The organism is Pseudomonas sp. Sample_14, from assembly GCF_004307515.1.
Taxonomy (GTDB): Bacteria; Pseudomonadota; Gammaproteobacteria; order Pseudomonadales; family Pseudomonadaceae; genus Aquipseudomonas; species Aquipseudomonas atacamensis.
On the sequence record NZ_RCOC01000074.1, the window covers coordinates 1 to 40,973 of the forward strand.

The window sequence follows — 40,973 nt, forward strand, 5'->3', positions numbered from 1 at the left end:
CCAGAACCCCAGGCACCACCCCCCCCAACCGCAACAAATCATGAGTCAGCCCGGCACAAACCTCGACATCGACCTCAACCCCCTGCCCGCGCAGCCTGTCGACATAAGCCTGCCCTTCATCCAGCAACGGATCAAACCCGGCAAGCAGCACAATAGCCGGCGCAACCCCACGCAGATCCTCCGCCAGCAACGGCGAAAAACGCCAATCCAGATAATCCTCCGGCCCACGCGCATAGTGCTGATAAAACCACTCCAGCGTGTCGTTCTCGAGCAAATACCCCTCACCAAACAACAGCCGCGAATCATGCACCCGCGAAGCATCGGTCACCGGATAACACAACAACTGCGCCTTCGGCGCGATAGCCACCGTGTGCGGCTGCCGCACAGCCTGAATCGCCAGCACCGTCGCCAACGTGGCACCCGCGCTATCACCGCCAAACGCAACGCGCGAACCATCCAGGCCGAGGCTCGCAGCCTGTTCCGCCAGCCAGGCCAAAGCGTCCTCGCCATCCTCCAGCGCTGTCGGAAAGCGATGCTCCGGCGCCAGTCGATAACCGACCGAGAGCACCGCACACGGCGTGCGCTGGCAAAACTCGCGGCAGACGCCGTCGTGGGAATCCAGACTGCCGACCACAAACCCGCCACCGTGGAAATACACCAGCACCGGCAGCGGCGATTCAACACCGTTGGGCCGATACAAACGCAACGCCAGCGCCGCACCGTCACGGGCCTGTGTTTCGATCTCGGTGACTTCAAGATCCTGCGGCGCCGGCCAGCGCAGTTGCGCGGTGGTCTGTTCGAAGGTGGCGCGGGCCTCGCTCGGGGTCAGTTGGTGCATGGCCGGCAGGCCGGCGTCCTGGCTGTCTTGCGCCAGGTCGAGGAAAGCTTCCAGATCAGGGTGTAACGACATCGTTGAAAATCCTTGTATCCGCAATAAGACGGGCGCGCCTGGGCAGCGCCCGCGCAAAAGACCGGGTGATCAACCCACCCGCGCCATGCAATGTTCGATCAACGCTTCAAGTTCACGCTGGTAATCGCTCATCAGCGCATCCATGGTGCCGGCGCGGTAACGCTGACTGCTGTAGATGCAGCGCAACGCCAGTTGCCCGTCATAGACTTGGCCGACGATTTCCAGCCAGTTGCCCAGGTTCGCCTTGAGGCTGTAGTTGTCGCCGGTCTCTTCCAGTGCCGGCACCAGCAACGCCTGTTCATCGAAGCTCTGGTCGAACTGCCCGAGGTAATTGAACGTCACCCGTGCCTTCGGCAATGCAGCCAGTTGCGCGGAGATTTCCGGCCCGGCCAGATGACGCAACACGCCGTAGCCGATGCCCTTCTGCGGTACGCCCGCCAGTTGCGCCTGCACATTGATGATCGACTGGCCGATGTCATCGCTGTCCGGACGCAAACGCACCGGGAACATGCTGGTGAACCAGCCGAGGCTGCGGCTCAGGTCGATCGACTCGAAGAGGTCTTCGCGCCCGTGCCCTTCGAGCAGAATCAGCGCCGACGGTTGCTCGCTCCAGCGGCACAGGGCGCGGCTGAGCGCTGACAACAGCAAGTCGTTGATCTGCGTGCCGTACACCGCCGGGGCCTGTTTGAGCAGTTGTTCGGTGTGCTCGCGGGACAGCTTGAGCCGTGCCTGCGCCTGTTGCCGCACAAGGTTCTTGCCGCGCGGGTTGTCGCACGGCAGATCAACGCCGGGCTGATCCAGTTGCTCCAGCCAATAGCTCAATTCCTGCTCGGCAATCACCGGCGCCTGCGCCTGCAATGCCTCGGCAAACGAACGATAACTGCTGGTGCGAATCGGCAGTTGCGGCGCCAGCCCCTGCACGCACGCCTCATAAGCGACTTTCAGATCGTCGAGCAGAATCCGCCACGACACGGTGTCGACCACCAGGTGATGAATCACCACCAGCAACCGCGCCTGGCCATCCGGCAAGGCCACATGCATGACCCGCCAGACCGGTCCGTCATCGAGTTTGAGGCTGCGCTGCGCGAGGTTGGCCAAGGCTTCGACCTCTTCGCTGCTTTGCGCTTCGCGGCGCCACAGCACAGCCTCGTCGGACGCGCTGCTGCTATAGCGCTGCAACCAGCGCCCGCCGTCGTTGGAAAAACGCAGGCGCAGCGAATCGTGATGCTGTTCGATCAAGCCCAGCGCCTGTTCCAGGGCATCGAGATCCAGCGGCTGACGTGCGCTGAGCAGCAACGACTGGTTGTAGTGATGCGCCTCGGCCATGCCTTCGGCGAAGAACCATTGCTGGATCGGCAGCAGATTGAACGCGCCCTCTGCGGCAACCTGAGTCAGGTCCGGCAGCGCTTGCCCGGCGCCCTCCTTCGCCACTTGCTGCTCGAGAATGCCGGCGATGGTTTGATAGCGCATCAGATCGCGCAGCTTCAGTTCCATCTGCAGGGTCGGGTGGTTTCGCACCCGCGAGATCACTTGCAGGCTGAGGATCGAATCGCCGCCCAGTTCAAAGAAGTTATCGCTGATACCGACCTGCTCGACCTGCAACACCTGCGCCCAGATCTCGGCCAGCAAGGTTTCCTGCTCGGTGCGCGGGGCAACATATTCGTCGCTTTTGAACTCCGGCTCCGGCAGGGCCTTGCGATCGAGTTTGCCGTTGGGCGTAACCGGGAACGCGCTGAGGCAGACGATCTGCGCCGGCACCATGTATTCCGGCAGCGAAGCGCGCAGTCCGGCCTTGAGTTCATCGCCGATATCATCACCCGTGGCGGTGACCACATAACCGATCAGTTGCTTGCCGGAGGCATTGTCGCGGGCAATCACCAGCGCATCGCTGACCGCCGGCAACTGACGCAGGCTGGCCTCGACTTCGCCCAGCTCGATGCGGAAGCCACGCACCTTGACCTGATGGTCGATGCGCCCGACGTAATCGACCACGCCGTCCGCGCGACGGCGCACCAGATCGCCGCTGCGGTACAGGCGCTCACCCGGGGCAAACGGGTTGGGCACGAAGCGTTCGCCGGTCAGATCGGGGCGCCCGTAATAACCGCGAGCGACGCCGTAACCGCCGATGTACAACTCACCGGCAAAACCCGGCGGCAGCGGATTCAGATCGTCGTCGAGCACGTACAGCGAACGCGCACCCACCGCGCGGCCGATCGGCGCATACGCCGCTTCGCAGTGCTGGCTGATGGCGACCTTCCAGAGCATCGGCGTGACCACGGTTTCGGTCGGGCCGTAGCCGTTGGTGAAGAACTGCGGACGCAATGCGGCTTTGACCTGTTCGAAGGTCTGCTCCGGCACCGCATCGCCACCGAAGCAGTAGATGCGCACCGGCGGCGGTGCAATGCCGCTGGCGGCGGCGTATTCGGCCAGTTGCTTGAGATAGGCCGGCGGGAAGCAGGCGATGGTCACGCCGTAATCGTGCAGGGCCTGATAGGTCTGCTCCGGCGTCCACAGGCATCCGTCGCGAATCACCAGACGACCGCCGCTGTACAAGGTACTCAGCCAGCGTTCGTGAGCGCCGTCGAAGGCGAACGACATAAAGTGCAATTCGCAACTGCTCGCGTCCATTTCGTACAACTCGGCGATCGCCTGGCAGTGCATGCTCAGCGGTCCCTGGGTCACGGCCACGCCTTTCGGCCGTCCGGTGGAACCGGAGGTGTAAACCAGATAGGCCAGGCTCTGCTCGTGAACATCGCAGACCGGGGCGGCATCGCTGTAAAGACTGCGATCGAGTTGATCGATTTCCAGACGCCGCACGCCTTGTGGTGCAGGCAACGTCGCGCGCAGGCTGGTTTGCGTCAGCAGCAGGGCCATGCGCGAATCTTCGATCATGTAGGCCAGACGCTCCGGCGGGTAATCGATGTCCAGCGGCACGTACGCCGCACCGCTCTTGAACACGGCGAGGAAGCTCACCAGCATTTCCAGCGAACGCGGCAATGCCACGCCGATCACCACTTCCGGCCCGGCGCCATGGGCGATCAGGCACTGCGCAAGTCGATTGGCCTGCCGCTCCAGTTCGGCGTAGCTCAGGCTTTCGCCGGCGCATTGCACCGCGATCGCGTCGGGCTGCTGTTGCGCATGACGGCTGATCAGCTCCGGCAGCAACTGCGGCGCGTGGCGGTGGGAAGGCTCGGCACTCCAGGCCTGCGCCGCTTGCCATTGTTCGGCGGACAGACGCTGCAAGTTGCCCAGCCGCTCATACGGCGCGGCCATCATCGCCGCGAGGGTGTTTTCCAGGGTCAGGCGAATGCCTTGCACCGCCTCGGCGCTGAAGTGGCTGCGCAGGTACAGGTACTCGATCGACAACTCGTCGCCGAGCATCACCGCAAGGTCCATCGGCACGTTGGTCACGCCGTGGCCGATGGATTTGCCGAAGGTCAGCTCGGTGTCGGTTTCTTCCTGCAAGCGCTCGTCGATCGGGAAGTTTTCGAACACCACGATGCTGTCGAACAGCGCCTGACCACCGAGGTTCGACCAGCGCTGCACATCGGCCAGCGGTGCCTGGGAATAATCCCGAATGTCGAGGTTGTAGGCCTGCACTTCGCCCAGCCAGTCGGCCAGACGCTGATCGGCTTGTGGGGTCTGAATGATCGGCAAGGTGTTGATGAACAGGCCGAGCATGTTGCCGACGTTTGGCAGACTTTCCGGGCGCCCCGATACGGTGGCGCCGAAGGTCACCGTCTGCTGACCGGTGTAGCGTTGCAACAGCAGCAGCCACGCGCCCTGGATCAGTGTGTTGGGGGTGATACGCAGGTCGCGGCAGAACTCCAGCAGGCGTGCGGTTTGCGCCTTGTCCCAATTTGAATAGAGCGCATCGTGACCAGTAACGTCGGCACTATGACGCGGGTGCATCGCCTGACTCAGCGCGGTCGGTTCGTTGACCACCGCCAGACGCGCCTTCCAGAACAGCTCCTGGGCATCCTGATCCTGCGCCTGCAACCAGGCAATGAAGTCGCGATAGCGGCCATTTTCGCCAGTCACCTCGCCCGTGGAGTAGTACTGCAAGACCTCACCGAACAACCGCGAACTGCTCCAGCCATCCATCAGAATGTGATGGCTGGTCCAGATCATCTGGTACTGCTCGTCGCCCAGCTGCAGCAGGGTCACCCGCTGCAATCGCGCTTCGGCCAAGTCGAAGCCCAGCGCGCGATCAGCGCTGGCGAACTCGGCAATCACCGCCTCGCTGCAGTCCTGCTCGCGCCAATCGAGCACCTGCATCTGCAGCGGCGCCTGGCGATGGACGACCTGAAGCGGTTTGGCCAGGCCGTCCTGCCAATGGAAACTGGTGCGCAGGATCGCCTGACGCACAATGATGAATTCCCAGGCCCGGCGGAAACGCTCAACGTCGAGGCCCTTGATCGGCAGGCTGACCTGTTGCACATAGAGGCTGCTGCCGTTATCCGACAGGGTGTGGAAGAGCATGCCTTCCTGCATCGGCGACAGCGGATAGACGTCTTCGATCAGCTCCGCCGGCACCGGCAAGGCATCGAGCTGCGCTTGATCCAGTTGCGCCAACGGGTAGTCGGCGGCGCTGGCGGATTGCGCGTCTGCAAGCGAAACCACTGCGGCCAGTTTCTGCACCGTCTGCTGCTGGAACAGGTCTTTGGGCGTGAAGCAAATGCCCTGCTGCCGCGCGCGGCTGACCAGTTGAATCGAGATGATCGAATCACCGCCGAGGGCGAAGAAATTGTCGGTCACGCCGATCTGCTCGATCTTCAGAATGTCCTGCCAGACCTCGGCCAGCTGCTGCTCCAGCGGCGTCGACGGCGCGACGTAATCGCGTTGTGCCTGGCTGGCATCCGCTGCCGGCAAAGCCTTGCGATCAAGTTTGCCGTTGGGTGTCAGCGGCAATTGTTCGAGGAACAGCCACTGCGCCGGCACCATGTAGTCCGGCAGATGCGCCTTGAGCGCGGCTTGCAACTCAGCACTCAGCACGTCCAGTTGCGCAGGGCTTTGATCGGCCTCGGCCGGCACCACATAAGCCACCAGTTGCTGGCCGCCGACGCCGTCCACCGCCAGCACCACGCCTTCGCGCACGCTGGCCTGGGCCAGCAGACGCGCTTCGATTTCGCCCAGTTCAATACGGAAGCCACGCACCTTGACCTGATGGTCGATGCGGCCGACGTATTCGATACGGCCGTCGTCCATGAAACGCGTCAGGTCGCCGGTGCGGTACATACGCTCGCCGTTGCTCGCCAACGGGTTGGGCACGAAACGTTCGGCAGTCAGGCCCGGGCGCAACAGATAGCCACGGGTGATGCCTTCACCGGCCAGATACAGCTCCGCTGCGATGCCGACCGGCGCTTGCTGCAATTGCTCGTCGAGCAGGTACGCAGTGGTATTGCGCAAAGGCCGGCCGATATTGGCCTGGCCACCGAGCTCGCGACGGGTCCAGGTCGAATACGTGGTGTCTTCGGAAGGCCCGTACAGATCGTAAACGTGGACGACCGAAGTCTCGCGGTACAAGGTGTCGACCAGCGCCTGCTTGAGCGGCTCGCCGGCCAGATTGATGATGCGCACGCCCGGCGGGATCTGGCCGATGCGTTGCAACGCGGCAATCGCCGACGGCACAGTGTTGATCAGGCGCACCTGATCACGCTCGGGCAAGTCCGGCAGCTCCAGGGCATTGCGCGCCATGACCATGGATCCGCCGCGCGCCAGGGTGACGAAAATCTCCCACACCGACAGGTCGAAGCACACCGACGTCGAGGCCAGCACACCTTGCAGATCGTCCTCGCTGTAGACCTCGGCGGACCAGTGAATCAGCGCCTGTACGTTGCGATGGGCGATGGCCACGCCTTTCGGTTTGCCTGTGGAACCGGAGGTGTAGATCACGTAGGCCAGATTGGCCGAGTCGGCGCGCGCCGGCAGGTTGTCCGGTGCCTGCGCGGCGAACGCCTCACCACCGGCCTCGACCAGCACCACGTGTGCTTCGCTGGACGGCAGTTGCGCGAGCAAGGCTTGCTGGGTCAGCAGGACTTTCGCCTGGCTGTCGTCGAGCATGTAGGCCACGCGGTCGGCCGGGTAGTCCGGGTCCAGCGGCACGTAGGTGCCGCCGGCTTTGAGCACTGCCATCAGGGCGATCACCAGTTCCGCCGAACGCGGCAGCGCCACGCCGACGCGCACTTCGGCGGTGACACCCAGTGTCACCAAATGCCGGGCCAACTGGTTTGCCCGCCGGTTCAGTTCGCCGTAGCTCAGCGCCACGCCGGCATGACTCAACGCCAGTGCCTGCGGATGCGCTGCGACCCGCGCTTCAAAGCTCTGCGAAATCAACCGCTCGGCCGGATAAGCCGCGTGATTGTCGTTCCACTGCGCCAGCGTCTGCCGTTCGGCCAGCGGCAGCAGACCGATCTCGCCGAGTGCCCGTTGCGGCGCCTCGATAAATTGCTCCAGCACCTCACGCAGATGCGCGGCCAGAGCGAGCACGCTGCGCTCGGCAAAGTGCTCGGTGAGGTAATTGAAATCGAGGTTGAGCACTTCGCTGGCGCCGGCAATCAGGGTCAGGCCGTAGTTGGTCTGCTCGCGATGCTCCAGACCGGAAAAGCGCAGCCCGCCCGGATTGGCCTCCAGCGCTTCGGACACCGGATAGTTCTCGAATACCAGCAAGGTGTCGAACAACGCTTCGCCACTCAACGCCGCCAGACGCTGAATGTCCTGCAACGGCGTCTGTTCGTAGTCGCGCAACAGCAGGTTCTTGTCCTGCACGCTGCGCACCCAGTCGCCGACGCTGAGGGTGGCTTGCGGGCTGGCGATCACCGGCAGAGTGTTGATGAACAGCCCCAGCTGTTCTTCGATGCCCGGCAAATCCACCGGCCGCCCGGAAACCGTAGCGCCAAACGCCACCGTGGCCTGCCCGGTGTAGCGCTGCAACACCAGCAGCCATGCCGCCTGCACCACGCTGTTGAGGGTCACCTGTTGCTGACGGGAGAAGCTGTTCAGACGCTGGGTCAACGCTTCATCGAAATGCAGACGATGCATCTGTTTGCCCGGCCCCGGCACGGTGCGTCCGTGGCAGGCCGAGGCCAGTCGGGTCGGCTCGTCGAGCTCGGCCAGTTGCCCGCGCCAGAAATCCTGCGCGGCTGCCTTGTCCTGGCCCTGCAGCCAGACCAGAAAATCGCGATAGCGGCCCTGCGCGCTCGGCACCGGCTGGCCGGCGTAATCCTGCAGCACTTCGCCGAACATCCGCGAGTTGCTCCAGCCATCCATGAGGATGTGGTGGCAGGTGAAAATCAGTCGATGGCGATCGTCGGCAGTGCGCAACAGGCACAGGCGCAACAGCGGCGGATTCTGCAGATCGAAGCCACGTTCGCGGTCGGCCTGCGCCCGTGCTTCAAGCACCGCCGGCAGATCGGCGGCATCGCGCACATCGATTTCCGGCATTTCCAGGGTCAGTTGGCGGTTGATCACCTGCAACGGTGCATCGAGGCCATCACGGCCCCAGATGAAACCGGCGCGCAGCACTTCATGGCGATCGACCACCCGTTGCCAGGCTTGCTGGAACCGCGCAACGTCGAGGCCGTCGATGTCCAGCAACATCTGATAGACGTAGGCGCTGGCGTCCGCATCGTACAGGCTGTGGAACAGAATGCCCTGCTGCATCGGCGCCAGCGGATAGATGTCCTCGATGCGCTGGGCGGCAATCGGCAGGCTGTCCAGATGCGCCTGGGACAAACCGGCCAGCGGCACGTCGGACGGCGTGAGGCCGCCCGCATGGCTGAGGCAGTGGTCGATCAATTCGTTCAGTGCCACTTCGTAGGCGCGGGCCAGAGCGGCGATGGTCGTTTCTTCGAAGATGTCGCTGCTGTAGGTCCAGGTCAGGCTCAACTGGCCCTGATAAACCCGGCCATCGATGGTCAGCCAATTGGCCATCGGCGCGTTTTCGTCCTGGCCGGCGCCCTTGTCTTCGGTGGCCGGCCGCCACAAGGCGTCTTCGTCGAAGTTGTTATCGAACTGGCCGAGGTAGTTGAACGTCACTTGCGGTTGCGCCAGTTCACGCAGCGCCGCTTGTGCTTCGGCGGTGCCGAGATAACGCAACAAGCCATAGCCGATGCCCTTGTTGGGGATCGCGCGCAGTTGCTCCTTGATGCCTTTGATCGAGCTTTCCAGGCTGGCGTTTGGTGTCAGGCGTACCGGGAACATGCTGGTGAACCAACCCACGGTGCGGCTCAGGTCGATGTCATCGAAGAGGTCTTCGCGGCCATGGCCTTCGAGCTGCACCAGCGCACTGTCGCTGGCGGTCCACTCGCAGAGGACCCGCGCCAGTGCGGTCAGCAGCAGGTCGTTGACTTGAGTGCGGTAGATCGCCGGAGCCTGTTGCAGCAGCTGGCGAGTGCGTTCGGCGTCCAGCCGCGTGTCGACGCTGCGTTCGAAGCGGTTGTTCAACTGGCCCTGCGGATTATCCAGCGGCAAACCGAGCGGCGCGTCGCGCAACTGTTCGCGCCAGTAACTCAGTTCGCTGCCCAGCGCCGCGCTGCGCGCATGCTCTTGCAGGCGCAAGCCCCAATCCTTGAACGCGCTGGTCTTGGCCGGCAGATGCACGCGCTGTCCGCCGCTGATCTGCTGATAGGCGCTTTGCAGGTCTTCGAGCAGGATTCGCCACGACACGCCATCGACCACCAAGTGATGAATCACCAGCAGCAGACGCTGACTGGCGTCCGGCAAATCGATCAGCGCCGCGCGGATCAACGGGCCGTTGTGCAGGTCGAGGCTGCGTTGCAGGTCCAGGCACAGCGCTGGCAATGCCGCGCTGTCGTCAAGCGTGAAAGTGCGCAATAACGCTTGTGGTTGATCCGCCGCGCCGTGGCTTTGCTGCCAGCCCTGCTCGGTTTGGCGATAACGCAGACGCAAGGCGTCATGCTGTTTTTGCACCTGCGCCAAGGCCTGTTGCAGCGCCGCGGCTTGCAGGGTTTTCGCCGGGGTCAGCAGGATCGACTGGTTCCAGTGATGCCGCGCCGGGATGTCGCTGTGGAAGAAATACTGCTGGATCGGCGTCAGCGGCGCGTCGCCAAGCACTTCGCCCTGCTCCGTCTGCACCGCGTCGCTCTGCTGCGCGACGGTGGCCAGACGCTGCACGGTCTGATGCTGGAAAATATCCTTGGGCGTAAAACGAATGCCGGCCTGCCGCGCGCGGCTGACCACTTGAATCGAAATGATCGAATCGCCGCCCAGCTCGAAGAAATTATCGTGAAGCCCGACCCGCTCGACCTTGAGCACGTCCTGCCAAATCTCCGCCAGACGCTGTTCCAGTTCGCTGCGCGGCGCGGCGTAGGCCTCTTGCACGTGCGCAACGTCCGGCTGCGGCAGTTGTTTGCGATCGAGCTTGCCGTTGGCGGTCAGCGGCAGCCGGTCGAGGAACGCCCAACTGACCGGAACCATGTAATCCGGCAGGGTTTCGCGCAGGTGCAGCTTGATCGAATCGCGCAGCGCGCCCTGCTCGTCCGCGTTCAATGTCTCGGCCGGCACGACCCAGGTCGCCAGTTGCTGACCGCTGAGGCCGTCCACCGCCAGCACCACCGCTTCGCGCACCTGTGGATGCTTGAGCAGTTGCGCTTCGATTTCGCCGAGCTCGATGCGGAAACCACGGATTTTTACCTGGTGGTCGATACGACCGATGTACTCGATCACCCCGTCGCCGCGCAGCCGTGCGAGGTCGCCGGTACGGTAAAGACGCTGGCCGGCGTTGCGGTTGAACGGGTCGGGCACGAAGCGCGTGGCGCTCATGCCGGCCTGATTCAGATAACCACGGGCCAGACCGGCGCCAGCGATGTACAACTCACCAATGCAACCTTGCGGTACCAGGTTCAGCGAGCTGTCGAGCAAGTACCACGACAGGTCGACAATCGGTGCGCCGATCGGGCTGCTGTGATTGCTCTGCAGATCCGCCAGCGACAACGGCCGGTAAGTGACGTGCACGGTGGTTTCGGTGATGCCGTACATGTTGATCAGCGTCGGCGCGCGGTCGCCAAAATGCTCGAACCACGGACGCAGATTCTGTACTTCCAGCGCCTCGCCGCCGAACACCACGTAACGCAGGGCATTGCTGCGGCTCGACTCGCAGGCGACCTGCATCAACGGCTTGAACGCCGACGGTGTCTGGTTCAGCACCGTGACGTTTTCATCGCACAGCAGCGTGTAGAAATCCTCCGGCGAACGGCTGACATCGTGCGGCACCACCACCAGTTTGCCGCCGTACAACAGCGCGCCGAAAATCTCCCACACCGAAAAGTCGAACGCGTAGGAATGGAACAGCGTCCAGCTGTCCTGCGCGCCGAAATCGAACCAGTGCTCGGTGGCGCTGAACAGGCGCATCACGTTGCCGTGCGGCAGCAAGGCGCCCTTCGGTTTGCCGGTGGAACCGGAGGTGTAGATGACGTAGGCCAGATTGTCCGGCGTGGTCAAGCATGGCGGGTTGCTTGCGATGCCGTGCTCCGGCGTTTGATCCAGATCGAGGCAGACCAGCCCCGGCGGAATCGGTAATTTCCCGAGCAAATGCCCCTGGGTCAACAGCAAGTGAATGCCGCTGTCGCCGATCATGTAGCTCAAACGGTCATCCGGGTAGCTCGGGTCCAGCGGCACATAGGCGCCGCCGGCCTTCAGCACCGCGAGAATGGCGACGATCATGTCCAGCGAACGCTCCACCGCAACGCCGACGCGCACGTCCGGGCCGACACCCTGCTCGATCAGCGTATGCGCCCACAGGTTGGCGCGGTGATTGAGTTCAGCGTAGGTCAGGCGTTGCCCGGCACAGCTCACCGCCACCGCATCGGCATGCCGCTCGGCCTGGGCCTCGATGGCTTGCTGGATGCACTGGGTCAGCGGCTGTTCAATCAGCGGCGGATTCCATTGCGCCAACAGCTGTTGCTGCTGGCCTGCATCGAGCATTGGCAGCTGGCCGATACGCTGGCTCGGCTCGGCGACGATCGCTTGCAACAGCGCGGTCCAGTGCTGCGCCAGGCGCTCGATGGTCGCTGCGTCGAACAGGTCAGTGGCGTACTTCAGCACCGCTTCGATGCCGTGGGCCTGTTCGGTGGTGTTGAGGGTCAGGTCGAATTGCGCGGTCTGGCTCTGCCATTCCAGCGGTTCGATGTTCAGGCCGTTGAGGCGTGTCGCGATGCTCGCGCGGCGCTCGGCCTGGTGGTTGAACATCACCTGGAACAACGGACTGTGACTGAGGCTGCGGCCCGGTTCCAGCGCTTCGACCAGTTGCTCGAAGGGCAAGTCCTGATGCGCCTGCGCCTCCTGCGCCGTCTGTTTGACCTGACGCAGCAGTTCGATAAACGGCAGCTCTGCGTCGATGTCCGCCTTGAGCACCTGGGTGTTGACGAAGAAGCCGATCAGGCGCTCGATTTCCACCCGGCCACGGTTGGCCACCGGCACGCCGACACGGATGTCGCTTTGCCCGCTGTAGCGATGCAGCAAGGCCTGAAACGAAGCCAGCAGCAACACGAACAGGGTGACGTTTTCCTGCCGGGCAAAGGCCTTGAGGGCATGGCTCAGCGCCGGATCAAGAATCAGGTTGTGGCTGGCGCCGGCAAAGCTTTGATCGACCGCGCGCGGGCGATCCAGCGGCAGTTCCAGCACCGGTTGTTCGCCGCCGAGCTTTTCCTGCCAGTAGGCCAGTTGGCGCTCCTGCTCACCGGCCTCCATCCACTGGCGCTGCCACAAGGCGTAATCGGCGTATTGAATCGGCAGCGCCGGCAGACCGGCGTCGTGACCGAGGTTGAAACCGGCATAGAGCTGCACCAGTTCCTCGATCATCACTTGCAGCGACCAGCCATCGGAAACGATGTGGTGCAGGGTCAGCACCAGCACATGGTCATCGGGGTTGACCTGCAGCAGCGCGGCACGCAGCAACGGGCCGTGCTGCAGATCGAAAGTCTTTTGGCTCTGAGTCTGGACGAAAGCCTGGATCGAGTGCTCCGGGTCATTCGCCGGATCAGCGCTCAGGTGATGAATCTCCAACGCAAAGGGTCCTGCGGACAGGACCACTTGCAAGGGTTGTGCGCTGTCTTGAGTGAATACGGTGCGCAAGGTTTCGTGGCGCTCGATCAGCGCCGCAATGCTGCGTTCCAGTGCCGGCACATCCAGCGGCCCCTGCAAGCGCAGGGCCGTCGGAATGTTGTAGGCCGCGCTGTGCGGTGCCCACTGCCAGAGGAACCACTGGCGCTGCTGAGCGTAGGACAGCAGCAACGGCTCTTCAGCCGTGCGCTTGAAAACCGGGGCAATGTCAAAGAGGTTGACGCCTTTCTGCTTGAGCAGAACCGCCAGAGCCTTTCTTTGCTTAGCCGAAAGTTGTCCTACCGACTCGATTAACTCTTGCACGCGTTTTTCCCTCTCAAGAAATCAGTTTTTCCAGATCATCGAGGGATAGACGTTTGAGGGCCTCCAGTGATTTAGCCAATTCATCCTGAACGGGCGACATTTCGACGCGCAGCGCTTCGATCCGCGCGCAGAACTCCTTGAGGGTGTCGGTTTCGAACAGCGCCTTGAGCGGCACCTTGTCGCCGAGGCGCTCCTGCACCCTGGTCACCACCAGCGTCGCCAGCAGCGAATGCCCGCCAAGCTGGAAGAAGTTGTCCGCCAGCCCTACCCGCTCGACTTTCAGCACTTCTTGCCAGATCGTCGCGACCTCCCATTGCAGATCGCTTTGCGGCGCTAGGTATTGCTCCTGCGTCGGGCTCTCGCCCAACGCCATCAGCGCCTTGCGATCGAGCTTGCCGTTGGGCGTCAGCGGGATCGCGTCGATCAGGTGCAGATGCCCCGGCACCATGTGCGCCGGCAAGCGGCTGGCCAAGGCATTGCGCACCCGCTCGGCCAGCGTCGACCGCTCGCTGTCCGGTGCGGCGACGAGGTAGGCATGCAGGTGTTTGCCTGCGGCGCCGTCCTGCGCCAGTACCACCGCCTCACGGATATCGTCGAGTTCCAGCAGGCGTGCTTCGATCTCGCTGAGTTCGATGCGGAAGCCGCGAATCTTCACCTGATGGTCGGCGCGACCGATGTACTCGATGTTGCCATCGTCGCCCTGGCGCACCAGATCGCCGGTGCGGTACAGGCGCTCGCCGTTGCTCGCGTAAGGATTCGGCACAAAGCGTTCGGCGGTCAGCGCGGCGCGGCGCAGATAGCCGCGCGTCACCCCGGCACCAGCGAGGTACAGCTCGGCCGCCACGCCCTCGGGCAGCGCCTGCAACTGACTGTCGAGCAGGTAGGCCACGGTGTTGTCCAGCGGCCGGCCAATGTTCGCCCGGCCCTGCGGGGTGCGCAGGGTGAAGGTCGAATAAGTGGTGTCCTCCGACGGCCCGTAAAGATCGTAGACCTGCTGCACCTGAGTGCTGGCATAGACGCTGTCGACCAGACTCTGCTTGAGCGGTTCGCCGGCCAGATTGATGGTGCCGACCGAAGCCGGAATCTGCCCGGCCCGTTGCAACGCGGCGATCGCCGACGGCACGGTATTGATCAGCGTTACCTCATCGCGCGCCGGCAAATCCGCCAGCGCCAGGGCGTTGTCGGCCAGCACCAGGCAGCCTCCGCAGGCCAGCGTGACGAAGATTTCCCACACCGAGAGATCGAAGCAGATCGAGGTCGAGGCCAGCACGCCGCGCAATTGTTCTTCGCGATAGACCCCAGCCGACCATTGAATCAGCGCCGATAGATTGCCGTGGCTGATTGCTACGCCTTTCGGTTTGCCGGTGGAGCCGGAGGTGTAGATCACGTACGCCAGATTTTCAGCCGCGAGGTTAACCAGCGGCGCAGTGGCCGGGTATTCGCTGGCGACGTTCTCGTCCACCAGCAGCACCTGTGCGCTCAGGCTTTCAGGCAGCATCGCCAAGGCCGCTGGCTCAGTGAGCAAAACAGCGGCGCGGCTGTCGTCGAGCATGTGCAGCAAGCGTTCCTGCGGGTAATCCGGGTCCAGCGGCACGTAGGCGCCACCGGCCTTGAGAATCGCCAGCAAGCCGACCAGCATGTCCGGCGTGCGGCGCATGCACACGCCGACGCGCACTTCCGGCCCGACGCCCATGCCTTGCAGCTTGTGCGCGAGACGATTGGCCCGGGTATCGAGGTTTTGGTAAGCGATGGATTGCTCAGCGAACAGCACCGCGTTCGCCTGTGGCTGTCGCTGCACCTGCGCGGCGATGTGCGCCAGCACCGTGCGTTGATCCGCCGTGGTAACCGGCGCCTTGCCCCACTCGATCGCTTGTTGCTGTTGTGGCTCGGCGAGCAGTTGCAGCGCGCCCAGCGGCTGCGTGGCGTCGGCGAGGAACTGCTCGAGCAGGCCTTGCAACTGCGCACTCAACGCGCGGATCGCTTGAGCGTCGAAACTGGCCTGATCGTAACTCACGCCCAGACTCAGCTCGCGGCCGGTGACCGCGACCAGCGTCAGCGGATAGTTGGTCTGCTCCTGCCGGCGGATTGCCGAGAACTTCAGGCCCGTCTCAGGGCCCTGCGCCAGTGCTTCAGCCATCGGATAGTTTTCGAACACCAGAATACTGTCGAACAACGCCCCGGCGCCCGTACCGGCCCAGCGCTGAATGTCATACAGCGGCGTGTGTTCGTGCTCGCGCAAGGCCAGGTTGAGGTCTTGCACCTGTTGCAGCCATTGGCTGACGCCGATTTCCGGCGATGGCGCCGCCACCACCGGCAAGGTGTTGATGAACAGGCCGATCTGCTGCTCGACGCCCGGCAAATCGGTTGGCCGTCCGGCGACCGTCGCGCCAAACGCCACGTGATCCTGGCCGGTGTAGCGCTGCAACAGCAGCAGCCACGCCGCTTGTACCAGCGTGTTGAGGGTGACTTTCTGCTCGCGTGCGAAGCGGTTCAGTTCGGCGGTCAGCGGTTCGCTGAACACATGCTCGTGATCGGCATAGCCGCTCGCCGCGTGCCTGACCGGTATGGCGCTGGCCAGTCGCGTCGGCTGTTCAAGGTCCGCCAGCGCCGCACTCCAGAACTGTCGACTGGCCTGCTGATCACGCTGGCCGAGCCATTCGATGTAATCGCGATAACGCCCCTGCCCTGCGCTCGGCGCGATGCCGGCGTAGCGTTGCAGCACTTCGCCGAACAACTGCGAAGTGCTCCAGCCGTCCATCAGGATGTGATGGCAGGTGTAGATCAGGTGATGAGTGTGCTCATCGATGCGCACCAACGTCACGCGCAACAGCGGTGCGTCGAGCAGATCGAAGCTGTTATGCAGATCTTCAGTGGCGAGATGATCAAGTGCTGAATCAAGGCCGGCGCGACCGCTCCAGTCCTGCACTTGCCACGGCATCTGCACGCGGCTGCGCACCACTTGCACCGGCGCGGCGGCATCCTGCGGCCAGACGAACGCCGTGCGCAGAATATCGTGAGCATCAACAGTCTGCTGCCAGGCCTGGCGGAAGCGCTCGGCGTCGAGCTGCTCGACGTCGACGCGCAGCTGATTGGTGTAGGCCGGGCTGTCCGGCTCGTTGCGGCTGTGGAACAGAATGCCTTGCTGCATCGGCGACAGCGGGTACAGATCGACGATGTCACGCGGCGCCATCGGCAGCGCCGACAGCTGCGCCTGGGTCAGGTTGGCGAGTTTGAAGTCCGAGGGTGTCACGCCACCTGCGCAGCTCGCGCAGCAATGTTCGATCAGGCGTTGCAGTTCGCGGCGATAAGCCTCGGCCAGCGCCTCGATGGTCTCGGCGCGATACATGCCGCTGCCGAAGGTCCAGGTCAGTTCCAGCTCACCGCCGAGAACCTGTCCGTCGACGCTCAGCCAATTGCCCAGCGGCGCTTGCCCATCCTGATTGGCGCCGGTGCTGTCAGCGCTTGGCAGGAACAACGCGCCTTGCTCGGCGCTGAACGCGCCGTCGAACTGACCGAGGTAATTGAAGGTCACCCGTGGTTGCGCCAGCGTCTGCAACTCGGCTGCACGCGTGAGGTAACGCAGCACGCCATAACCGATGCCTTTGCCCGGCACCGCCCGCAGTTGCTCCTTGATCGCGCACAGCGACGCAGCGGGATTGGCCTGCGGAGTCAGGCGCACCGGGAACAGGCTGCTGAACCAGCCGACCGTGCGGCTCAGGTCGATGTCGTCGAACAGGTCTTCACGACCGTGGCCTTCGAGCTGGATCAACACCGAAGACTGCTCGCTCCAGTCACACAGCACCCGCGCCAAAGCCGTCAGCAACAGGTCGTTGATCTGCGTGCGATAAGCCGCCGGGGCGACTTTCAGCAGCTTGTCGGTCAATGTCTGGCTCAGGCGCGTACTGGCGCGAGCGGCCTGGGCGCGGGTCTGGCTGTCCACGGCGAAATCTTGTGGCAGTGCCGCGTCTTCCGCCGCCAGGGTCTGGCGCCAATAATCGCGTTCGCCGGCAAGCGCTTCACTCTGCGCATAACGATGCAACTGCTCGGCCCAGTTGTGCAGCGAACTGCTCTGGCCTGGCAACACCGCCGCCGTCCCCGCCGCCAATGCCTGGTAAGACTGCTGCAAGTCCTCAAGCAGAATGCGCCACGACACGCCGTCGACCACCAGGTGATGAATCACCAGCAACAAACGCTGCTCGGCATTCGGCAGAGTGACCAGCACCGCGCGCAGCAACTGCCCGCGCTGCAGATCGAGGCTGCGCTGCGCCGCGTCGGCCACGGCCGGCAAGGCATCGAGACTGTCCAGCTCGCGCAGCCAAAGCAGTTCGGCATCGCGCTGAGTCTGCGGCAACGCCTGCCAGCTATCGCCCGACTGCACAAAGCTCAAGGCCAGCGCTTCGTGCTGCTCGACCAGCGCCGCCAGCGCCTTACGCAAATGTACGGCGTCCAGCGCCAGGGTCGGTTGCAGCATCACCGACTGGTTCCAGTGCTGGCGCTGGGCAATCGGCGTGTCGAAGAAGCGCACCTGAATCGGCAGCAACGGCAACGGCCCACGTGCCACAGGTGCCGCGACGGCAACCGGTTTGGCTTCGATCAGTTTGGCGACGGTAGCCAATTGGCCGATGGTCTGTTTTTCGAACAACTGCTTAGGGCTGAGCTTGATGCCCTGGCGCTTGGCCCGGGCGATGATCTGCAAGCTGAGGATCGAGTCGCCACCCAGTTCGAAGAAGTTATCGCTGCTGCCGACTCTTTCGAGCTTGAGCACGTCGGCCCAGATCGCCGCCAGCTTCTCCTCGATCTCACCGACCGGCGCGACGAACTGCTGGCTGACCACGCCGGGCACTGGCAAGGCACGCTTGTCGAGCTTGCCGTTGGCAGTCAGCGGCAGCTTTTCCAGCAACAGCAACTGCGCCGGCACCATGTAATCCGGCAGCCGCGCCTGCAACTGCTCGCGCAGTTCCTGCGCCTGCACCTTCGCGCCCACCGCCGGCACGCACCATGCCAGCAGTTGCAGGCGCGCCGGGTCGTCATCCAGTGGCAGCGCGAGCACGGCGGCTTCGCTGACACCGTCGAGGCTGAGCAACACCCGCGCGACTTCCGCAGGCTCAACACGGTAGCCGCGCACTTTGACCTGATCGTCGGCACGACCGATGAATTCCAGCGCCTGCTCGCGATTGCGCCGAACCCGGTCGCCGCTGCGGTAGACCCGCGCGCCCGCTGCGCCGAACGGGTCGGGCAGGAAACGTTCGGCGGTCAGCGCCGGCTGATTCAGGTAACCAAGGGCAACGCTGTCGCCGCCGATGTACAGCTCACCGGCGACCTGATCGGCTACCGGGTTGAGCACATCGTCGAGCACATAGACATGGGCACCGGCCAACGCCGTACCGATCGGAACACTGCGCGCCTGGGCGGCGAGTTCTTCGACCTCATGGGTCAGCACGCCCACGGTGGTTTCGCTCGGCCCGTAGTGGTTGATCAGGCGGCAGCCCGGCTTCAGTTGCTGCACGCGCTCGACCAGTGCCGGCGAACAGGCTTCGCCGCCGACGATCAGTGCGTGTTCCGGCAGCACATCGGCAGGCTTGGCCGCCTGCAACAGCGCGGCGAGATGCCCGGGGACGATTTTCAACATGCCAACGCGATGGCAGGCCATGTATTCGGCAAAGCGATCCGGGTCGAAGCCGAGTTCTTCCGGCAGCACATGCAGCAGTCGGCCCGAGCACAACGCGCCGAACAGCACGGTGAAGCCAAGGTCAGCGGCGATGGTCGAGACCAGCGCCATGCTCGCCTCGGGCGCCGGCGCCAGACGTTCGAGGACGCCGCGCACATAACTGCCCAGCGCGCCGTGGCTCACCACTACGCCCTTGGGTTGTCCGGTGGAGCCGGAAGTGTGAATCACGTAGGCCGGCGACTGCGCATACAGCGTCAGCTCAGGCGCGGACGCCGGCAGCGACTGCAATTGCCCCGGCGCAAACTCCAGACCCTGACAGCCCTCACCCGCCACTTCGCTGAGCCGTGCGTCGCCTTCAGCACCGATCAGCGCCCGCGCCTGCGCAGCGCCGAGCATCTGCTTCAGGCGCGCGCTTGGCGCCTTGACGTCGAGTGGCATGTACACCGCGCCAGCCTTGAGAATCGCCAATACGCAAGTCAGCCAGTCCAGCGAACGTTCCAGCAGCACCGCCACCGGTTCGCCGACACTGACGCCCTGCGCACGCAAATAATGGGCGAGACGATTGGCCTCCTGATCCAGCGCCTGGAAAGTCACCGTTTGCTTGAGATCCCGAGCGGCCAGCGCCTGCGGCTGCCGAGCCACTTCACGCGCCCAGTGCTGCAACACCGTCAACGCCGGTTCGCGGTGAATGGCAAGCGCAGCAGGCCGTGGTGTGGCAACCGTGTGCAGTGGCGCCTGCGGCGAGTTGAGCAATTGTGTAAACAGGTCCAGCAACATCGGCACAAAACCGGCGACCGTTTCCGCCCGATAGAGATCGCTGGCGTAGGTCATCTGGCCGTGGATCAGCGCACCGTCGTCGGTGATGTCCAGGGCCAGATCGAAGTGCGTGCCGTCCTTGGCCAGCGGGTATTCACTGACGGTCAGGCCGGGCAAGGCCATCGAGCGCTGTTTCTGCATGCCGACGTTCTGGTTGAACTTGGCCTGGAACAGCGGGTTGTGGCCCAGGGTGCGTTCGGCGACCAATTCGTCGACCAGTTGCTCGAACGGCAACTCCTGATGTGCCTGTGCGCCGAACGCCGCTTCACGCACCTGCGCGAGCAAATCGGCGAAACTGCCGCGCTCATCGACCTGGCAACGCAGCACCTGGGTGTTGACGAAGAAACCGATCAGTCCCTCGACTTCGGCGCGGCCACGGTTGGCATTCGGCACGCCGACACGAATGTTGCGCTCGCCGGCCAGACGCGAAAGGAACAGCGAGAACCCCGCCAGCACCAGCATGAACAGGCTGATGCCCTGGCTGCGCGCAAAAAAGTTGAGCTGTTGCGACAGGTCAGCACCGAAATCGAAACTCAGGGTCTGTCCTGCAAAGCTTTGCGTCATCGGTCGGGCAAAGTCCGGCGCCACTTCCAGCAGCGGATGTTCGTCGCCCAATTGCTGACGCCAGTAGTCGAGCTGGCGTTCACCCTCGCCGGCCTCCAGCCAGCGCCGCTGCCAGATCGCATAGTCGGCGTACTGCAACGGCAGCGCCGGCAATTGCGGTTCGCGCTGCAGGCTGAAAGCCTGATAGCACTGGACGAATTCCTTGACCATGACGTCCATCGACCAGCCATCGGAGACGATGTGATGCATGCTCACCACCAGCACGAACTCATCGTCGGCCAAGGCAAACAGACTGGCGCGCAACAACGGGCCGTGGCGCAGATCGAACGGTTGCGCGGTGACGTCTTGCACGTGTTGCGCGAGCAGTGCTTCGCGCTCTTGCACGGCGACGCCGGTCAGATCGAAGCGTTGCAGCGCAATACTTTGTTGCTCGAGAATCAGCTGATGCGCTTGATCGCCGTCGGTGTGAAACACCGTGCGCAACACTTCATGGCGCGCCAGCAGATGATCGAACGAGCGGCTCAGGGCCGACTCATCCAGCCGGCCTTTCAGACGCAAGCCAGCGGCCATATTGTATGCGGCGCTGTGCGGTTCCAGTTGCCAGAGAAACAGCAGGCGCTGCTGGGCGAACGACAGGGGAATCTGCGCGCAGTCGTGGCGGCTGACCGGCAGCGGCAACAGGCTGAAATCCTTGCCCTCCTCGCGCAGCTTGGCGAGAAACAGCCGACGCTGTTCCAGCGGCAGGCCGACGAACCTTTTTGCAATACGTTCCGCCATCGTGCCGCTCATACTTCTTCTCCTTGCAAAGCATTCATGAACTGATCCAGGTCGGACCAGTCGTCGTCGCCGCTCGTCTCGGCCAGTTGCCCGAGCACCTCGGCGAGATCCGCCAGCAGCGGTTTTTCGAACAGGCTGCGCAGCGGCAGCACCACGCCCATCTGCTCCTTGACCCGGGCAATCACCTGCGCGGCCAGCAACGAATGGCCGCCCAGTTCAAAAAAGTGATCGTCCAGGCCCACACGCGGCACGTGCAGCACCTCGGCCCAGACCTGCGCCAGACACTGCTCGGCCGGCGATTGCGGAGCGCGGTAATCGCCCTGCAACTGCGCCGGATCCGGCGTCGGCAAGGCCTTGCGGTCGAGCTTGCCGCTCGGCGTCAGCGGCAGGTCCGCCAGCAACAGCAGATGCCCCGGCACCATGTAATCCGGCAGGCTGGCTTGCAGCGCCGCGCGGGTCTGCTGACGGAACGCCGTTTGCGTTGCCGCGCTGGCAAGCACCGCAGGTTCTGTCACCACGTAGGCGACCAGTTGCGCTCCACCCGCGAATGGCACCGCCAGCACCACTGCCTCGCGAACGCGCGGACATTGCTGCAGGCGCGATTCGATCTCGCCCAGTTCGATGCGAAAGCCGCGAATCTTCACTTGATGATCGACCCGGCCGACATACTCCAGCGCGCCATCGCCGCGCAGTCGCGCACGGTCGCCGGTGCGGTACAGGCGCTGGCCGTCGGCGAACGGGTCGGCAATGAAACGCTCGGCGCTGAGGCTCGGTTGGCGCTGATAACCGCGCGCCAGACCCGGCCCACCGATGTACAACTCGCCCACCGCGCCTTGCGGCAGCAGGTTCAGATCATCGTCGAGCACGTACAGACGCCGTGCTGCCAGTCCGTGGCCGATCGGCATGCCACGCCACGACACGTCTTGGGCGGTCAGCGCGGTGCAGTCATGAATCGTCGAGACCACCGTGGCCTCGGTCGGGCCGTAGGTATTGAGCAGGCGCACATGCCCCAGCCCGGCCTGCTGCCACAGGCGCAAACCGTCCACCGCCATGGCTTCGCCGCCGACGTGAATCTGCCGCAGCGCGCCGAAACTGGCCGGCGGTTTCGCCGCGTATTCCTGCACCAGCCAATACCAATAAGCCGCCGGCAGGTCGGCCAGAGTGATGCCCTGATCGATGATCACCTGATGCAGCGTCGCGCTGTCCCACAACGGCGCATCGCGCATGACTACGCTGGCGCCATGGCACAGCGGCGGGAAAAACTGCTCGACGAAGCCATCGAAACTGCTGGTGGCGAATTGCAGAACCCGGTCGCCTTCGCGCAGATCGCTGTAGTCGATGGCGCGGGCGATGAACTCGCTCAGCGCGCCATGACTGACCGCCACGCCTTTCGGCCGCCCGGTGGAACCCGAGGTGTAGATCACGTACGCGAGGTTGTCGGCCTCGACCGTGACCGACAGATTGTCGCTCTGCCCGCTGGCGGGCAACTGCTCCAGACACAGGCACTCGATGCCGTCGAGCGGCGGCAGGCTGGCAAGGCTTTGCTGATCACTGAGCAACAGTTGCAAACCACTGTCAGCGAGCACATGGCGCAAGCGTTCGGCTGGGGTCTGTGGATCCAGCGGCACATAGGCACCACCGGCCTTGAGCACGGCCAGCAGCGCTACCGCCAATTCCAGCGAACGCCCCAGCGCGACACCGACCAGCACGTCCGGGCCGACACCCTGTGCGCGCAACTGATGGGCCAAGCGATTGCTTCGAACGTTTAGTTCGTCGTAGCTGAATACTGGTGCAGGGGCAGTGGCCAACAGCACCGCCGGCGCTTGCGCAGTCCGTGCGACCTGCGCTTCGAACAGGCTTTGCACGCTGGTAAACCGAGGCACTGGCGCAGTCGCTTGAATCAACGCTTGCCGCTCGCCCTCGGCGAGCATCGCCATCTCGCCGACCAACTGCTGCGGGTCGCGGCACACCGACTGGAGAATGTTGCGCCAATGCCCGGCCAGCGCGGCGATGGTTGAGGCATCAAAAATATCCGTGGCGTAAGTGAAGGCAGCAAACAGTTGCTCGCCCTCCTCGCGGGTGTCGAGCATCAGATCACTGGTGGCCGCGTGTTGCCGAGCGCTGCCAGCCAGTTGCTCTTCGCTCAGATAGCCCACGCGCAAGCCCGAAGCAAGTTGCGCCTGATGCAAATCGGTGACCAGCGGCTGGTGGTTGAACATCACTTGAAACAGCGGATTGTGGCTCTGGCTGCGCGCCGGTTGCAGGGCTTCGATCAAGGCGTCGAACGGCAGATCCTGATGGGCCTGAGCACCCAGTGCAGCCTGGCGCAGGCTCTGCAGCAGCTCGGCGAATGGCGTTTGTGCAGTGACCGCGCTGCGCAGGATCTGCGTGTTGACGAAGAAGCCGATCAGGCCCTCGGTTTCACTGCGGGTGCGGTTGGCGATCAGCCCGCCGACACGAATATCGGTCTGGCCGCTGTAGCGATGCAACAGGGTCTTGAACGCCGCCAGCAACACCACGAACAACGTCACGCCCTGACGCTGGGCAAGGTTTTTCAGCTCTTCGCGCAAGGCCGCGTCGATCACCGTTTCCAAGCGTGCGCCCTGATGGCTGGACTGCGCCGGATAGGCCCGATCGGTGGGCAACTCCAGCACTGGATGTTCGTCGCCCAGTTGCGTGCGCCAGTAGTCCAGTTGCCGCTCGCGCTCACCGGCCTCCAGCCAGCTGCGCTGCCACAGTGCGTAGTCGCGGTAATGCACGGTCAACGGCGCCAGCGTCGGTTCACGCCCGGCGACCAGCGCGTCGTAAGTGCGCATGAATTCGTCGATCAGAATGTTCATCGACCAGCCGTCGGCGATGATGTGGTGCAGGGTCAGCAGCAGCACGTGTTCCTGCGCGGCCAGGCGCAACAGCCGCAGACTCAGCAGCGGGCCGTTCTGCAGGTCGAAGGCCTGGGTCGCCTCGGCCATCATGTGCTGCTGCGCCAGCGGCAAGCGCTGGGCTTGGGGCAACTCGCTCAGGTCAGTCACGGGTAGTTTCAGTGGCTTAGGTTCGGCCACACGCTGGAAGGCCCGCTCGCCATTTTGGCCGAAGGTGGTGCGCAAACATTCGTGGCGCGCCGCCAGACGGCTGAAGGCTTGCTCCAATGCTTCGACTTGCAGATCGCCATCCAGACGCACCGCCATCGGCAAGTTATAGGCTGCGCTGGTCGGCTCCAGTTGCCAGAGAAACCACATGCGCTGCTGCGCGTAAGACAGGCCGTCACGCTCGGCGATGCCGTCGCAGGCGGTCATTGGAAGCTGCGCAAAATCGATGCCCTCGCGGGCCATGCCGGCGAGGAACAGACGGCGTTTGTCCTGGGGCAATTCGATAAAGCGGCGGGCTAGTTTCTGTGCGTCTGCGGCATTCATGCGTGGAGTCCTTGCTGATCGGCGGCGTGACCTGGAGACCCGGTCGTATCAACAAGAACGAATGGCCCGCGCGATGATTTAGCGCGCCAGCGGCATTCACGGCCCGACGGTACAAAGGCCAGACAGACAAATGCCGAAGCCGGTACAGGCCCGGATTCGGCATTTGAGTTGAAGAGTGGCGAAGCGCCTAACGCACGTCCTGCGAATGCCCCTCGGCCATCGCCACGATGACTTTGCGCGGCCCTTCGAACGGTGAGCGCGCGTGAGCCGAAAGCATGTTGTCGAGCATCAGCACATCGCCCTCCTGCCAGGGGAAACTGATCGCACAGTCGTCGAGCACCGCACGAATCTGCGCCAGCACTTCGTCTTCGATCGGCGAGCCGTCGCCGTAGTAGACGTTACGTGGCAGGTCTTCTTCGTCAACGATGTCGAGCAGGCTTTCGCGCACGTCCGCTGGCAGGTTGGAGATGTGAAACAGGTGCGCCTGATTGAACCAGACGTGGTCGCCGGTCACCGGGTGCACCGCCACCGCCTGACATGTCTGCCGCGTGCGCAGCTCACCGTCGTCCTTCCACTCGCAGACAATGCCGTGGGCCTTGCAGTAGGCCTCGACGACTTCGCGGTCTTCGGTGTTGAACACGTCTTCCCAAGCGACATCGAGGCCATTGCCAAAGTTGCGCACGTACATCAGGCCCTTGCTGACGAACCGCTCGCGGATCGCCACGGGGATGCGCCGGTAGACTTCGCGGCTGTCGGCAATCGGCGTCTCGCCTCCAGACCTGGCAGTGATCATGCTGTAGAACCAGATCTTCATCGGCCAGTCGCGGGAATAGGCCTGCTCGTTGTGCAGCGGAATGCTCTGGTGCGCCGGGTATTCGGTGGAGGTGTACACGCCTTGAGTGACGTTGGTGCGCGGCGTCGAGCCGAACTCGTAGTTCAGCAGCGGATGGCCGAAACTCGCGGCGAACTGGCGGAACTGCTCGGCGCCATCGAGGCGAAAACCGCGAAATAGCACACCACCGTCGCGCAGCAGATGCTCGTCGACCAGCGCCTTCAATTCATCGAACACCGCCAGCAGGTCGGTGTCGGCATCGCCCGCCTCGACCAGCAGCGGCAAGCGCCCGCGCTGCGGCAGCAACGGCCGCACGGAAAATCCCAGAGCAACAGCCATGACTGGCCTCCTGAAAATGATAGATGAGTCGCGTCTCAGAACGCCGGTTGCGCGGCCTGCGCAAGGCGCCGGTGATGCACTTCCAGATGGGTCTTGATCGTGCGAATGACCCGCGCCTCGTGCTCATGAATGAAGAAATGCCCGCCGGTCATCATGTCCACCGAGAAACTGCCCAGGGTCTCCTTGCTCCAGCCGATCAGTTGTTCGGTGGTGGCGCGGTCTTCCTTGCCACCGAGCACGTGCACCGGGCAATTGAGCAAGGGCCGCTCGGCAGGCGTGAAGCGGCCGCACATCATGAAATCGGCGCGCAGCACCGGCAGGGTCAGGCTCATCAATTCCTCATTGGCGAGGATTTCTTCGCTGGTGCCCTGAAAGGTGCGCAACTGTTCGATGAGTTCTTCATCACTGCGCGGTTCGGCAAAGCCGCGGTCGTAATCGCTGCGCATGGACGGCGCAGCGGTGCCGGAGGCGAACAGCGCCAGCGGCTCCGGCACACCCAGTTCGCGAAAGGCATGGGCCATTTCGCAGGCGAGCAATGCACCGAGGCTATGCCCGAACAACGCATACGGGCCTTGCAGCCCCGCTTTGTGCTCGCGCGCCAGTTGTCGCGCCAGTGCGCGCATGTCGGTTTGCAGCGGTTCATCGAACCGCGCCCCACGCCCCGGCAGTTCCACCGGTTGCAATTGCAGCCACGTCGGCAGTTGACGCCGCCAGCGGCTGTAAACCATGGCGCTGGCGCCCGAATAGGGCAGGCACAGCAATGTCAGCTTGGTCACCGCGCTTTCCTTGAAAAATGTGTCTGCAAGAAAGACGGATCACTGGCCGGACAAATTAGTCGCCCGGTCGCTAAATTCCCTCGCCAGCCGCTCGTTGCCTGTTCAGGAAAAAAACAACAATCGCGAGGGAATCACCGTGGACCTGCAGAGCATTCTGGGCAAGTTGTTCGCCAACGCCGGCGCGGTCGGCATCGAGGGCGTTTTCCAGTTCATTTTCAGCGCGCAGCAGGCGTTCTGGTATGACGTCAAGACCAGCCAGCGCACGGAAGTCGGGCGCCACCCAAGCCCGGACGTGACCATCGAAGTCGCGGAAAAGGATTTTCTCGGGATCATGGCCGGCGTGGTCAACGTCGAGGAACTGTTCGCCAGCGGGCGCCTGAAGATCGGCGGCAACATGGGCCTGGCAACGATGTTGCCGCAGATCATCGACCACGCCCGCCAGGGTGGCGGCACGGTGGAAAAGGTCGACATGAACAAGCGCTACCCGACGCCGCCACGCTTCAGCGAAAAGCTCACTGCCGCGCTGCCTCGCCAGACCAGCGTCGAACGTCGTGCGCGGGCCGAGTTGAGCCGGCACGAATTCGAAACCCGTTATCTGCCCAACGGCATTCCGTTGGTGATCAGCAATGCCCTGCACGACTGGCCGTTGTTCAGCCTGAGCCGCGAGGAGTCGCTGGTGCATTTCGCCGAACTGCAAGGCATCACCCGCCACGGCGATTACGTGAAGAAGACCTTTTCCACCGAGCGTGATTTCCGCTCGACCTCAATGGCCGAATTCATCGCCTCGCTGGACAGCCCGGCGGTCAAAGGCGCGGATGGCGAGCCGCCGGCGTACATGGGCAACAACATCCTGCCGGCGCAATTGCTGCAACAGATCCAGTACCCGCCCTACTTCGACACGTCGCTGTTCATTCCGCCACGTATCTGGATCGGCCCCAAGGGCACGCTGACGCCGTTGCACCGCGATGACACCGACAACCTCTTCGCCCAGGTCTGGGGGCAGAAGAAATTCACCCTCGCCGCGCCGCATCACCGCGAAGCGCTGGGCACCTGGTCGACCGCGCCCAAGGGAGGTCTGGATGGCTGCGATTTCAACCCGGACGCGCCGGACTATGAACGTTTCCCGGCAGCGCGGGAGGTGACGTTTTTGCGGGTGACGCTGGAGGCTGGGGATCTGCTGTTTTTGCCAGAGGGCTGGTTCCATCAGGTGGAGTCGGTGTCGACGTCGCTATCCGTCAACTTCTGGATCAACTCAGGACGCGGCTGGTAACACCGCAAAATAACTGTGGGAGCGAGCCTGCTCGCGAATGCGTTGTATCAGGTATGAAGATATTTACTGACACACCGCCTTCGCGAGCAGGCTCGCTCCCACAGTGGAATTTCATTTCAAGTGACGGAAACTTTGGAACGCTGAAATCAGCACCACCGCTCCCGCCGCAATCGCCAGCCAGAAGCCGCTGCGCGCGCCAAACGCATCCACCAGCGCGCCGGAACCGGCGGCGCCGATCGCCACGCCGATGCTCAGCCCGGTCACCAGCCAGGTCAGGCCTTCAGTCAGTTTGGCCGGCGGCACGATGCGTTCGATCAACGCCATCGCCACAATCAACGTCGGCGAAAAAAACAGCCCGGCGATAAATACCGCGATCGACAAGCCAAGGATGTTGCTCGCCAAAAGCAGCGGCAGCGTGGTCACTGCCGTCGCCACGCCGCCGTAGAGAAACAGGCGCGGCAAAGGCAGTTTCGAACGCATCGCACCGAAGGCGATGCCGGCCAGGCATGAGCCGATCGCGTACACCGACAAAACAATACTCGCCGCTGCCGGCTGCCCCTGATGTTGAGCGAAAGCGACGCTGACCACATCGATGACTCCGACGATCACGCCCATCGCCAGCATCAACGCCAGCAGCCATTGCACGTCGGTCGAGCGAATGATCGAGCCCCGATGCTGCGACTCCTGCGCGTGCACGGGCGGCTCGGTGCTGCGCTGGGCGACAAACGCCGTCACGCCAATGGCCAAGGCCAACAGCGCCGCCAACGGCCCGGCCTCGGGAAACACCGCAACCGACAAGCCTACTGACAGCGGCGGCCCGACGATAAAACACACTTCGTCGAGCACCGACTCCAGCGCATACGCCGTCTGCAATTGCGGCTGGCCACGGTAGATCTCGGTCCAGCGCGCCCGCACCATCGCCGACATGCTCGGCATGCACCCGGCCAGCGCGGCGAAGACGAACAACGTCCAGTCCGGCGCCTGCAAACGCGTGCACAGCAGCAACATCAATAACCCGCCGCCACCGGTCAACGCTGCGATTGGCAGCACCCGCCCCTGCCCATAACGGTCCACCAGCCGCGATACCTGCGGCGCGCAAAACGCCGTGGCCAAGGCAAACGTCGCCGCCACCGCCCCCGCCAGCGCATAACCGCCGTTCAACTGCGCAAGCATTGTGATGAGGCCAATGCCGGTCATGGAAATCGGCATGCGCGCCAGCATCCCGGCCAGTACGAAAGCACGGGCACCGGGGGCGGTGAACAATTCGCGGTAGGGGTTTGCCATCGATTGCAGCCTCATCAGGGGCGGCCAAGTTGCCATAGCCTTGAATGCCGTGGAAGCGCGCAATTGTTAGCGGTCTGTGAAGGCCACTGATCTTTCCAGCGCTGAACGACGATGACCACTGGTCGAAAACCCACGCTGACCTGTCAGACCTGACAGGTGTGGTCCCTTGCCTTTTGCGCTTTGATGAGGCCTTGGATCTTCATGTGTCACCGTGAACCCTGCAAACGCACTCAGGAGCCTCGCCATGGACGAATCGTCAATGTTCGTCTCACCCGAAGCGGACAAAGTGCCCTGGGCCGTCCCCGCCCTTTATGGCTTGGCGCCCTTTCGCGACAACGCCGCGCTGGCAGACGAGGTGGATGATCGGCTGATGCCGTGGATCGAGCAGGTGGGGATTTTCCCGGGTCGGCAAGACAAAGTCCGCGCCATGGGTTTCGGTCGCTTCGCCATGCTGTGTCATACCGACACCGATGAGCCCGATCGGCTGTTGCTCGCGGCGCAATGTTTCGCCGCATTGTTCGCCGTGGACGACTACTACTGCGACGATGAGCGAACCGGGTCCGAACCCAGAATGGTCGGGCCGCGCCTTTCCCTGGCGCTGGCGGCGCTGGAACCGGTTTACCTGAGCGCACGGTTCCGCCCGGGGCTTGAGCAGGCCTTGAACAGCGATCCGGTGCTGGTCGCGCTGCGTGCCTATCTGAGGCGGGTCGAGACTTTCGCGACCGCGGCGCAGGTTGCCCGCGTTCGCCATGAAATCATTGCCATGTTCGTCACCATGACCGCCGAAGCGGCCTGGCGTATCGAAGGGCTCACGCCCGCGCTTTGGGAATATCTGGCTCAGCGTCAGGTCAACAGTTTTCTGCCGTGCCTGTCGCTGATCGACATCATCGGCGGGTATGAATTGCCCGCCAACGAATACAGCGCACCTGAGGTGCGGCGCGTCACGGCGCTGGCCGCCAGCGCCACGATCATTGCCAATGATCTGTTTTCCGCGCTGAAGGAACAGCAGGCCGGTATCGGCGATTTCAACCTGCCTTTGTTGCTGATCCAAGAACAGGGCTGCTCCCCCGCGCAGGCCATGGCGCAAAGTGCTGCCGTTCACGATGACATCATGCATCTGTATGAGGCGGCAGAACGGGCGGTATTACCGCACGCCTCCCTGCTGCTCAAACGCTATCTGCGCGGAATCAAGAGCTGGCTGGCCGGCAACGTCGAATGGCACCGCAGCAGTGGCCGCTATCAGGTCTGAAGCTGCCAACTTTTCATGGTTGCAGATGAACTCTCGCCACAGGCCATCAGTCAGCTACTTAAGTCTCTGGAACCAAGGCGCGAATCGTCATGCAGATTTCCCTCGCTCATCAGGTGGCGCTGGTCACTGGCGCCAGCTCCGGCATCGGCCATGCCGCCGCCAAAGCACTCGCTGCGGCCGGCGCTGCGGTCGTGATCAACTACAACAGCAGCGCCGAACCCGCCGAAGAACTGGCCGCGCAAATCAACGCCGAAGGCGGTAAGGCCCTCGCCATCGGCGCGGATGTTTCGAAAGAAGAAGATGTCGAGCGGCTGTTCGCCGAGACCGTCGAAGCCTTCGGCTCGCTGGACATTCTGGTGGCCAATTCCGGCCTGCAAAAAGACGCTGCCGCCGTGGACATGACGCTCGACGACTGGAACACGGTGATCGGCGTCAACCTCACCGGGCAGTTCCTCTGCGCACGGGCGGCGTTGCGGATTTTCCAGCGTCAGGGCGTGCGCGAAGGCGTTTCGCGCGCGGCGGGCAAGATCATTCACATGAGCTCGGTGCACCAGCGCATTCCATGGGCCGGGCATGTCAATTACGCGGCGTCCAAGGGCGGCGTCGATCAGTTGATGCAGAGCCTCGCCCAGGAAGTCAGCCACCAGCGCATCCGTATCAACAGCATCGCGCCCGGTGCGATCAGCACGGCCATCAACACAGAAGCCACTGAAGGCGCGGCCGGCGAAAAACTTCTTGAGTTGATTCCCTATGGACGCATTGGCGATGTCGAGGATGTTGCCAACGCAGTGGTTTTCCTCGCTTCCGACCTGTCCGATTACATCGTCGGCACCACCCTGTTCATCGATGGCGGGATGAGCCTCTATCCGGAGTTTCGCGGCAATGGCTGAGCCTGAAGTGGAACAACAAAGTCCCATCGGTGCCCACGGCATCATCGGCGACATGCGCAGCGCCGCACTGGTCAACGACAAGGGCAGCGTGGATTTTTTCTGCTGGCCGGAGTTCGACAGCCCGACGATCTTCTGCTCGCTGCTCGACACCCCTGAAGCAGGGATTTTCCAGCTCGCGCCGGACTTGCCGGATGCACGCCGGGAACAGATTTATCTGCCCGACACCAACGTCTTGCAGACCCGTTGGCTGAGCGAACACGCGGTGGTGGAAATCACCGATCTGCTGCCCATCGGTGACGATGTCGACGCCCTGCCCCTGCTGATGCGCCGGGTGCGCGTAGTCAGCGGCTCAGCAACGTTCAACCTGCGTTGCGCAGTGCGCCACGACTATGGTCGCGCCGACACCCGGGCAGAGATCGACGCAAAGTACGTGACGTTCCACGCCGCTGGCCAGCCGTCGATACGCCTGGCTTCAGATCAGCCACTGCAGATCGACGCGCAAGCGGCCGTCGCGCAATTCACCCTCGAGCACAATGAAACCGCCGCATTCATGCTCGGCGGCAGCGACGATCCGCGTTTTGCCGAAGGTGCTGCCGAATTGTGCATGGAGCGCACCCTCAAATACTGGCGTGGCTGGATCGGCCAATCCAACTATCGCGGGCGCTGGCGGGAAATCGTCAATCGCTCCGCCCTCGCCCTGAAACTGCTGACCTCACGCCGCCACGGTGCAATCCTCGCCGCTGCCACTTTCGGCCTGCCGGAAACTCCCGGCGGCGAGCGCAATTGGGATTACCGCTACACGTGGATCCGCGACGCTTCGTTCACGGTTTACGCGTTCATGCGCCTGGGCTTTGTCGATGAAGCCAACCACTACATGCAATGGCTGCGCGGACGGGTCAGCGATTGCTGCGGCAAACCTATGAAACTCAACATCCTCTATGCCATCGACGGCCAGCAGGAATTGCCGGAAACCGAACTCACGCACCTGTCCGGTCACGGCGGCGCGCAACCGGTGCGCATCGGCAACGGCGCTTATGATCAGATCCAGCTGGATATCTTCGGCGAGCTGATGGATGCGGTGTATCTGGTCAACAAATACGGCGACGCCATTTCCCACGAAGGCTGGCGGCACGTCGGCGAAGTGGTCGATCAGGTCTGCGAGACCTGGCAGAGCGAAGATGTCGGCATCTGGGAGATGCGCGGCGAGACTCATCATTTCCTGCACTCGCGGCTGATGTGCTGGGTGGCGCTGGACCGGGCGATCCGCCTGGCTTCCAAGCGCTCGCTGCCGGCGCCATTCGCCCGTTGGGATCAGACCCGGCAAGCGATCTACACCGACATCTGGGACAACTTCTGGGATGAGGAACGCGGGCATTTCGTTCAGTACAAGGGCGGCACCGCGCTGGACGGCTCGATGCTGCTGATGCCGCTGGTGCGTTTCGTCAGCGCCAAGGATCCGCGCTGGCTGTCGACTCTGGAAGCGATCGAAAAAACCCTGGTGCGCGACGGCATGGTCTATCGCTATCGCAACGAAGACGCCAACATCGATGGCCTCAGCGGCACCGAAGGCGCGTTCGCCGCGTGCTCGTTCTGGTACGTCGAATGCCTGGCCCGCGCCGGCCAGGTGGAAAAAGCCCACTTGGAGTTCGAGCAATTGCTGCGATATGCCAATCCGCTTGGGCTGTACGCCGAAGAGTTCGACAGCCATGGCCGGCATCTGGGCAACACGCCGCAAGCGCTGACGCATCTGGCGTTGATCAGTGCGGCGAGTTTTCTCGATCGAAAATTGAGTGGCGAAAAGAGCTCCTGGCAGCCCTAGCGCTGACCGTTTTTTCGCCAGCGCTTGTCAGACCGATCCCTGATCGACAGGTATGTTTCCACAACGGGCCTGCATGCCAGACAACTGGCTCAGGCCCATCCCCGTCGTCGAACCCGTGCGCCGTTTACGTCTGGCGACAGTCTGTGTAAAAACCGCGTCTCAAAAACTACTCACGTCACGTTGAAACACTTCGCGCAACGTACGCTTACACGCCGAAATACCTTGTTGCCAGCCGTTACATCCACACCTACCATCCAAAGCAACGGGCACAGCGGAGCTGTCCAACCACACCCGAATTCAAGGAAGCGGAATGCCTCATCACGTCCAGCGCACCATCGACTCCCCCCTTCGCACCGGGCTGAGCCGCACCCAGCTCTGGGAAGCCGCCGACCAAGGCCTGATCAAATGCTGGGAAATCGGCCGCCAGCGCGCCGAACGCTTTCCCGAACTGGCCCAGCGCTGCCTGGCCGGTGAATTGCCGGTGCTTGGCTGGAAGGGTGGCGTGAGTCGCAGCCTGAAGAAAAACGAGAAGTACGGCTCACTGAAATATCTGGCGCAGTGGCAGGGACTGCGTGGCGAAGATCTGGATATCGATCTGGCGCAGGAGCGTGCGCTGACGTGCTCACGGACGAAGATGAAGGTGACGTTTACGCCGGATCGGACGAAGTATTTCAATCAGGTCGCGGAAGTTGAGGCTTAAGGAGAGGCAGAGATGGTCGATTTACATCAGGAGTTTCAAAGCAGCGGTTTCTTTCACGAAGCGCGTATTGATCGTCGCTCTGCGGATGCCTTGGTTGGTGTCGCAGCGGGACTTGCCGCCGACGGCAAGATCAACCAGCAAGAAGCAGAATTTCTCAAGACATGGATTGAAACTCATCTGGTTCATCTAAGCGATCCGGTGGTTAACATCCTTTACAAGCGCCTTGCCGAGATGCTCAGCGATGGCGTGCTGGATTCGGATGAATCAGTGGAGCTATTGGGAATGCTTCATCAGTTTGCCGGGCTGCCCGTAGGATCAATCCAAACCTTTACAGCGCCAAATGCCCTACCCTTCGATAATCCTTTCCCAACCTTGAGCTGGACGGATCGCGTCTTTCTTTTTACCGGCGTCATGGCTTACGGGCCGCGCAAGGAATGCGAATTGCGCGTGACTGAGCGAGGAGGACTGATTGGTGGCGCCGTCAGCAAAAAAATTCATTATCTGGTGGTAGGCAGCATCGGTAATGACCAATGGCTTCACAGTACCTACGGCACCAAGATCAAAAAAGCCGTCGAACTTCGGGACAGCGGCGTACCGATAGCAATCATCAGTGAAGACCATTGGCAAAAAGTGTTGTTTGGCTAGCCTTAGGTCATTGGTCGATCTTCATCAATAGGACCCAAAACGCCTGAAGGCATTGGATCTGCTGCAACACTGACCGAAAACCGCTCCCGATAAGCCTGCGGTGTCACGCCAATGGCACGGAGAAAACTGCGCCGCAGCGTCTCTTCGCTGCCAAAGCCGCAATTGCCGGCGATGCGTTTCACCGGCAAACCGGTATCGCTGAGCAGTCGGCGGGCGGTTTCGACGCGGATCAATTCGATCGCCCGCGCCGGGGTCTGGCCGGTGTCGGCACGGTAGTGGCGGATAAAACTGCGCTCGCTCATGCCGGCCTGTTCGGCGAGGGTCGGGACGCCGAGGTCGCAGGTCAGGTTTTCGGCGATCCAGGCGTGCAGTTCATCGAAGCGGTTGCCCTGTTGTTGCAGCGACAGCGTCACGCTGAATTGCGACTGCCCGCCCGGGCGTTTCAGGAAGACGACCAGGTGCCGGGCGACGTCGAGGGCGATGTCGCGGCCGAGGTCTTCTTCGACCATGGCCAGCGCCAGATCGATGCCGGCCGTGACCCCGGCCGAGGTCCACACCGGGCCGTCGTTGATGAAAATCGGATTGGCTTCCACGTGCAGATTCGGATGTTGCGCGGCCAGTTGCTCGCAGCGCGTCCAGTGGGTGACCACGCGGCGACCATCGAGCCAGCCGCTGGCGGCGAGCAGAAAGGCCCCGGTGCACACCGAAGCCACGCGCCGGCAATGAGTGCCGTGCTCGCGCACCCAGTCGACCAGTTGCGAGTCTTCGGCGGCGGGATAAATGCCCCAGCCGCCGGCGATAATCAAGGTGTCGCTGGGCGTTTGCGGCAACGGTTCGGCCAGCACCGCCAGGCCCGCCGACGACATCACCGCCCCGCCGCCGCTGGCGATCACGCTCGGCGCATAGGGCACCGACATGCCGCGCTGGCGGGCCAGATCGTTGGCCGAGGCGAACACCTGCAACGGCCCGGTAACATCGAGAATCTGCATGTTGGCGAACGCGAGGACGTGAATGGCTTTAGGCATTTGGCGTAATTCGTGGGGTGATTGGCGTATGCGCCAGAACCTACCCGCCTACAGTGCAGTCGTCCACTTCTTTCAACGGAGCAAGAACGATGACGCTGCAGATCGGTTTTCTGTTATTCCCGCAGGTTCAGCAACTCGACCTGACCGGCCCTTACGACGTACTCGCCTCGTTGCCCGGCGTGCAGGTGCACCTGATCTGGAAGGACCTGATGCCGGTGACGTCCAGCACTGGCCTGCTGCTCAAACCGACTACGACCTTCGAGGATTGTCCGGATCTGGATGTGATCTGCGTGCCCGGCGGCAGTGGCGTCGGGCCGCTGATGGAAGATCAGCAGACGCTGGATTTCATCAAACGCCAAGCCGCGCAGGCACGTTATGTGACCTCGGTGTGCACCGGCTCGCTGGTGCTTGGCGCGGCGGGGCTGCTGCGGGGCAAGCGCGCGACCACGCACTGGGCTTATCACCAGTTGCTGCCGACGCTGGGGGCGATTGCGGTGAAGGATCGGGTGGTACGCGACGGCAATCTGTTTACCGGTGGCGGAATCACCGCTGGCATCGATTTCGCCTTGGTGCTGGCGGCGGAACTGGTCGATGCCGATACGGCGCAACTGGTGCAGTTGCAACTGGAATATGCCCCGGCACCGCCGTTCAACGCCGGCAGTCCGGAGGTGGCGCCGAGCGCGGTGGTCGATGAAGCGCGGTTGCGCGCGGCGCCTTCGTTGAAGTTGCGTACGGAGATTACCGAGCGCGCGGCGGCCAAACTGGGCCTGCGCTGATATCCAGCCGAATGCAAAACCTGTGGGAGCGAGCCTGCTCGCGAAGGCGGAGTGTCAGTCGCCAGTGACGTCATCTGGAAGACCGCTTTCGCGAGCAGGCTCGCTCCCACATTTGATTTGTGTCTGGCATGACTGCCACACCTTCACTTGTCCCACCTCACTCGCCCGTGTAGAAAGCCCCTTCCAGAAATCTCGCACAAGGACTTTCGATGAAGGCGCTGCCCTGGCTCTATCTCGCGCTGCTCGGCCTCGGTTACGGACTGGCCCTGAGCTACGGCCAGCTCGGTTGGCTGGCATTGATCTCCGTGGGGCTTTTGCTGTTCGCCGCGTTCGCCGTGCGTCAGCAAGAGGTGCCAGTCGCGCGTTGGCTCGGCCATGGCCTGTTCATCGTTCTGGCCGTGGCACTGGCGATGCACTGGCTGCCGGGCTTCGCCAACGGCCGAGTAATCAATCCGCAACGGTTCACTGACAACGCCGTGCCGTTCGCGATGTACCTCAATCTCGACAAACCGCTGGTGGGCTTCTGGTTGCTGCTGGTCTGTCCATGGATCGTCGCGCGGCGTTCGTTGCGCCTGACGGTCTATGCCACCGCCCTCGCCCTGACGCTGTGCGCGATTCTCGCCCTCGGCGGCGCATTGTTGCTCGGCGTAATCGCCTGGGCGCCGAAGTGGCCGGATCAGGCCTGGCTGTGGGTGCTGAACAATCTGCTGCTGGTGACGCTGGTCGAGGAAGCGCTGTTTCGCGGCTATCTACAGGGCGGGCTGAGCCGTCGCTTCAAGCACCTGCCCTACGGCGACAACCTCGCACTGCTGTCGGCATCGCTATTGTTCGGTCTGGTGCATGCCGGTGCTGGCTGGACCTGGGTGTTGCTGGCGGGACTGGCCGGGGTCGGCTATGGTCTGGCCTACCGTTTCGGCGGACTGGGCGCGGCGATCGCCACCCATTTCGGCCTGAACCTGCTGCACTTCGGCCTGTTCACCTATCCGATGCTGGCCAGTTGACGCAAGCGCGGTTTTGCGACGGCGTACTTGAATCTGAAAAAAAACTTCAATAAAAACCTGTCGGCGCCGACAACCATTCAAAGCCTTGCGGATTGAAAAACCATGCGTAACAACCAGCCCATTACACAACGCGAGCGGACCTTTCCAGCTCAGCAACGGTTGATTTCCACCACCGATGCCAAGGGCATGATCACCTACTGCAACGACGCGTTCGTTGAAATCAGCGGGTTTTCGCGAGAGGAACTGATCCGTGCGCCGCACAATCTGGTCCGTCACCCTGACGTGCCGTCGGCGGTGTTCTCGCACATGTGGGGCACATTGAAACAAGGCTTGCCATGGATGGGCATTGTCAAGAATCGCTGCAAATCCGGTGACCACTATTGGGTTAACGCCTACGTCACGCCGGTGTTCGATGGCAGCCAGGTGGTCGGTTACGAGTCGGTGCGCGTCAAGCCCACCGCCGAACAGATCCGCCGCGCCGAAGCGCTCTATCAACGCATCAACCAGGGCAAGTCGGCGATTCCTTCGACGGACAAATGGCTGCCGCTCCTGCAGGACTGGCTGCCGTTCATTCTGGTCAGCCAGCTGAGCTTCATGATCGGCGCGACGCTGAACTCGCAGTGGGGCTTTGCCCTCGCCGCAGCGCTGTCGGTGCCGCTGGGCCTGATGGGCCTGCAATGGCAGCAACGCGGGCTCAAGCGCCTGCTGCGCCTGGCCGAACAGACCACCTCCGACCCGCTGATCGCGCAGATGTACACCGACAGCCGTGGCGCCCAGGCGCGTCTGGAAATGTCGATTCTCAGCCAGGAAGCACGCCTTAAAACCTGCCTGACCCGCTTGCAGGACACCGCCGAGCACCTGACCGATCAGGCCAAGCAGTCCGACGCCCTGGCGCACAACAGCTCGACCGGCCTGGAACGCCAGCGCGTGGAAACCGAACAGGTCGCCACCGCCGTCAACCAGATGGCCGCCACCACCCAGGAAGTCGCCAGCCACGTACAGCGCACCGCTGACGCCACCCAGGAAGCCAACCGCCTGACCGGCCGCGGCCGCGACATCGCCGGGGAAACCCGCGAAGCGATTCAGCGCCTGTCGGTGGTCGTCGGCGAAACCGGCCTGACCGTGACGCAACTGGCCAAGGACAGCGACGAAATCGGCGGCGTGGTCGACGTGATCAAAGGCATCGCCGACCAGACCAACCTGCTCGCCCTCAACGCTGCGATTGAAGCGGCGCGTGCCGGTGAAATGGGCCGTGGTTTTGCGGTCGTGGCTGACGAAGTCCGCCAACTGGCGCAACGCACCAGCGAATCCACCGGGCAGATCCATGCCCTGATCGCCAAGTTGCAACAGACCGCCTCCAGCGCCGTGCAAACCATGGAAGCCGGGCATCGCCAGGCTGAAGAAGGCGTGGCGCGGGTCCTGGAAGCGGATCAGGCACTGGTCGGCATCAGCGAAGCAGTGGCCAACATCACCGACATGACCACCCAGATCGCCGCCGCGACCGAAGAGCAAAGTGCCGTGGCTGAAGAGATCAGCCGTAACATCAGCAATATCTCGGAACTGGCGGATCAGACGTCCGAGCAAGCGCATAACTCGGCGTTGTTGAGTGAAGAGCTGACGAAGACGGCCAACACGCAGTATTCGTTGGTGGCGCGGTTTAACCGCTGATTGCTCTAGCAGGATAAAAAAACCGGACAGCTAAAGCTTCCGGTTTTTTTATTACCTGAAACAAAAAAATAAGCGAAAAGCACATTCTGCGAACTATGTCTAGCTGACAACTCTGACAGTAGACAACATTTTAGAAACTGAATATCTATGAATTACCGTCCGATCAATCGACGGGATCCCCCTACGAGACAGAAGGATTTCATCGTGAGCTTCAGAGATTTTTATAACAAAAATAACGTCCCGCAGATAAATAACTTCGAAACAGAGGACAACGAATTTCAGTGGCAGATCGATTCTTTATCAACCGAAGCCCAAAGAACATTATTCTATAACTCAAGCACGACAACTGATAACTCATGGATATTTTACGGCTCCGTAGGCACCGTTGATTCAGAGGATCTTTTTGGTTTTATGCTCGCAGTGCCGTATATCAACGAGGACATCCTGGAAGGCACTTATACGCTTGCAGCGGGCTTGTACTGTGACCACAGACATTCAATAAAGAAGGGCGAACTTAAAGGCTGGCGAGTTATCGCGGCGGGTGATGCGACACTGAGCATTAAGCTGGATCCTGTAAAAGGGACTGTTGAAGGCGAATTCGAAGCGACATTTGCAAAAACAAAACCCGACGAAACCCCCGAACAAATAAGACCCAAAGGTACTTTCAATTTAAAAAGAGATGATCTGAAAGCCAAACAATATTTTGAGGCATTGCCGGATATTGTTTGATATACCGCAAAGAAATAGCGGGAAGTTGGCCTGTGATTTTGGTGTCGTCTGGGATGCCGCTTTCGCGAGCAAGCTCGCCCCCCCCATTTGGACCGGGTGCATCAGTAAGAGGCCGGTTGGTCGTCAGGCCAACATCGCGAGCAGGCTCACCCTACATCCGATATGCGGTGACCACAGATATGTGCCCGACGACGATCCCCTGTGGGAGCGAGCCTGCTCGCGAAGAGGCCATAAAAGCCAGCGAACTTATTGAGGCAGCTTCAGTTTGTCCAGTAACCGATTGACCAACAGTTCGTTCAGCATGATCACCTGTTGCAGCGCCAGCAGCGGTTTGCGCTCCGGGCCGCCTATCGAGTTGGCGATGTTACCGGCCATGGCATGGGCGTATGAAAGCGACTCGCAGGCCTCGACCAACAGGGTTTCGTCATCCAGCGTGGGGTCCACGACATAGATCGGGCGATATTTTGGAGAGCTTGGTGGAGCGGCCAGATCTTCGGGTTTGAGGTAGTAATCGAGGGCGCGGTCGGTGGCTTCCTGGATTTTTTGCGGGTCGAGTGCGCGGTCGTGGGAGGGTGGCGGGTTGGGGGTGACTTTGAACATGATGAAACTCCTATTGCAGATTCAAGGAGCCATCACCTTCGCTACCAAACGAGGGTGGCGGCCATACGCGGGTTGGTAGACCGGCTGCAATAGGAACCCGGCGCCCGCGAACGAGCCCCACGCATGACCACCATATAAACCGAGCCCCCAAAAAAAGGACGGTCTGAAGGCGTAGACATACGGCCATTACAGACGGGCTACCAAACCCGATCACTGCTTTTTGTCAGTGACCGAGAAACGATATAGCCAACCTCATGGCGCGTAAGCCGGCGGATTCTGGCGTAGGCGTAGGCAATGGCGCAAGGAGTTGTAGCCGGGATGGCGTAACGGGTCGTGTAGTTTCAACGGGGGTATTTGATGATGTTTAAGTGCAGGGATTGCCTCTGACAGTCAGGTGGTTTGAGGTCGTCTGGAAGAGCGCTTTCGCGAGCAGGCTCGCTCCCACATTTGGATCGGGTACATCAGTGGGGGACTGGTCGGCTTGGAGGTCGCCATCGCTGGCAAGCCAGCTCCCACAGGGATTGAGTCCGGCCGGTAGATAGTGGTCGGCTGTCAGGCCGCCTTCGCGAGCAAGCTCGCTCCCACAGAAAAGCAAAACAGCGCAGCTGCCCGCGGCAAAGCCGCACCACTCAACAATGAGCGTTAGCTCGAGTGCTCTCCCACAGGGATTGAGTCCGGCCGGTGGATAATGGTCGGCTGTCAGGCCGCCTTCGCGAGCAGGCTCGCTCCCACAAAAAGCAGAAAAGCAAAGCAGCGCAGCTGCCCGCGGCGAAGCCGCCCCACTCAACAATGAGCGCAAGCTCGAGTGCTTTTGATCTTGATCCACCGGCGACGTCGGAAG

At 62.5% G+C, this 40,973-nt stretch carries 19 protein-coding genes; 10 read left to right on the plus strand and 9 right to left on the minus strand.

Going from position 1 to position 40,973, the window contains the following annotated elements; genetic code table 11:
• The 6 genes from D8U61_RS18030 to D8U61_RS18055 all read right to left on the minus strand — a co-directional run.
• Positions 1–910 (minus strand): alpha/beta hydrolase (locus D8U61_RS18030; RefSeq protein WP_130927405.1); only part of this gene is annotated, 910 nt, incomplete at its 3' end.
• A 69-nt stretch (positions 911–979) separates the two neighbouring features.
• The gene (locus tag D8U61_RS18035) at positions 980–13,294 is read right to left on the minus strand and encodes a non-ribosomal peptide synthase/polyketide synthase (RefSeq protein WP_130927406.1); all 12,315 of its coding nucleotides are present in this window, start codon (positions 13,292–13,294) and stop codon (positions 980–982) included.
• Positions 13,295–13,307: 13 nt separating this feature from the next.
• Positions 13,308–21,131, minus strand: coding sequence for a non-ribosomal peptide synthetase (locus D8U61_RS18040; protein ID WP_130927407.1), 7,824 nt, complete (start codon positions 21,129–21,131; stop codon positions 13,308–13,310).
• Entirely contained in the window at positions 21,128–24,529 is a 3,402-nt protein-coding gene (locus tag D8U61_RS18045) for a non-ribosomal peptide synthetase (RefSeq protein ID WP_130927408.1), read from the minus strand. Before D8U61_RS18045 ends, D8U61_RS18040 begins: the two co-directional genes overlap by 4 nt.
• 187 nt (positions 24,530–24,716) lie before the next feature.
• Complete coding sequence (locus D8U61_RS18050) at positions 24,717–25,700, minus strand: TauD/TfdA family dioxygenase (protein WP_130903086.1); 984 nt, start codon at positions 25,698–25,700, stop codon at positions 24,717–24,719.
• A 35-nt stretch (positions 25,701–25,735) separates the two neighbouring features.
• Positions 25,736–26,476, minus strand: coding sequence for an alpha/beta fold hydrolase (locus D8U61_RS18055; RefSeq protein WP_125918440.1), 741 nt, complete (start codon positions 26,474–26,476; stop codon positions 25,736–25,738).
• A gap of 136 nt (positions 26,477–26,612) precedes the next feature.
• On the opposite strand from D8U61_RS18055, the gene D8U61_RS18060 reads away from it, so the two are divergent.
• Positions 26,613–27,746, plus strand: a complete 1,134-nt coding sequence (locus tag D8U61_RS18060; protein ID WP_125918441.1) for a cupin-like domain-containing protein — start codon at positions 26,613–26,615, stop codon at positions 27,744–27,746.
• A gap of 111 nt (positions 27,747–27,857) precedes the next feature.
• Here D8U61_RS18060 and D8U61_RS18065 read toward each other — a convergent pair whose 3' ends face one another.
• Positions 27,858–29,030, minus strand: coding sequence for an MFS transporter (locus D8U61_RS18065; protein ID WP_130927409.1), 1,173 nt, complete (start codon positions 29,028–29,030; stop codon positions 27,858–27,860).
• 244 nt (positions 29,031–29,274) lie between these two features.
• Here D8U61_RS18065 and D8U61_RS18070 point away from each other — a divergent pair, with 244 nt between their 5' ends.
• The 5 genes from D8U61_RS18070 to D8U61_RS18090 all read left to right on the plus strand — a co-directional run bounded on the left by D8U61_RS18070 (position 29,275) and on the right by D8U61_RS18090 (position 34,333).
• A complete protein-coding gene (locus D8U61_RS18070) occupies positions 29,275–30,279 on the plus strand; it encodes a family 2 encapsulin nanocompartment cargo protein terpene cyclase (protein ID WP_130927410.1) in 1,005 nt (334 codons plus the stop codon).
• An 89-nt stretch (positions 30,280–30,368) separates the two neighbouring features.
• Complete coding sequence (locus D8U61_RS18075; protein ID WP_125918444.1) at positions 30,369–31,169, plus strand: glucose 1-dehydrogenase; 801 nt, start codon at positions 30,369–30,371, stop codon at positions 31,167–31,169.
• Positions 31,162–32,988 carry a glycoside hydrolase family 15 protein gene (locus D8U61_RS18080; protein ID WP_130927411.1) on the plus strand — a complete coding sequence of 609 codons (1,827 nt, stop codon included), beginning with the start codon at positions 31,162–31,164 and terminating at the stop codon, positions 32,986–32,988. Before D8U61_RS18075 ends, D8U61_RS18080 begins: the two co-directional genes overlap by 8 nt.
• Positions 32,989–33,298: 310 nt before the next feature.
• On the plus strand, positions 33,299–33,688 hold the full coding sequence (locus tag D8U61_RS18085) for a hypothetical protein (RefSeq protein WP_130927412.1): 390 nt from the start codon (positions 33,299–33,301) through the stop codon (positions 33,686–33,688).
• Positions 33,689–33,700: 12 nt separating this feature from the next.
• Positions 33,701–34,333 (plus strand): BRCT domain-containing protein, encoded by a 633-nt coding sequence (locus D8U61_RS18090; RefSeq protein WP_130927413.1) that lies wholly within the window; start codon positions 33,701–33,703, stop codon positions 34,331–34,333.
• Positions 34,334–34,335: 2 nt separating this feature from the next.
• Here D8U61_RS18090 and D8U61_RS18095 read toward each other — a convergent pair whose 3' ends face one another.
• Positions 34,336–35,358 (minus strand): GlxA family transcriptional regulator, encoded by a 1,023-nt coding sequence (locus tag D8U61_RS18095; RefSeq protein ID WP_130927414.1) that lies wholly within the window; start codon positions 35,356–35,358, stop codon positions 34,336–34,338.
• 89 nt (positions 35,359–35,447) lie between these two features.
• Between D8U61_RS18095 and inhA the strand changes: the two genes are divergently transcribed.
• The 4 genes from inhA to D8U61_RS18120 all read left to right on the plus strand — a co-directional run bounded on the left by inhA (position 35,448) and on the right by D8U61_RS18120 (position 39,532).
• Positions 35,448–36,134: an isonitrile hydratase gene (gene inhA, locus D8U61_RS18100; RefSeq protein ID WP_016773884.1), complete on the plus strand. Its 687-nt coding sequence runs from the start codon at positions 35,448–35,450 to the stop codon at positions 36,132–36,134.
• Positions 36,135–36,343: 209 nt separating this feature from the next.
• A complete protein-coding gene (locus tag D8U61_RS18110; RefSeq protein WP_130887038.1) occupies positions 36,344–37,135 on the plus strand; it encodes a CPBP family intramembrane glutamic endopeptidase in 792 nt (263 codons plus the stop codon).
• Between the two features lie 102 nt (positions 37,136–37,237).
• Entirely contained in the window at positions 37,238–38,803 is a 1,566-nt protein-coding gene (locus D8U61_RS18115; RefSeq protein WP_130927415.1) for a PAS domain-containing methyl-accepting chemotaxis protein, read from the plus strand.
• Positions 38,804–39,007: 204 nt separating this feature from the next.
• The gene (locus tag D8U61_RS18120) at positions 39,008–39,532 is read left to right on the plus strand and encodes a hypothetical protein (RefSeq protein ID WP_130887039.1); all 525 of its coding nucleotides are present in this window, start codon (positions 39,008–39,010) and stop codon (positions 39,530–39,532) included.
• Between the two features lie 246 nt (positions 39,533–39,778).
• Here the strand turns inward: D8U61_RS18120 and D8U61_RS18125 are convergent, their stop codons facing one another.
• Positions 39,779–40,132: a hypothetical protein gene (locus D8U61_RS18125; RefSeq protein WP_016773880.1), complete on the minus strand. Its 354-nt coding sequence runs from the start codon at positions 40,130–40,132 to the stop codon at positions 39,779–39,781.
• Positions 40,133–40,973: the final 841 nt, after the last annotated feature.

Coding starts and splice junctions, on each gene's coding strand:
- D8U61_RS18040 (WP_130927407.1), bottom strand. CDS start 21,131: ATGAGCGGCACGATGGCGGAACGTATTGCAAAAAGGTTCGTCGGCCTG.
- D8U61_RS18045 (WP_130927408.1), bottom strand. CDS start 24,529: ATGAATGCCGCAGACGCACAGAAACTAGCCCGCCGCTTTATCGAATTG.
- D8U61_RS18050 (WP_130903086.1), bottom strand. CDS start 25,700: ATGGCTGTTGCTCTGGGATTTTCCGTGCGGCCGTTGCTGCCGCAGCGC.
- D8U61_RS18065 (WP_130927409.1), bottom strand. CDS start 29,030: ATGGCAAACCCCTACCGCGAATTGTTCACCGCCCCCGGTGCCCGTGCT.
- D8U61_RS18070 (WP_130927410.1), top strand. CDS start 29,275: ATGGACGAATCGTCAATGTTCGTCTCACCCGAAGCGGACAAAGTGCCC.
- D8U61_RS18075 (WP_125918444.1), top strand. CDS start 30,369: ATGCAGATTTCCCTCGCTCATCAGGTGGCGCTGGTCACTGGCGCCAGC.
- D8U61_RS18080 (WP_130927411.1), top strand. CDS start 31,162: ATGGCTGAGCCTGAAGTGGAACAACAAAGTCCCATCGGTGCCCACGGC.
- D8U61_RS18085 (WP_130927412.1), top strand. CDS start 33,299: ATGCCTCATCACGTCCAGCGCACCATCGACTCCCCCCTTCGCACCGGG.
- D8U61_RS18090 (WP_130927413.1), top strand. CDS start 33,701: ATGGTCGATTTACATCAGGAGTTTCAAAGCAGCGGTTTCTTTCACGAA.
- D8U61_RS18095 (WP_130927414.1), bottom strand. CDS start 35,358: ATGCCTAAAGCCATTCACGTCCTCGCGTTCGCCAACATGCAGATTCTC.
- inhA (WP_016773884.1), top strand. CDS start 35,448: ATGACGCTGCAGATCGGTTTTCTGTTATTCCCGCAGGTTCAGCAACTC.
- D8U61_RS18110 (WP_130887038.1), top strand. CDS start 36,344: ATGAAGGCGCTGCCCTGGCTCTATCTCGCGCTGCTCGGCCTCGGTTAC.
- D8U61_RS18115 (WP_130927415.1), top strand. CDS start 37,238: ATGCGTAACAACCAGCCCATTACACAACGCGAGCGGACCTTTCCAGCT.
- D8U61_RS18125 (WP_016773880.1), bottom strand. CDS start 40,132: ATGTTCAAAGTCACCCCCAACCCGCCACCCTCCCACGACCGCGCACTC.